42 protein-coding genes (2 of these 42 cut by a window edge) are annotated in these 57,671 nt (G+C 70.6%); 19 read left to right on the top strand and 23 right to left on the bottom strand.

From position 1 onward, the window contains the following. Positions 1-549 carry the 3' portion of a TetR/AcrR family transcriptional regulator gene (locus tag BM041_RS03005; RefSeq protein WP_092955247.1) on the top strand. Its footprint begins 60 nt before the window's first position, so the window shows 549 of its 609 coding nt (coding positions 61-609); its start codon lies off the left edge, out of view; the stop codon is at positions 547-549. On the opposite strand, the gene BM041_RS03000 is transcribed toward BM041_RS03005, so the two are convergent. Together BM041_RS03000 and BM041_RS02995 are read right to left on the bottom strand one after the other, a co-directional pair. Continuing rightward, positions 550-1,527, bottom strand: a complete 978-nt coding sequence (locus tag BM041_RS03000) for a Bug family tripartite tricarboxylate transporter substrate binding protein (protein ID WP_092955244.1) — start codon at positions 1,525-1,527, stop codon at positions 550-552. It abuts the gene before it with no gap. Between the two features lie 10 nt (positions 1,528-1,537). Further along, positions 1,538-2,497: a Bug family tripartite tricarboxylate transporter substrate binding protein gene (locus tag BM041_RS02995; protein WP_092955241.1), complete on the bottom strand. Its 960-nt coding sequence runs from the start codon at positions 2,495-2,497 to the stop codon at positions 1,538-1,540. Positions 2,498-2,674: 177 nt separating this feature from the next. On the opposite strand from BM041_RS02995, the gene BM041_RS02990 reads away from it, so the two are divergent. Genes BM041_RS02990 through BM041_RS02970 form a run of 5 tightly spaced genes read left to right on the top strand, consistent with a single transcriptional unit; the run spans position 2,675 to position 8,539 of the window. Then, a complete protein-coding gene (locus BM041_RS02990; protein ID WP_245761904.1) occupies positions 2,675-3,460 on the top strand; it encodes an enoyl-CoA hydratase/isomerase family protein in 786 nt (261 codons plus the stop codon). A 1-nt stretch (position 3,461) separates the two neighbouring features. After that, positions 3,462-5,579 carry an acetate--CoA ligase family protein gene (locus BM041_RS02985; protein ID WP_092955239.1) on the top strand — a complete coding sequence of 706 codons (2,118 nt, stop codon included), beginning with the start codon at positions 3,462-3,464 and terminating at the stop codon, positions 5,577-5,579. 8 nt (positions 5,580-5,587) lie between these two features. After that, complete coding sequence (locus BM041_RS02980; RefSeq protein WP_175533690.1) at positions 5,588-6,766, top strand: acyl-CoA dehydrogenase family protein; 1,179 nt, start codon at positions 5,588-5,590, stop codon at positions 6,764-6,766. Positions 6,767-6,768: 2 nt separating this feature from the next. Further along, complete coding sequence (locus BM041_RS02975; RefSeq protein ID WP_175533689.1) at positions 6,769-7,746, top strand: acyl-CoA dehydrogenase family protein; 978 nt, start codon at positions 6,769-6,771, stop codon at positions 7,744-7,746. A gap of 16 nt (positions 7,747-7,762) precedes the next feature. Further along, positions 7,763-8,539, top strand: coding sequence for an SDR family NAD(P)-dependent oxidoreductase (locus BM041_RS02970; RefSeq protein ID WP_217648596.1), 777 nt, complete (start codon positions 7,763-7,765; stop codon positions 8,537-8,539). Positions 8,540-8,830: 291 nt separating this feature from the next. Here BM041_RS02970 and BM041_RS02965 read toward each other — a convergent pair whose 3' ends face one another. The 18 genes from BM041_RS02965 to BM041_RS31735 all read right to left on the bottom strand — a co-directional run bounded on the left by BM041_RS02965 (position 8,831) and on the right by BM041_RS31735 (position 38,880). Next, the gene (locus BM041_RS02965) at positions 8,831-9,709 is read right to left on the bottom strand and encodes an NAD(P)-dependent oxidoreductase (protein WP_092955236.1); all 879 of its coding nucleotides are present in this window, start codon (positions 9,707-9,709) and stop codon (positions 8,831-8,833) included. Next, positions 9,706-12,075, bottom strand: coding sequence for a xanthine dehydrogenase family protein molybdopterin-binding subunit (locus tag BM041_RS02960; RefSeq protein WP_217648595.1), 2,370 nt, complete (start codon positions 12,073-12,075; stop codon positions 9,706-9,708). The genes BM041_RS02965 and BM041_RS02960 overlap by 4 nt, the downstream gene beginning before the upstream one ends. After that, positions 12,072-13,133 (bottom strand): ABC transporter ATP-binding protein, encoded by a 1,062-nt coding sequence (locus BM041_RS02955; RefSeq protein WP_092955229.1) that lies wholly within the window; start codon positions 13,131-13,133, stop codon positions 12,072-12,074. Before BM041_RS02955 ends, BM041_RS02960 begins: the two co-directional genes overlap by 4 nt. 2 nt (positions 13,134-13,135) lie before the next feature. Next, entirely contained in the window at positions 13,136-14,056 is a 921-nt protein-coding gene (locus BM041_RS02950; protein ID WP_092955226.1) for a carbohydrate ABC transporter permease, read from the bottom strand. Beyond that, positions 14,056-14,949, bottom strand: a complete 894-nt coding sequence (locus BM041_RS02945) for a carbohydrate ABC transporter permease (RefSeq protein ID WP_217648594.1) — start codon at positions 14,947-14,949, stop codon at positions 14,056-14,058. Before BM041_RS02945 ends, BM041_RS02950 begins: the two co-directional genes overlap by 1 nt. A gap of 1 nt (position 14,950) precedes the next feature. Further along, positions 14,951-16,291 (bottom strand): ABC transporter substrate-binding protein, encoded by a 1,341-nt coding sequence (locus BM041_RS02940; RefSeq protein ID WP_175533688.1) that lies wholly within the window; start codon positions 16,289-16,291, stop codon positions 14,951-14,953. 97 nt (positions 16,292-16,388) lie between these two features. Continuing rightward, positions 16,389-16,532: a hypothetical protein gene (locus tag BM041_RS30400; protein ID WP_175533687.1), complete on the bottom strand. Its 144-nt coding sequence runs from the start codon at positions 16,530-16,532 to the stop codon at positions 16,389-16,391. Positions 16,533-16,549: 17 nt separating this feature from the next. Continuing rightward, entirely contained in the window at positions 16,550-17,356 is an 807-nt protein-coding gene (locus BM041_RS02935) for a DinB family protein (RefSeq protein ID WP_092955220.1), read from the bottom strand. Positions 17,357-17,372: 16 nt separating this feature from the next. Next, positions 17,373-18,014 (bottom strand): N-carbamoylsarcosine amidohydrolase, encoded by a 642-nt coding sequence (locus tag BM041_RS02930; protein ID WP_092955217.1) that lies wholly within the window; start codon positions 18,012-18,014, stop codon positions 17,373-17,375. A gap of 12 nt (positions 18,015-18,026) precedes the next feature. After that, the gene (locus tag BM041_RS02925; RefSeq protein ID WP_092955215.1) at positions 18,027-19,058 is read right to left on the bottom strand and encodes an ABC transporter ATP-binding protein; all 1,032 of its coding nucleotides are present in this window, start codon (positions 19,056-19,058) and stop codon (positions 18,027-18,029) included. Continuing rightward, the gene (locus tag BM041_RS02920) at positions 19,055-20,038 is read right to left on the bottom strand and encodes an ABC transporter ATP-binding protein (RefSeq protein ID WP_245761903.1); all 984 of its coding nucleotides are present in this window, start codon (positions 20,036-20,038) and stop codon (positions 19,055-19,057) included. The genes BM041_RS02925 and BM041_RS02920 overlap by 4 nt, the downstream gene beginning before the upstream one ends. Then, positions 20,035-20,934 (bottom strand): ABC transporter permease, encoded by a 900-nt coding sequence (locus BM041_RS02915; protein ID WP_092955212.1) that lies wholly within the window; start codon positions 20,932-20,934, stop codon positions 20,035-20,037. The genes BM041_RS02920 and BM041_RS02915 overlap by 4 nt, the downstream gene beginning before the upstream one ends. Further along, entirely contained in the window at positions 20,931-21,872 is a 942-nt protein-coding gene (locus BM041_RS02910) for an ABC transporter permease (RefSeq protein WP_092955209.1), read from the bottom strand. Before BM041_RS02910 ends, BM041_RS02915 begins: the two co-directional genes overlap by 4 nt. Beyond that, positions 21,872-23,428, bottom strand: coding sequence for an ABC transporter substrate-binding protein (locus tag BM041_RS02905; protein WP_092955206.1), 1,557 nt, complete (start codon positions 23,426-23,428; stop codon positions 21,872-21,874). The genes BM041_RS02910 and BM041_RS02905 overlap by 1 nt, the downstream gene beginning before the upstream one ends. Further along, a complete protein-coding gene (locus BM041_RS30395; protein WP_175533686.1) occupies positions 23,421-23,576 on the bottom strand; it encodes a hypothetical protein in 156 nt (51 codons plus the stop codon). The genes BM041_RS02905 and BM041_RS30395 overlap by 8 nt, the downstream gene beginning before the upstream one ends. Continuing rightward, positions 23,573-24,904 (bottom strand): amidase, encoded by a 1,332-nt coding sequence (locus BM041_RS02900; RefSeq protein WP_175533685.1) that lies wholly within the window; start codon positions 24,902-24,904, stop codon positions 23,573-23,575. Before BM041_RS02900 ends, BM041_RS30395 begins: the two co-directional genes overlap by 4 nt. Positions 24,905-24,927: 23 nt before the next feature. Then, positions 24,928-25,620, bottom strand: a complete 693-nt coding sequence (locus BM041_RS02895; RefSeq protein ID WP_175533684.1) for a GntR family transcriptional regulator — start codon at positions 25,618-25,620, stop codon at positions 24,928-24,930. A 402-nt stretch (positions 25,621-26,022) separates the two neighbouring features. After that, the gene (locus tag BM041_RS31735) at positions 26,023-38,880 is read right to left on the bottom strand and encodes a hypothetical protein (RefSeq protein WP_092955193.1); all 12,858 of its coding nucleotides are present in this window, start codon (positions 38,878-38,880) and stop codon (positions 26,023-26,025) included. 323 nt (positions 38,881-39,203) lie between these two features. Here BM041_RS31735 and BM041_RS02880 point away from each other — a divergent pair, with 323 nt between their 5' ends. The 8 genes from BM041_RS02880 (at position 39,204) to BM041_RS30385 (ending at position 45,980) form a co-directional block, all read left to right on the top strand. Further along, positions 39,204-39,947: a maleate cis-trans isomerase family protein gene (locus tag BM041_RS02880; RefSeq protein WP_139225938.1), complete on the top strand. Its 744-nt coding sequence runs from the start codon at positions 39,204-39,206 to the stop codon at positions 39,945-39,947. Between the two features lie 84 nt (positions 39,948-40,031). Beyond that, positions 40,032-40,790: a TetR/AcrR family transcriptional regulator gene (locus BM041_RS02875; protein ID WP_245761902.1), complete on the top strand. Its 759-nt coding sequence runs from the start codon at positions 40,032-40,034 to the stop codon at positions 40,788-40,790. 203 nt (positions 40,791-40,993) lie between these two features. Then, positions 40,994-42,145, top strand: coding sequence for an alpha/beta hydrolase family protein (locus tag BM041_RS02870; RefSeq protein ID WP_092955187.1), 1,152 nt, complete (start codon positions 40,994-40,996; stop codon positions 42,143-42,145). After that, the gene (locus BM041_RS02865) at positions 42,142-42,453 is read left to right on the top strand and encodes a subunit of meta cleavage enzyme (protein ID WP_092955184.1); all 312 of its coding nucleotides are present in this window, start codon (positions 42,142-42,144) and stop codon (positions 42,451-42,453) included. Before BM041_RS02870 ends, BM041_RS02865 begins: the two co-directional genes overlap by 4 nt. Then, positions 42,441-43,280, top strand: coding sequence for a DODA-type extradiol aromatic ring-opening family dioxygenase (locus BM041_RS02860; protein WP_092955181.1), 840 nt, complete (start codon positions 42,441-42,443; stop codon positions 43,278-43,280). Before BM041_RS02865 ends, BM041_RS02860 begins: the two co-directional genes overlap by 13 nt. Continuing rightward, positions 43,273-44,400, top strand: a complete 1,128-nt coding sequence (locus BM041_RS02855) for an FAD-dependent monooxygenase (protein ID WP_092955178.1) — start codon at positions 43,273-43,275, stop codon at positions 44,398-44,400. The genes BM041_RS02860 and BM041_RS02855 overlap by 8 nt, the downstream gene beginning before the upstream one ends. Before the next feature lie 67 nt (positions 44,401-44,467). Next, positions 44,468-45,442 (top strand): Bug family tripartite tricarboxylate transporter substrate binding protein, encoded by a 975-nt coding sequence (locus BM041_RS02850; RefSeq protein ID WP_092955175.1) that lies wholly within the window; start codon positions 44,468-44,470, stop codon positions 45,440-45,442. Between the two features lie 361 nt (positions 45,443-45,803). Next, complete coding sequence (locus BM041_RS30385; protein ID WP_175533683.1) at positions 45,804-45,980, top strand: hypothetical protein; 177 nt, start codon at positions 45,804-45,806, stop codon at positions 45,978-45,980. Positions 45,981-46,061: 81 nt separating this feature from the next. Here the strand turns inward: BM041_RS30385 and BM041_RS02845 are convergent, their stop codons facing one another. Further along, on the bottom strand, positions 46,062-46,460 hold the full coding sequence (locus BM041_RS02845) for a winged helix-turn-helix transcriptional regulator (protein ID WP_092955172.1): 399 nt from the start codon (positions 46,458-46,460) through the stop codon (positions 46,062-46,064). A 148-nt stretch (positions 46,461-46,608) separates the two neighbouring features. Here BM041_RS02845 and BM041_RS02840 point away from each other — a divergent pair, with 148 nt between their 5' ends. Continuing rightward, positions 46,609-47,496, top strand: a complete 888-nt coding sequence (locus BM041_RS02840) for an SDR family oxidoreductase (RefSeq protein WP_092955169.1) — start codon at positions 46,609-46,611, stop codon at positions 47,494-47,496. A gap of 223 nt (positions 47,497-47,719) precedes the next feature. On the opposite strand, the gene BM041_RS02835 is transcribed toward BM041_RS02840, so the two are convergent. Continuing rightward, a complete protein-coding gene (locus BM041_RS02835) occupies positions 47,720-49,672 on the bottom strand; it encodes a lysylphosphatidylglycerol synthase domain-containing protein (RefSeq protein WP_092955166.1) in 1,953 nt (650 codons plus the stop codon). After that, on the bottom strand, positions 49,669-51,312 hold the full coding sequence (locus BM041_RS02830) for a lysine--tRNA ligase (protein ID WP_092955163.1): 1,644 nt from the start codon (positions 51,310-51,312) through the stop codon (positions 49,669-49,671). Before BM041_RS02830 ends, BM041_RS02835 begins: the two co-directional genes overlap by 4 nt. Positions 51,313-51,477: 165 nt before the next feature. Here BM041_RS02830 and BM041_RS02825 point away from each other — a divergent pair, with 165 nt between their 5' ends. From BM041_RS02825 to BM041_RS02810, 4 genes are all read left to right on the top strand, one after another. Further along, entirely contained in the window at positions 51,478-52,200 is a 723-nt protein-coding gene (locus tag BM041_RS02825) for a carbonic anhydrase (protein WP_092955160.1), read from the top strand. Positions 52,201-52,303: 103 nt separating this feature from the next. Beyond that, positions 52,304-53,314 (top strand): aspartate-semialdehyde dehydrogenase, encoded by a 1,011-nt coding sequence (locus tag BM041_RS02820; RefSeq protein WP_092955157.1) that lies wholly within the window; start codon positions 52,304-52,306, stop codon positions 53,312-53,314. Between the two features lie 100 nt (positions 53,315-53,414). Further along, positions 53,415-56,210, top strand: a complete 2,796-nt coding sequence (locus tag BM041_RS02815; protein WP_092955154.1) for an ATP-dependent DNA helicase — start codon at positions 53,415-53,417, stop codon at positions 56,208-56,210. A gap of 8 nt (positions 56,211-56,218) precedes the next feature. After that, positions 56,219-57,671 carry the 5' portion of a prolyl oligopeptidase family serine peptidase gene (locus BM041_RS02810; protein ID WP_092955151.1) on the top strand. The gene runs 599 nt beyond the window's last position, so the window shows 1,453 of its 2,052 coding nt (coding positions 1-1,453); the start codon lies at positions 56,219-56,221; the stop codon falls past the right edge of the window.

Genomic DNA, 57,671 nt, shown 5'->3' with positions numbered 1-57,671 from the left:
CTCTCTGAATCCGCCCGGCTCTTCGCGACCAATGGCTATGACGGCACCTCGATGCGCGACATCGCCGAGGCCTGCGGCATCTCCAAGTCGCTGCTATATCATCACTTCACCGACAAGGACGAGATCTTCGCCCGCATCGCGCTGGGATCGACGCGCGAACTCTACCAGTTCGTCTTCGATCGCCTGCCCGAAGGCGCCACGCCCACGGAACGCCTGCGCGCCTTCATGGTCGCGACGGGCGAGTATTTCCAGCGCTACCGCTGGGCCTGGCTCGCCTCCACCAGCGCCTTCTGGAGCGACCCGGAGCAGCGGCGCCAGAAGGAGCGGATGATGTGGCGCGACCGCTACGAAGGCCTGGTCCGCACGCTGATCCAGCAGGCGATCGATGCCGGAGAATTCCGCCCGCTCGATGTGCCGCTGGCGGGCCGCCTGGTGCTCTCCGCGCTGAACTGGATGCATCGCTGGTACAAGCCGGACAAGGGCATGCCGGCGCCGCAGATCGCGGACGCCTATTTCGACATGATCTTCCGCGGCCTGCGGGCGGAATAGTCAGTCCAGCTTGAGACCGATGCTGCGGATCAGCGCACCCCAGCGCGCGCTCTCCGTCGCCAGCAGCGTCTGGAAGGTATCGGGGTCCATGCTGTCCAGCGTGGAGCCCTGCGCCGCCCAGATCGACCTCAAATGCTCGTTGCGTGATGCGGCCTGGACCGCGGCCAGGATGCGCGCCACCGCGGCATCGGGCGTCCCCGCCGGCGCGAAAAGGCCATACCAGTAGCCCTGCGCCAGATCGGGGTAGCCGGTCTCCGCGAAGGTCGGCACATCAGGCAGCGCGTCGGTCCGCCTCGTGCCGGTCACGGCGAGCGCACGGATCTCGCCGCCACGCACCAGGCCGAGATAGGTCGCCAGGCCATCGAAGCCGATATCGACATCGCCCCGGATGATCGCCTGCGCCGCGGCCGTGCTGGCGCGAAACGGCACGTCCGTCATCTGCAGGCCGGTGATCTGCTTCATCCGTTCACCCGCGAGATGCGCGACGCCGCCGCGCAGCGTGGTGGTATAGGTCACGCCGTTGGGCTGGCGCCGCGCATACTCGATCAACTCCGCCACCGTGCGGATGGGCAGGCGCGGATTGGCATAGAGCGCGAGCTGCGCCTGCAGCAGCTGCGTGATCGCGCGGAACTGCGAGAGGCGATAGGGCAGGTCCGCCCGCAGATGGGGGTTGACGGCGAAGGTCGTCGACGACGTCATCAGCAGCGTGTAGCCATCGGGGCGCGCCTGCGCGACCGCCTCCGCCCCGATCTGCGTCGATGCGCCCGGGCGGTTGTCGATCACCACGGGCTGGCCAAGCGCCTCCTGCATCAGCGGCTGCATGCCGCGCATCAGGATGTCGGGCTCTCCGCCGGGGGAGAAGGCCACGATGATGCGTACCGGCCGCTCCGGCCAGGATTGCGCGCGCGCCGATCGCGCCAAGCCGAGCGAAAGCGCGCCACCGGCGAGTGCCCGGCGGCCGAAAGCGATGCTGTTCATGCTGCCCTCCCTATTCCAGCGTGATGTTCTTCTCGCGGATGATGCGGCCCCATTGAGCCATGTCCTGCGCCATCTGCTGCTGCAGCAGCGCCGGCGGGCCCGAGATGGCGCGCAGTGCCTCGCTCGCCAGGCGCTGGCGGATCGTCTCGCTTTCCATCGCCCTGTTCGCGGCCCCGTTGAGCCTCGCGACGACATCGGCGGGCGTGCCGGCCGGGCAGAGCAGCGCGGTCCAGAAGCCCGTGACGAGTTGGGGATAGCCCGCCTCCTTGAAAGTCGGGATCTCCGGCAGCAACGGTGCGCGTTCCGGGAAGGACAGGCCGAGCAGCCGCAACCGGCCGGCGCGGACATGTTCGATGGTGGTCGTCGGCGCCTCCACGCTGATCTCGATGATCCCGGCGAGAAGGTCGATGGTGGAGGGACCGTTGCCGCGATAGGCGACGTCCGTCAACTCGATGCCCATGGCATTGGCCATCAGGATGCCGAACAGATGCCCCACGCTGCCCGGCCCGTTGGTGGCATAGCGCAGCGGGTTGCGGCTGGCCTTCGCGAAGGTCACGAACTCGGCGATGGTCCGGGCCGGCAGATTGGCGTTGATGGTGAGCGATAGCGGACCATCGAACAGCAGCGCGACCGGCGCGAAATCCTCCAACGTATAGGGCAGCGTCGGGCGCATCAGCACATTGAGCGGCAGCCCCGCCGTACCGCCGACCAGCACGGTCAGCCCATCCTTCGGCGCGCGGGCCACGGCTTCCGTCGCGATGATGGCGTTGCCGCCCGGCCGGTTCTCCACGACGATGGTCTGGTCCAGCGTCTGCGCCATGTGCTGCGCGACCATGCGGGTGACGATGTCGGTCAGCCCGCCGGCGGCGAAGGGCACCACGAAGCGGATGGTACGGGCAGATTGCGCGTGGGCGATACCAGGCACGGCCAGGCCGGCAGCCAGCAGCGCACGGCGGGACAGCATGGGCATGGACCTCTCCTCCGCAGCGTTCGTTGTTCCAATCCTATGCCCATGCTGACCGATCGGTCAACGGCGTCTGTACCGGCGGATTGCAGTTGCGAACTGTGAAGCGTGGCGCTACCACCTTGGCGGCTGACCGATTGGACAGTGGAAGTCCCGGTACAGGTCGATTGGGAGGAAAACGGCATGTCCGCAGCATCCATGGCCGGCGACATCGTGACGCTCGAGGTCGCGGACCACGTCGCCCTCGTCACCCTCAACCGCCCGCCAGTGAACGCCCTGAACCGCGCGATGCGCGACGCCATCATCGAGGTCTTCGACGCGGTGTCGGAGCGCGACGATATCCGCGTCGCCGTGCTGACCGGCGCCGGCAAGGCTTTCTGCGCCGGCGCCGACCTCAAGGACCGTCCGGATCCCGGCAAGACCGGCGCCTTCCACGCCCATAACCGCGTGACGCGTGAAACGGGCAACGCGATCCGCGAATGCGCCAAGCCGGTCATCGCGGCGGTCAATGGCGCGGCGCTGGGTGCCGGGCTCGGGCTGATGGCCGCCTGCGACATCTATCTGGCCGCCGAGGATGCGGTGTTCGGCATGCCGGAGATCGATGTCGGCCTGGCCGGCGGCGGCGCCATGCTGCGCACCATCTTCGGTCGCTCCACCATGCGGATGATGATGTACACGGGCTGGCGACTGACGGGCGCCGAGCTCTACCGCCGCGGCATCATCGAGAAGGCGACCAGTCGAGAGGACCTGCTGCCGGAAGCCATGCGCTACGCCGCCTGCATCGCGGACAAGAGCCCGCTGGCCATCAACTACGCCAAGACCTCCGCCAACATGGTGGACCTCATGCCGCAGCGCGATGCCTACCGCTTCGAGCAGAACTTCACCGTCGCCCTCTCCCGCACCGAGGACGCGAAGGAAGCCCGCACCGCCTTCGTCGAGAAGCGCAAGCCGGTCTTCAAGGGGCGCTGAGATGGACGTCATCGGCGCCGGGCTGGAAGCGATCCTGCAACCGCGCTCCATCGCCATCATCGGTGCCTCCCAGGACCCGACCAAGATCGGCGGCCGCCCGGTGGAACTGCTGCGCCGCTTCGGATTCCCTGGCGCGATCTACCCGGTGAACCCGCGCGCGGCAGAGGTGCAGGGCCTGCGCGCCTATCCCTCCATCACCGACCTGCCCGAGGCACCCGACCTTGCCATCGTCGCCGTCGCCGCCGAAGCGGCGCCCGATGCGCTGGAGGCCTGCGCGGCTAAGGGCGTGAAGGGCGCGGTGATCTTCTCCTCCGGCTTCGCCGAACTCGGCGCAGCCGGCGAAGCGCTGCAGGCACGGCTGCGCGCGACGGCGAAGCGCACGGGGTTGCGCGTCCTCGGCCCGAACTGCCTCGGCGCGGTCAGCATCGCGGAGCGCAGCATCGCGACCTTCTCCATCGTGCTGGAAGGCAGCCTGCCGCCCGCCGGGCCGATTGGCATCGCGTCGCAGAGCGGCAATCTCGGCAGCTACACCGCGCTGCTGGCGCGCGAACGCGGCATCGGCATCAGCCGCTTCCTGACGACCGGCAATGAATGCGACGTGGACATCGCGGATGCCATCGCCTGGCTCGCGCGCGACGACGCCACGAAGGTGATCCTCTGCGTGCTGGAGACCTGTCGCGACGCCCCGCGCCTGGTGGCGGCGCTGGAGGAAGCGCGGCAGGCCGGCAAGCCGGTGATCGTGCTGAAGATCGGCGCCTCGGAGGCAGGCCAGGCGGCGGCGGCATCGCATACGGGGGCCCTTGCCGGATCGGATGCGGTGTTCGACGCCGTGTTCCGCCGCGCGGGCGCGGTGCGCGTGTACAGCGTGGAGCAGATGCTCGACCTCGGCCATGCGGCTTCCGTGCTGGGCACGCGGCTGCCACAGGGCAGACGCACCATGCTGCTCACTGCCTCCGGCGGCTTCGGCGTGCTGCTCGCGGATGCGGCGAGCGCGGCCGGCCTGTCGCTGCCCATGCCATCGCCGGAGACTCAGCGCCGCATCCTGGCCGCCGTGCCCTATGCCTCGCCGCGCAACCCCGTGGACGCCACGGCGCAGATGTCGAGCCGCCCCGAGATCCTGGAGGCGATCCTCGCCGCGATCCTGGAGGACGACAATTGCGACGCGCTGCTGCTGCTGCTCTCCTCCTCGCTCTATCTGCCGCGGCTGCGCAGCGTCTACATGCCGACCTTGCGCGCGGTGCGGGATAAGCACCCAGAGAAGGTCGTGATGCTCGCCGTGCATGGCCCGGCCGATGCGGTGCGGGAGTTGACCGCCATGGGCTTCGCCGTGGTGGATGGCGTTGGGCCCTCGGCGCAGGCGTTGGCCGGGCTCTGCGCGCTCGCCGCCGCGCGGGATCTGCCGCCGCCGCCCCCTGCCCTGCCGCCCGCGCCGCCGCTCGACCGCGGGATGATCGCCAGCGAGGCCGGCGCGAAATCCGTGCTGGCGGCGGCCGGCTTGCCGGTGCTGCCGGAACGCGTCGTGGGCAGCGCGGCGGAAGCGGCTTCCGCTGCCGTGGCGATGGAGTTCCCGGTGGTGCTGAAGATCGTCTCGCCCGACCTGCCGCACAAGACGGAAGTCGGCGGCGTCGTCCTCGACCTGCGCGATGCCGCCTCCGTGGCCGAGGCGCATGACGCGATGCTGGCGCGCGTGCGCGCCAGGGCGCCGACAGCGCGTATCGAAGGCGTGCTCGTCTCGCCCATGGTCAGCGGTGGGGTGGAGATGATCATCGGCACCAAGCTCGACCCGATCTTCGGGCCGGTGGTGCTGGTCGGCCTTGGCGGCATCTTCGCCGAGGTGATGCAGGATGTCGCCGTGCGCCCCGCGCCGGTGGAGGAGGCGGAGGCGCTGGCGATGCTGCGCAGCCTCAAGGCCTTCCCCGTGCTGGATGGCGCGCGCGGCCGGCCGAAGGCGGATCTGGGCGCCGCCGCGCGCGCGATCGCCGCGCTGTCGCGCTTCGCCGCGCAGCACGCCGCGGATGTCGCGGAGATCGACATCAACCCCCTGCTGCTGCGGCCAGAAGGCCAGGGCGCGGTCGCGCTGGATGCGCTGATCGTCCCCACATCGGAGCGACCGGCATGATGGACGGCATGCATCACGATCTCAGCGGAGAGGCCTTCCGCGCGCATGTGCGCGACTGGCTTTCCGCCAATGTCCCGCCCGGCTTCCTGGCCGACGCGCCGGGCTATACGACGCCGACGCTGCAGCAATGCCGCGACTTCGAGGCCGCGATGCACCGCGCGGGCCTGGCCGGCATCACCTGGCCGCGCGCCTATGGCGGGCATGGCCGGACGCTGCGCGAACACCTGGTCGCGAACCAGGAGATCGGGCGCCTCGCCTTGCCGGAAAGCGTGAGTTCCATCGGCAAGGAACTCGCCGGCCCGATCATCCTGGCCATCGGCACGGAGGAGCAGAAGCAGCGCTACCTCCCCGCCATACTCGAGATGCGAGAGATGTGGTGCCAGGGCTTCTCGGAACCCGAGGCCGGATCGGACCTGGCGGGGCTGCGCACGCGTGCGACTCGGGATGGCGCAGGCTGGCGCATCACCGGCCAGAAGATCTGGACATCGGGCGCCGCCAAGGCCGCGCGCTGCCTGCTGCTGGCGCGCACCGGCCCGCTGGAGGATCGCCACAAGGGCCTCGCCCTCTTCGCCGTGCCGATGGATGCGCCGGGCATCCGCGTGCGGCCGATCCGCCAGATCAACGACAAGGATGGCGGCTTCGCCGAGGTCTTCCTCGACGACGTGCCCGTCGGGCCCGAGGATGCGCTCGGCGCGCCGGATGAGGGGTGGAACGCCGCGATCCGCGTGCTCGGCATCGAACGGGCGACGAACCGCATGTACCGCGCCTGGCGCTTCGAGAACGAGTTGCGCCACCTCGTCGCCGCCTGCCGCCAGGATCCCGCGCTCGCGCCGCTGCTGCGCGATGGCGCCTATCGCCAGCGCATCGCCGCCACCCTGGTCGACATCGAGATGGTGAAGGGCAATGTGGAACCGGTGGTGGAGGCGCTGGTCGCCGGCGAGGCGATCGGCGCGCGCGGCAGCCTGATGAAGCTGCATTGGAGCGAGGCCCATCAGCGCTTCGCCGCGCTGGCGATGGAGATACTGGGCATGGCCAGCCCCGATGCGCCCCCACCCGTGCTGCAGGCCCAGAAGCGCTTCAAGGATATCTATCTGCAGGCGCGCGCGGAGACGATCTACGCCGGCACCACGGAGATCCAACTCGGCATCATCGCCGATCGCGTGCTGAACCTGCCGCGGGGGAAGTGAGCATGGACATGATGCAGACGGGCCTCGACCCCGCCGACTTCGCGGACAGCGCCCGCAAGGCCGTCGCGGCCTGCCTCGGCCTCGACCCCGCGGGCTGCGGGGCGCGGCTGGCGGAAGACGGGCTGCTCGGCGTGCTGGCGCCGGAGGAGGTCGGCGGCCTCGGCCTCGACCTCCGCTTCGCCCTGCCGGTGGTGCAGGCCGCGGGCGCCGGCGACCTGGCCTTTCCGCTGGCCGAGACGATGCTGATGGCGCGCCATCTCGCCGGACCGGCGCCGGCCATCGCGGCATCCCTCGCGGCCGGCGAGGGACGCGGCACCATCGCCTGGGCCGGTACAGCGCGTACCGAACTGGTCGGCACCGTCGGCCGCGCACCGCTGGCGGAGGGCGCGGATTGGGTGCTGGTGCGGCTCGCCCACGGTGCCGCACTGCTGCCCGGCAGCGCGCTCCGTATCGCGAAGGCCATCGGCCTCGATGAGACCGCGCCGGAATACAACGTGACGCTCACCGGCGCAGACGCAGCCTGCCGCCTCGATGCCGCTGCGTGGAGCGCCTTGGCGGAGGAGGCGTCGCTGCTGCGGGCCGCCGCGATCCTCGGCGCTGCCGAAACCTCGCTTGCCCTCGCAGTGGAGCATGTCACGACCCGTCGTCAATTCGGCAAGCCGCTGGTCGCCAACCAGGCGATGCGGCACCTGCTGGCCCGCCAGAAACTGGCGATGGAAGGCATGCGCGGCGCGCTGATTCGGGCCACCGGCTGCGGCGACGATGCGGTGGGCATGCTGGCACGGCGCGCCGCCTTCCTCGCCGCCGCCACGCATGGTCCGTTGATCGCGGAGGCGTCGATCCAGGCGCATGGCGGCATGGGCTTCACCTGGGATATCCCGGTGCATCGCCATCTCCGCCGCATCCGCACGCTGGAGGCGCAGGGCGAGGCCCCTGCGATGCGCGAGGCGGTCGCCGCCGCCTTGATCGACGCGAACTGAGCCGGGGAGAGACGCAATGGACACCCAGGATTCGATGGCCGGCATGCTCGCGGGCCGCGTCGCGCTGGTGACCGGCGCCGGCAACGGCATCGGCCGCGCCACCGCGCGCCACCTGGCCGCGATGGGCGCGGTGGTCGGCGTGAACGACCTCAAGCCGGAATTCGTCGCCGCCGCGGTCGCGGAGATCGAGGCAGCCGGCGGCAAGGCGATCGGCATCGCGCAGAATGTCGCGACGCGGGATGGCATGCGCGCCGCCGTGCTCGGCCTGGCGGAACGCGCCGGGCGCTTCGACATCCTGGTCAACAACGCCGCCTGGGTCCGCTACCAGGCCGTGCCGGACATCGCGCCGGAGACCGTGGACCGCATGCTGGAGATCGGCTTCAAGTCGGTCATCTGGGGCATCCAGGCCGCGGCCGAGGTGATGGATGCGGAGCGCGGCGGATCGATCGTCAATGTCGCCTCCACCGCGGGGCTGCGCGCGACGCCTTCCTCCATCGTCTATAGCGGGATCAAGGCGGGCGTGATGGGCATCACGCGCGCCGCGGCGGCCGATCTCGGGCCGCGCCACATCCGCGTGAATGCCATCGCGCCATCCGCCGTGCCGACCGAGGGCACCGCGAAGCATCGGACCGAGGAGAAGGACCAGCGGCGTATCGCGCGTACGCCGCTCGGTCGGCTCGGCACGGTGGGGGACATCGCCAAGGCGATCTGCTTCCTCGCGACCGACCAGGCAAGCTTCGTGACCGGTCAGGTGCTAGCCGTGGATGGCGGGATCACCACCACGAATATCTAGCCTGGCGCGAAGGTAGCAGGGCGTTTCAGGCCATGGCTGATGCCGCCGACATCGGGCCCGCCCACTGACGAGCCTGGTGCGCGGCGCACCGGCGCTGTACGGCCGCCGCGGCCAGTTCTGCCCTGCCGGTCGAGGAGCGCCATCGCCGGGGTCCTCGTGCCGCACCCCACCATCACGGCACCAGCCTATCCGCCCGCCGGAATGACCGCACGCAAAGCAGAGGACATCCAGTCCCAGGCACCATATCGTCCCTGTCCGTACCCGAACCGATCTTTCGATGAGCCTGCGAAGCTACCGGTATGCTGCGATGATCGCCTGCGTGCCGACATCGCCACCGAGTTCCGCGGCGATGCGATCGAACAGCGCGCGGGACTGCGCCAGGCCGGGCAGCGCCAGGCCCATGGCCTCCGCCTCGGCCACGGCAATGCCGAGGTCCTTCAGGAAGTGCTTCACCATGAAACCCGGCGCGAAATCGCCAGCCAGCATCTTCGGCCCGAGTGCGGTGAGTTGCATGGATCCCGCCGCACCAGGCGCCAGCGCCGCGAGCACGGCCTCGCCATCCAGGCCCGCGCGCCGGGCGTAGGACAGCGCCTCCGCCACGCCCATCACCGCCGACGCGATGGCGATCTGGTTCGCCATCTTCGTATGCTGCCCGGCGCCCGCGCCGCCCATGTGGCGGATCGCCTTGCCCATCCGCGCGAAGACCGGCTGCGCGCGCCCGAAGGCGTCCGCATCACCGCCCACCATGATGGAGAGCGCGGCATTGCGCGCGCCGATATCCCCGCCGGAGACCGGCGCATCCAGCGCCGCGCAGCGCTTCGCCGCGGCGGCCTCCGCCAGGCGGGAGGCGAGGCGTGGCGAGGAGGTCGTCATGTCGATCAGCAGCGTGCCGGGCTTCGCGCCGGCCAGCAGCCCATCCGTTCCAAGCCAGACCTGTTCCACGTCCTGCGGGAAGCCGAGGACCGTGATGACGATGTCGCTCTCGCCGGCCAGCGCGGCCGGCGTGTCCGCCCAGGTCGCGCCAGCCGCCAGCAAGGCGTCGACACGCGGGCCGCGGCTCCGGTTGGCGATGGTCAGCCTGTGGCCCGCGGCCTGCAGATGCCCGGCCATGGACCCGCCCATGATGCCGATGCCCATGAAGCCGATGCGGGGAAGCGGCGTGTCGTTCATGCGGTGTCCTTCGCGGCCTGCAGGGCGGCCCAGATGCGGGCCGGCGTGGCGGGCCCACTGTCGAGATGCACGCCGGCCCGTGCCAGCGCGTCGTTGACGGCGTTCATCAGCGCGCCGATGCCGCCCATCGTCCCACCCTCCGCCATGCCCTTGATGCCGGCCGGCGTGGACGGGCTGGGCGTGTCGTGGTGGGAAAGTTCGAAAGCCGGCAGATCGTCAGCCCGGGCGATGGCGTAGTCCATGAAACTGCCAGCGACCGCCTGGCCATCCTCGGCATAGGCGGCGTGCTCCATCATCGCGCCAGACAATCCCATGGCCGTGGCGCCATGCGTCTGCCCCGCGACGATCAGCGGATTGATGCGGGTGCCGCAATCCTCCGCGACGACATGGCGCAGGACGCGCAGCGCGCCGGTCGCCGGATCGATCTCCACCGCGCAGGCATGGGTGCTGTTGGCGTAGGTCATCGCCGGCGGGTCATAGGCCAGGACGGCGTGCAACCCCGGCTCCATCCCCGGCGGCAGGCGCAGCGGATCGAGATGCGCGGTGCGCGCCACCTGCGCCAGGCTCAGCCCGGTCTCGACCCAGGCGCCCTCCACCAGGCGCAGCACCACGCCGTCGCGCAGGTCGAGTCCGGCCGCGCTGTTCAAATCCAGCATCGCCGCCGCGATCGCCAGCACCTTCGCCTTCAGCCTTTGTCCCGCCATGTACAGCGCGCCGCCGCCCGCCGCCGCGCCACGGCTGCCGCGGCTGCCCATGCCATAGGGCGCGATGTCGCTGTGACCGATCTGGATCACGAGATCATCGAGGGCGGCGCCAAGACCCGCGGCAGCCGCCTGCGCCAGCGATGTCTCGTAGCCCTGGCCCGATCCCATAAGCCCGCAGGATGCGATGACCGCGCCGGAAGGCTCCACGCGCATCGTCGCGACCTCATGCCCCGAGCCCGGGATGCCGGCGGCGCGGTAGAAGGCGGACCCGTAGGTGGTGCTCTCTACCACGGTGCAGAGGCCGATGCCGAGCAGCCTGTCGCGCGGCTGCGCCTGCCCTGCCCGCAGCGCGTCGTAGCCGATGGCCGCCGCCGCCGCATCCAGCGTGGCGCGCGGGGTCAGCGCGTCGTAGCGCTCCCCGGTCGCGGTGGTGAAGGGCAGGTCGGCATCCCCGATGGAGTTGATCCGCCGCACCGCCAGTGGATCAAGGCCGAGTTCGCGCGCCACCGCATCCATCGTGCCCTCCATGACCCAGGAGGTGACGGCCATCGGCGCACGCATGGGGCCGGAGGGGCATTTGTTGGTGAGCCAGACCTGCACGTCGTAGCCATAGTCGCGCAGGCGGTACGGCCCGGGCAGGATCATCGCGACGACGCGGGCCATGTAGTTGGCGGGGAAGAAGGACCAGGCGCCGAAATCGACCTCCATCGCGCAGGTCAGGCCGAGAAGGCGGCCATCGGTGGCGACGGCGGCGCGGGTGACGATGGTCTCCTCCCGCGCCATCATCGCGGTCATCAGGTTCTCCGCCCGCGTCTCTCGCCAGCGCACGGGGCGGTTCAGCAGCCGCGATGCGGCGGCGATGCACAGATCCTCCCGCAGCGGGATGATCTTCTGGCCGAAGCCGCCGCCCATCTCCGGGCTCTCGACGGTGACCTGGAACTCCTTCAGCCGCAGCCGTGACGCGACGGCGCTGCGATAGGGGTGCGGCGCCTGAGTGCCCACGCGCAGGGTCAGGTGTTCCCGCCCCGCATCCCAGATCGCCAGCACGCCGCGCGGCTCCAGCGGCACATGCGTCTGCCGCTGCTGGGCAAAGCGCGCTTCCACCACGCGGTCGGCCCGGGCGAAGGCGGCATCCAGGCCCGGCGTCGCGAAGCCCTGGCGGGAGACGCGGTTGCCCGGCACGGCGGGGTCCACCAGGGCAGCGGCCTGCTTTGCCTGGGCGATACTCGCGATGGCCGGCAGCGGATCCCACGCCACCTGGACCAGTTCCGCCGCATCCTCCGCCGCGCTCCGCGATGCGGCCAGTACCAGCGCGACGGGATCGCCCACGAAGCGCGCGATGTCCGTGGGCAGGACCGGCATGTCCATCGGCAGCAGGCCGGCGATGGGCGGTGCCATGCGGAGCGGCGCGACGATGGCGCCGAGGTCGCGGCCGGTCAGCACCGCAGCCACGCCCGGTACCGCGCGGGCCGCCGCCGTATCGATGGGGCCGATCCGCGCATGCGGGTGCGGGCTGCGCACGAACACCGCATGCAGGCAGCCCGGCGGCGCGGGGATGTCGTCCAGGAAGCGGCCCTGGCCCATCAGCAGCCGCCGGTCCTCGCGCCGCCGCAGCGCCTTGCCGAGCGGGCCGCCCGGTTCGGGGGGCGGCGGGACGATCACAGTCGCGCCTCCGTCTGCCGGTCGAACAGATGCAGCCGCGCAGGATCGATGCCGAAGGTCATGCTGTCGCCATGGCGGACGCGCCATTCCTTGGGCACACGCAGCGTGAGCGCGACGTCGCCCGGCGCGACGACCTCCAGCAGCGTCTCCGAGCCGAGCGGGGAGACGAGGGTCACCCGGGCCTCCAGGCTCGCCAGGCCCGGCGCGGGCGCGGCGACATCCTCCGGCCGCAGGCCGAGCGTCACGGCACGGCCCGGCGCGACGGCGCCCGGGGGCAGGTCGAGCCGCAGCGCGCCGCGCGCGAATCGGCCGTCGGCAGCGATCTCGCCCTCGACCAGGTTGATCGGCGGGCTGCCGAGGAAGCTGGCGACGAAGGTATTGGCCGGGCGGCTGTAGATGCCGTCGGGCGTGTCGAGTTGCTGGATCAGCCCGCCACGCATCACCGCGATGCGGTCGGCCAGAGTCATCGCCTCTGCCTGGTCATGCGTGACATAGACGAAGGTGGCCTGCAGTCGCTGGTGCAGATGCTTGATGAGGCTGCGCATGGAAAGCCGCAGCGCCGCGTCGAGATTCGACAGCGGCTCATCCATCAGGAAGACGCTGGGCTTGCGCACGATGGCGCGGCCGAGCGCCACACGCTGCCGCTGCCCGCCCGAAAGCTGTGACGGGTGGCGGTCCAGCAGATGCGCGATCTCCAACTGTTCGGAGACATCGGCCACGGCGCGCTCGACCTCCGCGCGCGGGGTCCGGCGGAGCTGGAGAGGAAAGGCGATGTTCTCCCGCACCGTCTTGTTCGGATAGAGCGCGTAGGACTGGAAGACCATCGCGACCTCCCGCTTGTGCGGGGGCTGCCAGGTAACGTCGGTGGCGTCGAAGCGCAGCGTGCCGTCGGTGATCTCCTCCAACCCCGCGATCATGTTCAGCGTCGTCGTCTTGCCGCAGCCGGACGGGCCGAGCAGCACCATGAACTCGCCATGGCCGATGGCCAGGTCCAGCCGGTCCACGGCGGTGACGCTGCCGTAGCGCTTGGTCAGCTTCTCGCAGGTGATGGCAGCCATGGTTATCCCTTCACCGCGCCGGCGGTGAGGCCGGAGACGATGTAGCGCTGGAACAGCACCGCCATCAGCACCGGCGGGATGATCGCGATGACACCCGCCGCATTGACGAAGGAGAAGCTGGTGGTGAAATCCATCACGAAGCCGGAGATGACGATCGGCAGCGTCTGCGCCGCGACATTCTGTGTCAGCACCAGCGCGAAGACGAATTCGTTCCAGGAGGTGAGGAAGGCGAAGGTCAGCGATGCCACCAGCGCGGGCAGCGACAGCGGCAGGTAGACATGCCGCAGCGCCCCCCAATGGCCGCAGCCATCGATCCGCGCGGCGCGATACAGGTCGCGCGGAATGCCCTCGAAATAGGAAATCAGGATGAAGATCGTGAAGGGCACCGTGATGGCGAGGTAGGTGACGACCAGCGCGCCCAGCGTGTTGATCAGCCCGAGGTTCCGGATCACCAGGAAGAGCGGCACGATCAGCGCGATATCCGGCACCACGCGCGTGGCCAGCACGGTGTAGAGCGTCGCGCGCCGCCCGCGGAAATCGATCACCGCGATCGCGTAGGCCGCGGTGACCGACAACAGCAGGTTGAGCGCCGCGACCCACAGCCCGACCGTCAGGCTGTTCCAGAGCGACGGGATCAGGTTCGCCGCGCCGGAGGGGAGGAACCCGCCGGTGGCCGGGTCGCCCTGGCGCCTCGTCTCATAGGTCACCTGCCGTTCGGCAGCGTTCAGGATGGCGTCGAAATTGCCGAAATTGACCTCCGGCGGCAGCCAGTTCGGCGGGATGGCCGTGATCTGCGCCTCGGTCTGCAACGATGATGAGACCAGCCACGCCACCGGCCCCGCGACATACAGCACGAACAGCGCCGAGAAGAACGCCAGCAGCACAGCGCGGCCGATGCGGGGTGCGAGAGGACGGCCGGCCATCAGATGCGCTTCCCCAGCCAGCGGATCACGGCCCAGGACAGCAGGAAGGTCGCCATCGCCAGCACGTAGCTCATCGCGGCACCCGTTCCGAAGCGCAGCGACCGGAAGGTCTCGACGTAGATGAGCCAGGACAGGGTGAAGCTGGCATCGCCCGGCCCGCCCTGGGTCATGATCAGGAACAGGTCGAAATGGCGGATGCTGATCATCGTCTCATACACCAGGACCAGCATCAGCCCCGGTCGCAGCGCCGGCAGCGTCACATGCACGAAGCGCTGGAGGACATTGGCACCATCCACCTTGGCGGCGCGGTAGAGGTCGTCCGGAATGGCCTTCATGGTGACGATCAGCAGCAGGGCTGCCAGCGGCATCTGCTTCCACACGGCGGCATTGGCGATCAGCATCAGCGTCAGGTCGGGATCGCCGAGCCAGGCGCGATACCGCTCGATGAGGCCGACCTTCAGGAGCAGCGCGTTGAGCAGCCCATAGGTCGGATCGTAGATCCACTTCCACATCAGCCCGTTCACGACCGACGGTGTCGCCCAGGGCACCAGCAGAACCGCCGACAGGATGCGTTGGCCGGGGAAGGTCTCGTTCAGCAGCAGCGCAACCAGCACGGCGAGAACCGTGGTCACCACCACCGTCACCACCGTGTAGACCGTGGTGCGTGAGACGGCCAACCAGAAGCGCTCATCGCCGAAGATGCGCAGGTAGTTGTCGCCGCCCACGAAGGGACGGCGCAAGGGGCGCGTCAGGACGATGTCGTGCAGGCTGACCCAGAAGGAATACAGGATCGGGTAGGCCGCCACGACCAGCAGCACCGCCACCACCGGGAAGACCAGGATGGCTGCGCTGCGTTCGTCGTAGCCGAACTTCCGGTTCAGTCGGGCCAGCACGTCAGCGGAAGGCGCGACGGAGTTCCGTCCACTTCGCCGCGGCGGTGCGCATCGCCGCCTCCGGCTCCGCACGGCCAAGGCAGACGGCCTGCCAGGCCTGGTTCGACGTCTCGACCCATTCGCCGAACCAGGGCGCGATGGTGTCCTTCTTCTTCGCCAGCATCGCCTGCTGCGCGATCACCGCGCCGCCACCGGCCCAGCGGTTCCAGAACGCCGTCACATCGGCATCCTGGTTCACCGGCAGGGCGCAGCTCGGCAGGCCGACATCGGTCAGCAGCAGCTTCTGCATGGAATAGTTGCCGCCGGTATCGCGACCGCCGAAGAATTCCATGAAGCGCACGGCCCGCTCCCGCCTTGCGCGGTCCGCCTTGGCGGCCGGCGTCATGCCGTAGAAGCGGATCCAGCCCAGCGTGTTGTTCGTACCATCCGGCCCGCCCTTCGGCATCAGCGCGATGCGGATCTTGCCAGCGGCCGATGCCTGCGACGGATCATTCAGCGCACGGATGCGGTAGGTCGGCACGATGGCGAAGGCATGCTGCCCGCTGCCCATCGCGCGCAGGCCGTTGATCTCCCCCGTCTCCACCGCGCCGGGCGACAGGATTCGATGGGTCGCGATCGCCTCCCGGATGAAGCGGGCGGCGCGGACCGCGCCGCGGTTCGCATCGGCCATCACCGCATTCCCGGCATCGTCGACCATGCGTCCGCCGAAGGCATAGGTCAGCGCCGAGACGAATTCGATCAGCCAGGTATCGGCGGCCAGCGACAGCAGCAGCGGGAACTCCACGATCCCCTGCTGCTTGATGCGCAGCGATTGCTGCACGACCTCCTCCCACGTCGTCGGAAGGGTGGTGATGCCGGCGCGCTCAAGCAGCTCCGTATTGTACATGAAGCTCATGTGGTCGCCGTAATAGGCAAGGCCGTATTGCTTGCCGCGATAGACCATCGACTGCGTGCAGTAATCCGCCGCATCCGCGTTGTAGCGCATGAGCTGCGGGATGTCGTTGATGTCCGCCAGCCACCCGGCCTCGACGAATTCCGGCAGCCAGGCGTCGGAGATCCAGGACACGTCGATCGGCGCATTCCCGACGAGGCGCGTGACCAGCGCGGTGCGGAACTGCGCCCAGGGAAAGTTCTCGTAGTTCACCCGGACATTGGTCGCCCGCTCGAAGGCCGAGATCTGGGCGCGCACCTGGTCCACCGCGGCGGACCAGCCGATGAAGTTCACCGTGCCGCCGGACTGGGCGGCGGCGTCGCCGCCCGACAGCCCGGCCAGCAATGCAGGGGCGCCAGCAGCGCCGGCAAGAAGTCGGCGGCGGGTCAGCGGGGATGCGATGGGCTGCATGGGTCGGCCTTCGGTTTGCGGCTCTTCACGATTCGCGCAAGCCACAGACATGCCCAGGCTGCGCCTTCACAACCTTGCGCGTAGGAGGGGACTTCCGTCAATCAGCCTTGCGGAAACAGGCATGGGGACGGGAAGCCGCATCATCCAGGCCGAGTACTACCGCGCCACAAAATACGGCGTCTTGCGGATCGTCCGCCACCAGCACGAAGCCGCGCCCGATCCGCTCGATCGCGCGCGGCATCAGGCAGCCTGCGCCTGTCAGGACGCGCGCCGCACCTTGGCCGGGTCGGCCTCGTCCCAGACCTTCTCCGGCATCGGCAGGCCTTCGAAGGTCTCGCGCCCGAGGGGGCTGTCCGGTGCCATGCCGAGGCCCTCCAGGACCCACATCAGCTGCCGCACATGCTGGCCGGCATGCCAGACGGTGCGTTCAAGGAACTCATGCATCGTCTGCTCGCCGTAATAGACGTCTGCGCGCCGCGCCCAGTCGCAGTCGCGGCCCGGCCCGTCGAACCAGTCGGACATGCGCACACGCATCGTCCCGGCATAGGCGACGAGTGCGGCCCGGCTGCCCTGCTCCTCGGTCGGGATACGCATGTAGCTGTCGAAGGTGAGCGGGATGCCATCCTCATGCTCGAGGAATGCGTCGGCGATGTTGGCGATATGCCAGCTGAGCTGGCCGAAGGTACGTGGCCGGTTCGGCAGGTCCCGCGCCAGCGCCTCGTCCGGCATCTGCGCGATGAACCGCGCGGCCCCGGCCAGTACCGCGTCCAGGCGGCGGCGCATCTCCTCCACGGGCAGCATGCGCGGCGGGCCGTAGGCGATGCCACAGAGTTGGGCCACGTCGCGCAGCACCTGGCCGTTCGCCCAGGTATCGCCACGGGTGACGATGGGCACCTGCTTCAGCCCGAAGCGCTCGAGCTCGGCATAGGCGTCCTCATCCACCAGCACGTTGCGCGACAGGAAGGGCACGCCGTGCTTCTGCAGGAACTCCTTGGTCCGGAGGCAGGACGAACATCCGGTCATCCAGTAGACGCGGATCGCGTCGTCAGCCGTGGTCGTTTCCATCACTCGTTTCCTTCCCTTACGCGGCCTTCGTCGCGAGGCCGCCCAGATGGGTGATCACCTCGTCGAGGGCCACCACATCGCCATACTTGGCGTTGATGTCGAACAGGTTGGCGTCGTGCGGCCCGTCATGCCGGTCGCCCACGCATTCACGCGGCACGATCACGCGGTAGCCGTGCTGCACGCCATCCAGCGCACCCGCGCGCACGCAGCCGCTGGTGGAACAGCCCGCGAGGATCAGCGTATCGATGCCCATCGCGGCGAGCATGGGCGCGAGCGGCGTGCCGAAGAAGGGGCTCGGATACTGCTTCACCAGCACGACCTCCTCCGGCAGCGGCGCCACCTTCGGGTCGATCTGCGCGAGGGGCTCGCCTGCGACCATCTTGCGGAGCGCGGGCACCTTGCGCACGAACCAGCCGCCATCGGCACCGGAGGGGTGGTACTCGACGCGGGTGTGGATCACCGGCACGCCGGCAGCCCGCGCCGCCGCCAGCAGCGGGACGGTATCGGCCACCGCGCGCACCACGCCCTCGGCGAAGAAGGGCGATCCGGGCGTGGTGTAGGCCAGGGTGAAGTCGATGACGATCACCGCCGGCCTGGTGCCGAAGCCCACCTTGCCATCGAAGACGCCGACATAATTCTGTTCGCGCGTGACGCTCATGGCGGATTCTCCTCAGGCCTCGTCGGGGAAATGGCAGGCGGCGAGATGGGCGCCGCCGCCGGCAGGCGACAGCTGCGGATCCTGCTCGACACAGGCGCGCGGCAGCCGCGTGCCGGCTGCCTGCACCGCATCGACGCCGCGCGCGGCGACCAGGCGCGCGCGCGGGCAACGCGGATGGAACCGGCAGCCGGAGGGCAACGCGGCGGCGCTGCCGATCTCGCCGATCGGACGGATCCGCGCCTTCGCGCGTTCCTTCGCGGGGTCCGGGCGCGGCACGGCAGAGAGCAGCGAGACGGTGTAGGGATGCCGAGGCGCGCCATACAGCGCGTCGCGCGGCGCCATCTCCACCACGCGGCCGAGATACATGACGGCGACGCGATCACTGACATGCCGTACCACCGCGAGGTCGTGCGCGATGAACAGGAACGAGACGCCGGACCGCGCCTGGATATCCGCCAGCAGGTTCAGGATCTGTGCCTGCACCGAGACATCCAGCGCGCTGACCGGTTCGTCCAGCACCACCAGCGCCGGGTCGAGCGCGATGGCGCGCGCGATACCGATGCGCTGGCGCTGCCCGCCCGAGAACTCGTTCGGGTAGCGCGCCGCCATCGCGGGGGAAAGGCCGACGCGGCCCAGCATGTCCGCGGCGCGCCGCATAGCCTCGGCCCGCCGCACGCCATGCGCGGTCATCGGCTCGGCGATGATCTCAGCGGCCGTCATGCGCGGATCGAGCGAGCCGTACGGGTCCTGGAACACCATCTGCATGCGCGGCCGCATGGCGCGCAGGCCGGAGGAGGAGGCCGCGGTCACGTCCTCCCCCTCGAAGCGGACACGCCCCGCGCTCGGCTCGATCAGGCGCAGTACGAGACGGCCGAGCGTGCTCTTGCCGCTGCCGGTCTCCCCCACCAGGCCGAGCGTCTCGCCACGTCCCAGCGTGAAGGAGACGCCGTCCACCGCCCGGACATCGGGCTTCCGCGGGCCGAACAGCGTGCGGCCACCGCTGAAGCTGCGGCGCAGTTCCTCGACCTCCAGCAGCGGGCTCATGCCGCGACCTCGATCGCGCCCTGGCGATGACAGGCGGCGAAGTGGCCTGCACCGATGAGGTCGGGCCGCACGCTGCGGCAGCCATGGGCGTCGGAGACGGCAAAGCAGCGCGGCGCGAAGGCGCAGCCCGGCGGGCGGCGTGCCGGATCCGGCGGGCTGCCCGCGATGGGGGCCAGCATCGTGCCCGCGGGCGCGTCGATCTCCGGAATGCTGCGGAACAGGGAAATGGTGTAGGGGTGGCGCGGCGCGCGGAACACCTCCTCGACAGTCCCGGTCTCGACCACCCGGCCGGCATACATCACCGCGACCCGGTCAGCCTGGCGCGCGACCACGCCGAGGTCGTGCGTGATCAGCACCATCCCCATCCCCTCCGACGCGCGGAGATCACCGAGCAGGTCGAGCACCTGCGCCTGCACCGTCACGTCGAGCGCGGTGGTCGGCTCGTCAGCGATCAGCACACGCGGGCCAAGCGCGATGGCCATCGCGATCAGGACGCGCTGGCGCATGCCGCCGGAGAACTGGTGCGGATAGTCGTCCACGCGGCGCGCGGCATCCGGGATCTGCACGCGGCCCAGCAGCGCGGCCGCCCGGTCGCGCGCCTCGCGGCGCGAGATCGGCAGATGCGCGCGCAGCACCTCGGCGATCTGCTCGCCCACGGTGAAGACAGGATTGAGGCCGGTCAGCGGGTCCTGGAAGACCATGCCGATGCGCGCGCCGCGGCGCCGGCGGAGCTGCTCCGGCGGCAGCGCCAGCAGATCCTCGCCTTCCAGAAGCGCCTGGCCGGCAATGACGCGGCCCGGCTTCGGCAGCAGGCCGAGTGCGGAGGTGAAGGTGACGGTCTTGCCCGACCCGCTCTCCCCCACCACGGCCAGCGTCTCTCCGGCACGGACGGAGAGCGAGACATCCTCCACCAGCCGCACGGCCCCCTTCTCCCCGGGGACGGCGGCGGTCAGGCCGCGCAGTTCGAAGGCGGCTGTCACAGCAGCTTCCCCGTGTTGCGCCGCATCTGCGGATCCAGCGTATCGCGCAGCCCGTCGCCGAGCAGGTTCAGCACCACCACCGTATAGGCGATGCAGAGCCCGGCCGAGAGCGAGATGAGCGGGTTGGAGGTGATGGAGGTCTGGCCCTCCGCGATCACATTGCCCCAGGTCGGCGTCGGCGGCTGCACGCCGAGGCCGAGGAAGGACAGGCCAGCCTCCGCCAGGATCGCCGTCGCGGCGCTGACGGTCGCGACCACGATCACCGGCGGCAGCGCATTCGGGATGACATGCCGCAGCACGATCTTCCACGGCGTCAGGCCGATGGCGCGCGACGCCTCGATGAAAGGGCGCGGCCGGATGGTCAGCACGACGGAGCGCATCACCGCGGCGATGCGCGGCGTATAGGCGATGGCGACGGCGAGGATGATGGAATCGAGCGTATTGCCCCGCGCCGCGACCAGCGCGAGCGCCAGCAGGAAGGAGGGGAACGCCAGCAGGATGTCGATCACCGCGACCAGCGCGCGCTCCACCCAGCCGCCGGCATAGCCCGCGACCGCGCCGATCACCGTGCCGAGGCTCAGCGAGATCAGCACCACGAAGAAGCCGACCTGCAACGAGACCTGCGCGCCATGGATGAGGCGCGACGCCACGCAACGCCCGAACTGGTCGGTGCCGAGCCAGAAGGTGGCCGATGGCGGCGCCAGATTATTCATCAGGTCGGTGCGCGTCGGCGAATGCGGCGCGATCCAGGGGGCCAGCAGCGCCACCAGCACGAGCAGCGCGATCCCGATCGCGCCGATCATGAAGCCGGGATGCCGGGTATAGCGGCGGAAGGTCGCGCGGCGGCGCGCGGCGGCCTCCGCATCCGCATCGATCTGTTCAGCGGTCGCGCTCATGAGCGGCGGAGCCTCGGGTCGATCGCGCCATAGAGAAGGTCCAGCGCTGTGTTGAGCAGCACCACCGCCGCCGCCAGCACCAGCACGCCCGCCTGCACCAACTGGTAGTCGCGCGCCAGGATGGCCTTGAGGATGGTGGAGCCGAGGCCCGGGCGGCTGAACACCGCCTCCACCAGGATCGCGTTGCCGAGCGACCAGGCGAAGGTCACCCCGATCACGGCCAGCACCGGGATCAGCGCGTTGCGGAACGCCAGCTTCCAGACGATGCGCCGTTCCGGCACGCCCATGGCGCGCGCGACACGGATATGGTCCACGCCCAGCACCTCGAGCATCGCCGACCGCGTCAGCCGCGCGATATAGGCCGAGACCGACAGGCCGAGCACCATGGCGGGCAGCACCATGTGATGCAGCGCCGTCCAGAAGCCCGCATCGCTGGATGCGCCCAAGGCCGGAAACAGCCCGAGCGCATGCGAGAAGGTCAGGATGGCCACCAGCCCAACCCAGAAGACCGGGAAGGAGATGCCGCCCAGCGCCACCAGCATCACGGCCACATCCACCGCGCTGCCCTGCCGCACCGCGGCGACGACACCGAGCGGCACGCCGATCACGACGGCGACCAGCATCCCCGACACCGCCAGCGCGGCGGAGGGCGGCACCGCCGCCCATATCTCCGTCAGCGCCGGCTGCCCCGTGACGACGGAGGTGCCCAGGTCCCCCTGCACCGCGCGGAACAGGAAGACGAAGTATTGCTGCCAGACAGGCAGGTCGAGGCCGAGGCGCGCGCGCAGCGTCGCGAGCGCCTCGACCGTCGCGAAGTCGCCCAGCATGTATAGGGCGGGATCGCCCGGAATGGCCCGCATCAGGAAGAAGGCCACGGTGACGATCCCGACCAGCGCGACGGCCAATTGGCCGACGCAACGGGCGACATGGAACAGCATCAGGAAGTGCGCAGCGAAACCGGCGCCACGTTCACCGTGAACAGGCTGTTCTGCACGAAGCCCGCCACCGTCGGGCCATGCGCGATGAACAGCCGGTCCGCGTAGAGCGGGATCACCGGCAGGTCGTCCATGGTCTGCCGCAGCAGGCGGTTGTAGACGCCGCGGCGCGCCGCGACATCCGGCGCGCGCGCGGCTTCCGCCAGCAGGTCGTCCGCGCGGTCGTAGCGGGACGTGTTGAGCCCCGGCGGATGGCTGCGCGTGTGGTACAGCGTGACCAGCGGGCTGTCGGGGTCGGGCGGGCCGACGACCGCGGTGATGCAGGATTGCACGTTGCCGCTGCTGCGCGCCTGCACATAGGCGCCGCGTTCCAGCACGCGCACCGTCGCCTGGATGCCGACCTGCTGCAGATCATTGGCCAGGGCGACGGGGAAACGATCGAAGGGGTTGAGGCCGACCGTCGTGATCTCGAACCGGAAGTTGGAGACATTCGCCTCCCGCAGCAGGGCACGGGCGCGGTCGGGGTCGAAGGCGTAGCGCGGCACGCCCTCCTCGCTGAACTCCTGGAAGGTCGAGGTCAGCACGCTCGTCGCCTCGAACTTCGTGCCACGGAAGAAGCCATCGATCAGCGCGCGGCGGTTCATGGCATGCGCCATGGCGCGGCGCACGCGGATGTCACGCAGCGGCCCGGCGGTGGTGTTCAGCACCAGGTTCACCGTGTTGTTGGCCGGCCGGTCGAGCACGGACACGCCCTGGACACGGCGCAGGCGCTCGATCACCTCGGGCGTCTGCAGCGCATAGAAGATGTCGAGCTCGCGGTTCTCGAGCGCGATGGCCGCCGCCGTCTCGTCGCGCACGATGCGGAAGACGACCTCGTTCAGGGTGGAGGCGCCGCCGAAATAGTCGGCGTTCGCCGACAGCCGCACCTCGTTGCCGGTCGTCCAGCGCTCGAACACGAAGGGCCCGGTGCCGATCGGGTTCATGCTGTAGCGCTCGCCGATCTCCGTCACCGCGCGGCGGGAGACGAGCCAGCCCTGGTTGAAGGCGCAAAGCTTGTGCAGGAAGCCGGAATTCGCCGCCTCCAGCACGAAGCGCACGGTCAGCGGGTCGGGCGTCTGGATCTCCCGCAGCCCGGCCAGCTGGCCGCGATAGAGGCTGCCCGTCGCGGGATCGAGCACGCGTTCGAAGGAGAACTTGACGTCGTCGGAGGTGAAGGGGCCGTAGCCCTTGTGCCAGGTGACGTTGGGGCGCAGGCGGAAGGTCCAGGTCGTGCCGTCGGCCGAGACCTCGTAGCCTGTGGCGATATCCGGCACGATGGCGTTCGTCGCCTGATCGTACTGCACCAGGCCGCTGTAGATGTGGCTGGCGATGGACTGGTTCTCGTTCTGGAAGATCCGTGCCGGATCCAGCTGCGAGATGTCGGAGCCGAACCGCACGCGCAGCGTGCGCCCGCCCTGCGCCATGACCGGCATCCCGAAGGCGCCACCGAGCGCGAGGCCCGCCCCGCCCGCCAGCAATCCGCGCCGGCCGAAGCCGGGCGGCATCCGCATCTCAACCATCCCTGAATTCTCCCTTGTTCCGCGTTGGCTCGGCGGCCGGGTCGGCCGGCCGGAGTTCCTTGGGCCAGTCGCGCGGCAGGCGTGCGCCGGCCGCGGCCATCGCGCGCGCCAACTCGGCCGCGCGCGCGGCGTGGTGATCGGGGATCATGCGGGCCGCCGCTCGCGCCAGGGGGTCGCGGCCTCATAGGCCATGGCGAGGCGGAACAGCGCGGTCTCGTTCCCCGCACGCGCCATCGCATGCCAGTGCAGCGGCAGCCCGCCGGCCGAGAAGCCGTTGCACTGCACCAGGGCCGGCAGGCCGGCGAGGCTCGCCGGCGTCAGCATCGTCTCGCTGGTATAGGCGGTGCTTTCCGGCTCCACGCCGAGGCGCGGCGGCAGGTGGAGGGCGCCGAGGCTGAGGATCACGTCGTGCTCATCCCAGACAGCGTCGATGGCCTCCGTGAAGGCGCGGCGGAAGCGCTGCGCGGCGAGGTAGTCCACCGCGCGCACGCCGCTGCCGGCCAGCAGCTTGTCGCGGAGCGCGGCACCCATCACGTCCGGGTTCTCCCGCAATTCCCGCTCATGGATCGCAGCCGACTCCGCCGCACCGATCAGCCGTGCGGCATCCAGACACATGGCCGCCGGCCAGGGCAGCGCGGCATCGCGGATCCGCGCGCCGAGGCGCGACAGCACCGCCAGGCCATCCTCCAGCGCCGAGGCCAGTTCGCCATCGGGCGCGGGGAAACCGGGACCGGGGTCGCGCAGCACGCCGATGCGCAGGCCCGCCACACCGGCGCCGCCGGCCGCGCGCAGCCTGGTGCCGCAGATCGCGTCCATCACGATCGCCACATCCTCCGCGGTCCAGGCGATCGGTCCGGGGCGGTCCATCGAGAAGGTGTTGGGCAGCGCGCCATCCAGCGGCAGGCGCCCCGGCGTCATCACCACGCCGCAGCATCCCGTGGCGGCCGCCGGCAGGCGGACGGAGCCGGTGGTGTCGGAGCCGATCGCGAAAAGCGCCATGCCCGTCGCGACCGCGACACCGGCGCCGGTGGAGGAACCGCCGGTGAAGCGCGTGGTGTCCCAAGGATTACGCGCGGGCGGGGCAGGCAGGTCGAAATGCTCCGCGCCGGTGCCAGTGCCATACTCCCAGGTGGCGAGCTTGCCGATCAGCACCGCACCCGCCTCCCGCAGCCTGCTGACGAGCGCCGCATCGGCAGGCGCGATGCGCCCGGCGCGCAGGCGCGAATTGGCCGTGGCGGGCAGGCCCGCGACGTCGAAGGTGTCCTTGATCCCCCAGGGAATGCCGCCGAGCGCCCCGCGGCGCGGCGCGGCGGAGGCCTGGCGGGCGGCGGCCTCATCCAGATGAAGCACGGCGTGCAACGCGCCGTTGCGCCGGCCGATGGCGTCCAGGCACCGCTCAAGCAGGGCGTCCGGGGTGATGCGGCCAGCCTCCAGCGCCGCCAGCGCATCGGCCAGGCTGGCGATGCCAGATTGCATGCAATGAGTATGCAAAATAGCACTCATGCGGCCTGCCTGCCGGCGCCACGCCGCGCCATCGCGGCGAGGAAGACGGCGCGCCCGGCCTGCACATGCGCGCGCATCACGGCACCTGCCCAGGCGGCGTCGCCGGCGGCGATCGCCGCGACCATCTCCCGGTGCTGGTCGAGGCTGCGGCGCAGGCCCGCCTTGTCGAAATTCCGGAAGTTCTGCAGGACCATCGGCGTGACGGCCAGGCTCGCCAGGATGGCGCGGCAGCGGGCCTGGCCGCTCATCTCCCAGAGCGTCTGGTGGAACCGGACATTGGCGTCCGAGATCGCCTCCAGCGCGGGAAGGTCGCCGCCGGCCGGCACGGGGGCCTGCCCCGCTTCCAGCGCAGCCTCCGCCGCGTCGCAGGCCGCTTCCAGCGCGACCAGGGCGCGACGGTCCGGCGCCGTCGCGGCGCGTTCGGCGGCATGCGTCTCCAGCAGGGCGCGGAGGTCGAAGATCTCCTCGATGTCGCGCTGCGACCATTCGGCGGCGAAGGCGCCCTGGTTGGGCACGACGCGGAGCCATCCCTCGGCGTCGAGACGCCGCAAGGCCTCGCGCACCGGGGTGCGGCTCACGCCGAGCTGCGCCGCCAGGTCTTCCTCCCGCAGGTGCGACCCCGGCGGGTAGGTCCCGTCGGCCAGCCGCCGGCGCAGCGTCAGATAGGCCTGCTCCCAGGCGGTTGCCATCCTGCCTCCCGACCGGGGAGGGGACCGACGATGCCCCGCCCCATGCATTCTTACCTTACATGTATGCAATACGGCACGCTGGCGCAAGCAGATCAAAAGATCGGCATCCCTGTCTTGCTGCCGCCGGCCATGGCGGCGGGATCCGGCTCTGCGCCGTGGATCGGCAGGGCCCGGACGCCATCGGCGCGGTGGATGACGCGGAGGTCCCTGCAGCCGGACACCGGCACGGCGGTCCCGGTCGCGGCCGACCCGCCAGGCGGCGGGCAGGCCGGGCCCGGCCCGCGAACACCGCGTCGCACCGGGCCTTCCTCGCCGTGAAGGCGTCCCGGCTCCGCTGCGGCCGGGCTTCCTGCTTCCTCATCGCCGTGCCCGTCACGCTCGCCGCGCGACGGGCACGTCGCGCTACGCGATCACCTGGATATCCATGGCCGACAGCGCCGGCATGCCGGTGAATGTCGCGATCAGCACGGCGCGGCCACCGGCCCCATCCGCATCCCACCACAGCCGGCCCGCTGCGTCCTCATAGACGAACTGGCCAAGGCCGCCGGGGCTGTCGGACACCGTCGCGCCGCTGCGGAACTGCGCGGCGGAGAGCGCGCCTTCCACCAGCCCGCCCCCAAAGCCCGCCGCCTTGACCACGATGCGGTCCACCCCGGCGGTGAAGTCGGCCACGCTGTCCCCCCCTTCCCGCCAGAGGTTCCACAGGAAGATGTCGGCATCGGCGCCGCCCGAGAGGCTGTCCGCCCCCCGGCCACCGACCAGCGTATCGGCGCCGCCCTCGCCCGAGAGCGTATCGGCGTAGCTCGTTCCCGTGATGCGGTTGTCGAGCGTGTTGCCCGTGCCCCGCAGCCCGGCGCTGCCGGTGAGCAGCAGGTGCTCCAGATGGTCGCCGAGCGTCCAGTCAGTCTCGCTCCGCACCGTATCGGCGCCGCCGCCGGCCACTTCGCGGATCACATCATCCGTCCCGGCCGGGCGATACAGGTCGTTGCCCGCACCGCCATCGAGCGTATCGGCCCCTTCGCCACCCCGCAGCGTGTCATCGCCCGCGCCACCGAGGATCAGGTCACGCTCGGTGCCCGCACGCGCGGCGATCGAGTCATTCCCATCCGTGCCCAGGCGCACGCGATCCACCCCCGCACCGAAGACGCGGATGGTCACGTCGGTGCTCGCACTCAGCCCGTCGAGGCCGGTGGAGACGATGCGCACCACCACTTCCGTCGTGCCGAGCGCGGCGAAGGCCCCATCGGCGGCCACCGAGACCACCCGCCCGTCGATCCGGAACAGGGCCGCCGCCTCGGCGGCATCCAGGCCCCCCGCGGCATCGCCGAAGGTGAAGCGCTGCACATCGCCGAAGGCACTGTTCGCATCGATCGCCGACAGCGTGGCGATGGCGGTACCCGCGCCATCGCCCGCCATCACGCCGACCCGCCCGCCGGAGAGGGTGAGCGTGACCTTGCTGGCCGCGACCCCTACCGCATCAGTGATGACGCCGCTGCCACCGCTGAACTGCAGCCGCTCGATCGCGCCCTGAACAGTGTCCACGCCGTCATGGCCCGGCGTGCCGGCGGCACGAAGATCCGTGACGGTGTAGAAGCCACCGCCGGCATTCCAGGCAACCCGGTAGTTCGCCCAGCCGGCGCTGTAGACCGCGACATCGGCCGCGCCGTCATTGGCACCCGATTCGTCGCGGATCAGGTCGTTGCCCGCGCCGCCCTGGAAGCGGTCCGCGCCGGCGCCACCGATCAGGATATCGTCGCCACCCTCGCCCAGCAGCGTGTCATTGCCATCCCCATCCCGGCCGCGGCGCCAGTCGCTGCGCAACTCGTCATTGCCGTCGCCGCCGCGCAGCAGGTCGGCACCACGCCCGCCATTGAGCTGGTCGTTGCCCGCGCCGCCCAGCAGCACGGCGCCGGCCGTGCCGGCATCGGTGCCGAGTGCCGTCATCACCGACAGCACATCGTCGCCGCCACCGCCCCGCAGCATGTCGGCGCCGCCGCCGGTGACGATGAGGTCCGCCGAATTGCCGGCCAGGCCACGCAGGGTCTCCTGGCCCGACGTGCCGAAGATCTCCTCATTGCGCCCGAAGACCGCGATCTCCACCTTCCCGCGTGCCGTGGAGACATGGCCCACGGCATCGATCACGCTGTAGGCCACCTCGATATAGGCGACGCCGGGGCCCTGCGCCGTCTCGCCGATCAGCGGCAACTCGTCGTTCAGCAGCGCCTCCAGCAGCGGGCTGCGTTCGAACCGGATGCTGGTGCCGCCCTCGACCGAAAGGCGCGCCTGCAACGCCGCGATCAGCGCGGCGCCGGTGGTGGCGATGCCGTTCACCTCGATGGCGCCGGTCGCCGCATCGATGACCGTCGTGTCGGCGCCGAAGCGGATGCCGGTGATGCGCGGCGCCGCGGCGCCCGTCGCGATGGTCAGGACATCAACCTCATCCGCATCGGTGTCATTGGCGATGACATCGACGACGATCGCCTCGTCCTCCGTCCCGCCGCCGAAATCCTCCACCGCCACGGGGGTGGCGACATTGCCGCCATCCACCGCGATGGTGACGACGCGCGTGGTGGACAGGCCATCGAGGCCCGTCGCGACCAGGGCCACGACCAAGTCGGTCGAGAGCGGCAGGGTGGCGCCGCCCCGCACGCGGATCGCATTGCCATCGATGACGAAGAAGGCTTCCGCCTGCGCCGCCGTCAGCCCGCCGGCCGCGTCGCCGAAGCTGAAGCTCTGCAAATCCCCGAAGGCCGCATTGGCATCCGTGGCCGAGAGTTCCGCCACCAGGGCCCCGCCGGCGGCCAGGCCGTAGAGCGTGATGGCGCTGCCGGAACCGGGGGTCGGGTCCGTGACGGCGATCGCGCTCGCCGCCTGGCCCACCGCATCGGCCAGCCGGCCGGTGACGCCGCCCGCCGTCAGGAATTCGACGCCGGACAGGGTATCCGCGCCCTCGCCCTCCATCACCACGGTGCCGCCGCTGCCGAGGCGGATCGACAATTGCAGCCAGCCGAGATCGGTCACGGCGGTATCGCCGCTGCCTTCCCCGCCGGACAGGCTGTCATCGCCGAGACCGCCGAGCAGCGCATCATCGCCCGCGCCGCCAAGCAAGGTATCCGCCCCGCCATCGCCGAGCAGCGTGTCCGCCCCCCCCTCGCCAGAGAGGCGGTTGGAGTCGCCCAAGCCGGTGATGCGGTTGGCCAGCGCGTTGCCGGTGCCGGACAGGCCCGACAATGCGCCCAGGATCAGGTCCTCGACCTCATCGGCCAGGACATGGTCGATGGTGGCGATGACGGTATCCGCACCGCCACCGGCGGCCTCCCGGACCACATCGCCGGCGCCGACGCTGTAGGCATCGTTGCCCGCGCCGCCCTGCATCGTGTCGGCACCGGTGCCGCCATCGATCAGGTCGTCGCCCCCCAGGCCGGAAAGGAGGTCGTTGCCGCCGCCACCAGTCAGCGTATCGGCGCCCGACGTCCCTTCCAGGGTGCGGCCACCCTCCCCCACCACGAATTCGAGCGTGCTGCTCCCCGTCAGGCCATCGAGGCCGGTGGCCCGGATCTCGACGCGCAGCGTCTGCCCGGCCATGCCTGCCAGCGCGGCGCCGTCCGTCACCACCAGCCTGCCATCCGCGATGTGGAACAGCGTGGTGGCATCCACCGCGTCGCCTGCCACATCGGCCAGCGTCAGGGTCTGGGTGTCGCCGAAGGGCACATTCGCATCGACGGCGCCGATGCGGCCGAGGACGGCGCCCGTCGCCAGGCCCGGCGCCACGATCTGCGTGAAGCCGACGGGCTGTGTGGTATCCGTCGGTATCAGCAGCACGAGGCTGGCGGCCTGGGCGACGGCGTCGCTGATCGTGGTGACGACGCCGTTGATCTGGATGGCCTCAACGCCCACCAGCGTGTCGATGCCAAGCGGAGCACCGCCGCGCAGATCGGTCACGCGCCAGCCGCCGGTCACCGCCTCCACGCGCAGATCCGACCAGGCCGCGTCATAGACGGCGACATCCTGGCCGGAACCGCCAACGAGGCTGTCATCGCCCCCGCCGCCGACCAGCGTATCAGCCCCCGCATCGCCCAGCAGCGTATCGGCGCCGCCCTGGCCGGAGAGGCGGTTGGCGCCCGCATTGCCGGACAGCAGATTGTTCCCGCCATGGCCGGTGCCATCGGCATCGGCGGTGCCGGTCAGCAGCAGGTTCTCGATCGCCTCGTCCCGCAGCGTGATGCTGGACGTGCCCCGCAGCGCGTCGGCGCCGCCGAGGTCGAGGAGGGAATCGCCCTCCTCGACGCCTTCGTAGGTATCGTTGCCGGCGCCGCCACGCAGCGTATCGGCGCCGAGCCCGCCCATCAGCAGGTCATCGCCCTCCCCGCCATCGAGCCAGTCGCGCCCCGCCCCGCCATCCAGCGTATCCGCGCCGCCGAGGCCACCGAGGTAGTCATTGCCGCCCCCCGCCACCATGCGGTTGTCGAGCGTATTGCCCGTGCCGGAGAGGTGGGTGGCGCTGTCGGAGAGCAGCGTCATGTTCTCGACGAAATCGGGCAAAGCCGCATTCCAGTCGGCGACCCGGACGCGGAGCTCGTCGATGCCGCCGCCCGCCGTCTCCACGATGGTCGGGAAGCTGCTGGCAAGCGGGCGGGACCGCGTCAGGATGTGGACATAGACATCGTCGCCGGCGCCACCCGCCAGCGTGCCGTTGCCGCCACCGCTGTCGAGGCGGTTGTCGCCGTCATTGCCCAGCATCAGGCTGAAGCTGTCATGCGCGGTCGCGCGCAGCACGCCCGGCGCGAGTTCCAGCTCCTCCACCCGGTCGGCCAGCACATAATCCTCGACCGTCGTGATGACGCGGTCGGTGCCTTCGCCGAAGACCTCCAGGATGCGGTCCCCGGCATCGTCCACCGCAAAGGTGTCGTTGCCCGCACCACCCACCATGCTGTCGGCGCCGCTGCCGCCATCCAGCGTATCGGCGCGCGTGCCGCCCAGCAGCGTATCGTCGCCCTCGAAGCCCAGCAGCGTATCGCGGCCGGTGCCGGCGATGAGCGTATCCGCCCCCTCCGTGCCCTCCAGCTCCACGCCGCCGGGTCCGATGACGACGGCGAAATCGGCTTCCGTCGTCAGGCCATCGAGGCCCGTGGCCGCCAGGCGGATGGTGAGCGTGCGTCCGGCATAGGCTTCCAGCACCGTATCGCCGCGGACCTCGATGCGCGTGCCGCCATCCTGCGCCACCAGCACGAATAGCGCCGCCGCCTCCGCCGCCGTCAAACCGCCTGCCGCGTCGCGGAAGCCGATGGTGTTGACGTCGCCGAACGCCGCGTTGCGATCGGTGACGGTGACGAGGCCGAGTTCCGTGCCGGCCGCTGCATCGAAGGGCAGGTCGGCCGGGGTCAGCGCGATGGCGCTGGCCGCGCTGGCGATGGCGTCGGCGATATCGCCCTCGCTACCCGCGAAGGCCAGGCGTTCGACATCGGTGACGGTGTCGGCGCCTTCCGGCCCGGTGACGGCATAGACGCCGTCCTGCAACTGCGCCACGACGACATCGGCCCAGGCCGCGCCGAAGACCGCGGTGTCCAGCCCCTCGCCTCCGCCGAGGTCGTCATCGCCCTGGCCGCCGGAGAGACGGTCATCGCCCGCCATGCCGGAGATGCGGTCATCGCCGCCATTCCCGGCCAGGCTGTTGGCGCCCGCATTGCCCTCGATCGTGTTGTCGCCGGCATTGCCGCCGCCATCGGCATCAAGCTCGCCGATGAGCGTCAGGGTCTCAAGGTTGTCGGACAGGACGAAGGCGCCGCGGCTGCCATTGCTGAAGACGACGTCGAAGCCGCCGCCTGCCAGCTCCGTCACCTGCTCGTCGCCATCCAGCCAATAGGTGTCGTTGCCCCCGCCACCCGCGACGGTATCCGCGCCGCCATACAGGGTGTGGTCGTTATGCAGGTAGAACAGGTTGTCGCCGGCATTGCCGGCAATCCGGTCGGCACGCACGGAGGTGCCGCGAATGACCATGAAGTCGCTGCCCAGCAGCTGGATCTGCGGGCCGAACATCTGCATCGCGGCACTGTCCGGCGCGAATTGCCGGATGCGGGCATCAAGGTCGATGCCGCTGACACTCGTCACCACCAGGTCGAACAGGTCGTATCTCAGTTCGTCGGTGATCTCATCGAAGGCGATGGTATCGGCGCCCGCATTGCCATCGAGGTAGTCGTCGCCGGCGCCGCCCACCAGGCTGTCCGCCCCGCCGCCACCGAAGATGACGTCGTTGCCGCCACCGCCATGGATGCTGTCATTGCCGACGCCGCCGGTCAGCGTCTCTGCCCCATCGCCACCGCGGAGGCTCTGGGCCAGGCCGACGACATCGATGTCGATGCGCTGTTCGAAGCTGAGGCCATCCTGGCCGGTCACGCGCAGCGTGAAGCCGACGCCGGGGCGGATGGCGCCGGACAGGATGCCTTCCTGCAGGAAGGTATCAATGACCCGGAGTTGGCCGTTCACCACCTCGAAGACGGAAGCGGCGTTGCGCGTGCCGACCTGGCCGGTGATGGCGTAGGTGTAGGTCTCCCCGAAGGCACGATTCGGGTCCATGACCGTGATGGCACCCAGCGAGGTGCCGCCCGAGGCCGATGCGGACAGCGTGCCGATGACGCCGGGGCCGCTGGCCCCCGTGCCGAGGACGATGCCGGTCGGCGCCGCCGCCACCGCATCGGCCAGCAGCCCCGTCGTGGTGCCGAAGCTCACCTGTTCCACGCCCAGCAGCCGGTCACCATCCACGGCGAAGCCGGCGCCGGATGCCGTGACGCGCGTCGGCGTCCAGGCCCCGGTGTAGGTGGCGCGATCGGTGCCGAGGCCGCCATCCAGCGTGTCCGCGCCGGCGCCGCCGGTCAGCACATCGTCACCGGCCTCGCCACGCAGCAGGTCGGCCTCGTCGCCGCCCGACAGCGTATCCGCGCCCAGGCCGCCGAGGAGCGTATCCGCGCCCCCGGCACCACCGAGCAGATCCGCCCCGCCGAGACCCGCGATCCCGTCATTGCCGACCCCGCCATTCAGCGTATCCGCGCCCTCCGTGCCGCTGACCGCGACATCCAGGGTCGTCAGCGTGACCGCGAAGCTGCGGGTGAGGCTGAGGCCATCAAGGCCCGTGGCGGTGACCGCCAGCGTCAGGACATCACCGGCGACGCGCCCCGCCAGCGCGGCGGGATCGCGCAGCCGGATCTCCTGGCCGACGATCTCGAAGGCCGCGGCCGCGGCGGCGGCGCTCAGCCCGCCCGCGGCATCGGCGAAGGCGAAGGACTGGACATCGCCAAGGGCGGCGTTGCGGTCCGTCGTGGCCAGGCGGCCGAGCACCGTGCCCGCGCCCGCGCTGACCATCAGCGTGATGCCGCCATCGTCACCCGGGGAGGGATCGGTGAGCGTCATGCCCTCCGCCGCGGCGGCGACGGCATCGGCGATGCGTCCCTGGCGGCCGGCGAAGTTGACGAACTCGATTCCCGTCAGCCGGTCGTGCCAAAGCCCGCTGAGCCCCGCCACCGACGCCCCCGCGGCATCCGTGCCATCGCGCAGCCAGTAGCCGCCATCGGCCGCCACCAGGGCGATTTGCGACCAGGCGGCGGAGAAGACCGCGAGGTCCCCCTCATCCGCGCCGCCCGCCAGCGTGTCGCGCCCCGCGCCGCCGGTCAGCGTATCGTCGCCGGCATTGCCGATCAGCGCATCGTCGCCGCCCAGGCCCGACAGCGCGTTGTTCGCGCCATTGCCCTCGATCGTCTCGCCGCCCGCGCTGCCGGTGGCGGAGAGCGCCAGCACGCCGGTCAGGCGCAGGTATTCGATATTGGCGAAGCTCGGCACGAAGGCCGCCTCGATGGTGTCGGCGCCGCCATTCGCGGCTTCCACCACCACATCGCCCACGTTGTCGAGCCGGTAGAAATCGTCGCCCGTGCCACCCACCAGGCTGTCCGCGCCGACGCCGCCATCCAGCGTATCGGCATCCGCCCCGCCCAGCAGCGTATCGGCATCGGCATCGCCGCGCAGGCTGTCCGCCCCGGCATCGCCCTGGAGAAGGTCGGCACCGTCCCCGCCCGAGACCGTGTCGGCGCCATCCTCGCCGCGCAGGATATCGGCGCCGGCCTCGCCGGACAGGACATCCGCATCCGCGCCGCCAAGCAGCGTATCAGCGCCCTCGCCGCCCGCCACCGCATCGGCGCCGAGACCGGCCGAGACGCTGTCCGCGCCACCCCCGGCCTGGATGCTGTCGTTCCCCGCGCCGCCCGCGAGGCTATCGTCCCCGCCCAGGCCGCGCAGCGTGTCGTCGGCGCCCGCGCCGGCCAGGCTGTCCGCGCCATCCGTCCCGCTGCGATCCACCGGATCGATGGCGATGGTGAAGCGGAAGCTGAAGCCGCGCTGCAACTCGTCCAGCCCCCGCGCGGCGATGTTGGCGGAGAAACTCGCCGGCAGTTGCGAAAGATCGGCCCCCGCCCTGACCACGATCTGGTTGTTCGTGATCTGGAACAGCCGGTCGAGGCCGAGCCGCTCCGCCTCCGACCCCACCCAGAACAGGGATTGCGTGTCGCCGAAGGGCGCGTTGATGTCGGTGACGGCGATGGTCGCCACCACCTGGCCCGCGGTCGCGGTCTGGCTGATGCGCAGCGACGTCGTGGCGAAGGAATTCGCCGCCGTCGCCGTGGCCGTCACGCCATTCGCCGTGACCGCCATGGCGCTGGCGGAGGCGCGCACCGCCTGCTCCAGCGTGCCGACCAGCCCGTTGAAGCTGACACGCTCGACATCCGAGCCGAAGACGTCCCGCTCACCACCCGCCAGGGCGACGGCACCGCCGCCGAAGCCGAAGAAGCTGACAGTCGCCTGCAGCCAGGCCGTCTCATAGGCGACGAGGTCGTCATCCGCCCCGCCGAACAGGCTGTCATTGCCGGCGCCACCGACCAGCGTATCCGCGCCGGCGCCGCCCTCGATGGAATCGTGGCCGCTGCCGCCGGTCAGGCGGTTCGCGGCCTCATTGCCGATCAGGGTCGCGGCGCCCTGCGCTTCCATCCCGGCCAGGCTGACATTGGCCTGGCTGCTGCCGATCAGCGTGACCGCCACGGGCGCCGCCGTGCCGGGGAGGAGATTGTCCACCGTCACGGAGGTGTTGGCGATGATCCGCATGCCGCCGCCGATATCGATGATGCGGTCGCCGGCATTGCCGATGAAGAAGACATCCTGCCCGGGCCCGCCCGACATGGTGTCCGCGCCGGAGCCTCCATCCAGCGTATCCGCGCCGGCGCCACCTTCCAGGGAGTCCGTGCCACCGCCGCCGAGCAGGCTGTCATCGCCCCCCGCGCCCATCAGCGTGTCGGCCCTGACATTGCCCTCCAGCGTCTCGTTCCGTTCTCCGCCGCGGGCGAAATCGACCCCCTCGGCGTTCAGCAGGCGGACCGTGTCGAAGAAGACCGGGTAGTCGGCCGCGTCGTAGTCGAGGGCCGTGCGCAGCACATTGCCCTCTCCGGTATCGGCGGCGAAGCGGTCCAGGGCATCGGTCAGGATGTAAGTGTCGCGCCCCGCGCCACCGCTGAGGCTGTCCGCCCCTGTGCCACCATCCAGCGTATCGGCGCCGACGCCGCCCGAGAGCGTGTCGTCGCCGGTGTCACCCTCCAGCAGGTCATTGCTGACGCGGCCGAAATACTCATCGACCGTGCGCATCTGCTCGATGCCGCCGGAGGCGCTGTTCGCCGTCCCGTAGGAAAGCCAGAGGCGGCCATCGGCATTCCAGAGACTGAGGGCGATGTCCTCACGCGCGGTGACGACGGTGCCGTCGCGGTCGGTGAGGACCACCGTCTCGCCAGTGGCGCGGTTGTGGACGTAGATATGCGGCTGGCCGTCGGAGAGCGCGGCATCAAGCCAGCCGGGGCGTGCCTCCCCGGGGCGGAGCACGGCGGCGATGTTCGTCGCGCGCGTGATGAAGGCGACGGTCTGGCCATCATCGGACAGGGCGACGCGCGTCGTCGCGGCGTTGGCGCCCGCCGTGATCAGGTGCGTGACGCCGAGTTCCACATCCCGCACGAAGGCATCGCGCAGCCCGTTGGTGTCGTTGACGACAAGGTTGCTGGCATCGCTGAGGAAGGCGACGAAGCGGCCATCGGTGGACAGGTCGGCGCTGACGCTGGCGCCATTCGACTGGGCACCGCCCACGCCGATGGAGACGCGGGTCATGTTGCCATAGGCAACGGAGTAGCCGGCGGAACCATCGTAGTAGTCCACCGCGCCGATCGGCGCGGTGCTGCGCAGGTAGATGTCCCAGGTACCGTTGGTATCGTTCGGCACGAGGTCAAGCAGTTCGCCCTGCGGCGTGCGGGACAGGTTGCTGGCCAGCGTCTCGAAGGCCAGCCAGCCGCCATCGGCGGAGAGCACGGCATTTCGGCTGTCGCCGTCCGCGGCCTCCCCGGCCCTGTTGGCCGCGGAGGCGTACCAGTTGCTCGCCACCTCGAAGTACTGGCCGTTCTGGCGCGGCCAGGTCTGGTTGGGCAGGGCCTGGAACCAGGACAGGCCGATCTTCTGGACCCCGCCCTCCGTGAAGGTGAAGGCGACCAAATTGCCATCGACCGAGACGCTCGGATCGCTGACGCTGCCGAGATCCGATCCCGGCACCTTCAGGATGTCGCGCGTCAGCAGGTCCATCCGGAACAGCACGGGCGTGTTGCCACGCCCTTCGTCGATCAGGCCGGGGGTGGAGGTGAAGACCAGGTAGCGCTGATCGGCGCTGAGGGCATACAGCGCCCTGGTGCCGTTCTGCGCGGTGTCCACCAGCACCGTCTCGATCAGGCGGTCGGAGACCCGGATGCTGTCGGAATCGCGTTCCCAGACCGAAGCGGAAAGGCCGCGATCGAAGCTGCTGGTAAGCGTGGGCATCGCCTCCGCACTATCGGCCAGCAGGTCGTTGCCCGAGCTGCCCTCCAGCGTATCGCTGCCCTGGCCGCCATCCAGCGTATCGTCGCCGCTCTGGCCCAGCAGGCGATTGGCCCCGGCATTGCCGATCATCAGATTGGCGTCAGCGCTGCCGACGCCCCCCGCGCTGGTCGTGCCGGTCAGTCGCAGAACCTCGATGCCGCGGCCCATCGACACATCATCGACGGATTCGATCGTATCCGCGCCGGCGGTTTCGCCGGTGATCGTGTCGCCACCGCTGAAGCGGTAGAGGTCGTTACCGGCGCCACCCGACAGCCAGTCCCGCCCCCGGCCCCCGGCCAGCGTGTCGTCCCCGACACCGCCGATCAGCGTCGTGTCCTGGTCATTGGCGATGATGCTGTCATTGCCCTCGCCGCCATCCAGCGTGGCATTGCGATCGTCGAAGCGGGTTTGGGCACCGAGCTGGCCGGACATGTTGCCGCGGCCATCGCCGCGCACCGCGCTATGGACCGAATTCTCGACGGCGATCGTGTCATTGCCGCCGAAGCCCTGGATCAGTCCGTCATACTGCACGGAGGTGACGCGCAGCAGGTTGTCCTGGTTGTTGCCATCGGCGTTGCCGCTGGCCAGTTCCATCGCCTCGATATTGTCGCGCAGCCGGCCGCCCTCGCGGACGATCACCATGTCGAAGCCGCCGCCGGCTTCCTCGACGATGTTCTCCGTGCCGATATAGGTGTCGTTGCCGGCACCGCCGATGAAGACGTCCCCGGACCAGCCTGCCTTGAACCAGTTGTCCTGGAAGTTGCCGGTGACAGTGATGGACGTCGTGCGCAGGGCGTAGCCGGCGAAGAGGTCGGGATCGAGTTCGGTGGAGGTCGTCACCCGCTCGATGTTCAGGGACAGGGTGAAGCTGCCGAAGACGTAGATCCAGTCCGACCCGCCATCGGCAAGTTCGATGATCTGGTCGCCGGAATCGATCCCGTAGTAGGAATCATTGCCCGCGCCGCCGACCATCGTATCCGCGCCATTGCCGCTGCGCAGCTCGTCGTCGCCGGCCTCGCCTTCCAGCCGCGAGGGGTCGAAGCGCTTGCCGCTGCCGACCGTGTCGTTGCCGTTCCCGCCGTACAGGAAGTCTGTCTCGGCCACCTTCTTGCCGCCGCCGAACAGGTTGGCGAGGGAGGTGCCGAAGGTGTGGCCGTTGCTGCCGGGGTCGGTGATGACGTCGTCGCCATCGCCGCCTTCCAGCACGTCCTGGCCATAGCCGCCATCGATGGTATCGGCGCCCCAGCCGTCACCATAGGTGTCCACCATGGCCTGGCCGTTGTAGCTGCCGCTCCAGCGTACCAGCTTGTCGCCATTGATGGTGTCGCGGCCGCTGCCGCCTTGGATGCTGTCGTCGCCGTAGCCGCCATAAAGCTGGTTGGTGCCCTGGCCGGCCAGGATCGTGTCCCGCCCATCGCCGCCATACAGCACGTCATTCTCCGGCGAGGAGACGGCGAACTCCATGATCAGGAAGACGCCGAAATCACGCAGCTTGCCCTGGATGAAGCCCACGGGGTCGGCGACATTGGACGGGGAGGCGAGGTCGTCCAGGCTGATCCACTCGAAGTCGCGGTCCCGGACGTCGCCGCCATCGACGAGGAGATCGTTGCCCTCGTCACCGAACAGCGTGTCATTCCCCATCCCGCCCATCAGGGCGTCCCACCCCGTGCCGCCGGAGAGGTAGTCACTGCCGTAATCGCCGCGCACCACGTCGGCGCCGGCCTCGCCGTAGAGCGTATCGCCATCCCAGGTAATGTCGGCCCTGCCCTGGATCTTCTCCGCCCATTGGGAGGAGCCGTCGGTATGGGTCTCGTCCGCTTCCTCGCTGTCGCCGCCGCCGGTGATCAGGTCATCGCCGGCACCGCCATAGATGATGTCCTCGCGCTCGCCGCCCTCCAGCTTGTCGTCGCCGCCCAGGCCGTAGAGCGTATCGTTGGACGAACCGCCGAGGAGCCAGTCCCTGCCCGTGGTTCCCCTGACGGAATCGGCGCTCCCGGCCTCGAGCAGCACCGGGAAGGTCAGCGGCAGCGAGCCGAGCAGGCCACCGATGATCGGAATCTCGCCCAGGATCTCACCGGGATCGAAGAAGAAGCGGAGGACATCTTCATTCGCGATCGCGATCGCGGTCGCCGCCGCAACCACGCCGGCGCCAGCGATACCACCGGTGCCGATGATGAGGGTGATCAGGGATTGCGGCACCTCGATCAGTTCGGCGCTGTCTTCCCAATACGCGTCCCAGCCTTCCTCCTCGTCATTGAAGGTGACCTGGACTGTCCGATGGTCGGGGCCGAGGAACCCATCCCGGGATACCGGGAACTTGAGCGTATCCGTGCCTTCCATCGAAACCCCGCGCCCATGGGCACGGCAAAGCGTCGGCGCGGCCAGGAAGAGGCCGCGCGAGCCCCACCATGCATCAATAAATTGCTGTAAACGGAACCCTAACGGGACGAAAACGCACCATAAAGCTACGTTATACTAAATTTCTGGTAATGCTGACAATTGTTCCAATTTTCGCAGCATCAGATGGTTATCGATACCCGTGGCTGAAGCCATCGCCACACAGGACCACCCGCGGACATTGCAAGGCAGCGCGCCACGGGGCTGCCGGCGGGCTGTCCACCCGGATCATTCCCTAGGACCGGAGACTGACCTAGCCTCACGCCATGCAGGAAGAACGGCCACGGCTGCTAATGGGCGTGGTGGCGCCCGCCACCAACATCTCCGTCCAGCCCGAGATGGAGGCGCTGCGCCCGCCCGGCGTCATCAACGCCCATGCGCGCATCCCGAACCCCGATCGTGCGGTGACCAGCGACGCCGATACGCTCGCGGTGCGCGCCTCCATGGTGGAGGGGCTGAACGCCGCGCTGGACACGCTGCTGCCGGCCACCCCAGGCCATGTCGTGCTGGGCGTGATGGCGGAGAATTTCGTGGGGGGCGGGGCGGCGGGGCAGAGGCTCGTGGCCGATTGCGCCGCCCGCATCGGCTGTCGGGTCACCGACTATACCAGCGCCATCCTCGCCGCGCTGGATGTGATGTTCGGCCGGAAGATCAGGCTGTCGCTGCTCACGCCCTTCATGCCGGTCGGCGATGCCGCCGCACGGGCCCTGTTCGAGGATGCGGGGCATGAGGTGGTGCGCCTGGTCAGCCTGAAGGCGCCAGGCCCCGCCGCCATCGCGCGCGTGCCACGCGAACGCACCATGCAGGCGGTGCGGGACCTGGCGGGGCCGGAGGTCGAGGCCATCATCCAGGTCGGCACCAACGCGTCCTTCCGGGCCCTGGCGCGAGAGATGGAGGCGGAGTTGGGCACGCCTGTGCTGGCCGCAAACCCCGTCCTCTACTGGCGGGCGCTGCGCCGGGAAGGCATCACCGACCCCATGCCGCAGCATGGTCGGCTGTTCACCCTGTAGCGCGCGTCTCCGCGTGGCGTGACCGGATCCATGCCATGGCATGGCGGATCATCGGCGCCTTGCTTGCCCCGGCGGCGCCGCTGCATGACCCTGATGCCGCCACCCGCCACGCGGCCCTTCAAGCCGGGGCGCTGGCGTCGCAACCCGCCCTGGATCAGGGCCGATGGAGAATGGGCCCTGCTGATGAACGATGGCGCTTCGGGGGCAGTGTCGAATGGACGGCGTGAGCGCAACAAGCGCGACAAGCTCTCGCGCATCCGCGCCGCGGCGCTCGAACTCTTCGTCTCCAAGGGCTTCGACGACACCACGACGCGGGAGATCGCGGCGCATGCCGGCGTCGGGCTCGGCACGGTCTTCGTCTACGCGGAAACGAAGCGCGACCTGCTGTTCCTCCTGGTCAACGATGACCTCGAGGACTGCATCCGCCGCTCCATCGCCGCGGTGCAGGTGGAGGAGACGCTCCATGCCCGCCTGATGGCGGTGATGCGCATCCACTTCGAGTATTTCGGCCGCCTGCCGGTGCTGTCCCGCCAGGCGCTGCGCGAGATGTATTTCTACCAGGAAGGCAAGCAATCCGCGCGCTTCCTGGCGACGCGCGCCGGCCTAGGCCGGCTGATCCAGGACCTCGTGGAGCGTGCGGTGGCGGCACGGCTGATCCATGCCGAGGCGGCGCCGGACGACATCACCCGCGTGATCTTCGCGATCTACCAGGTCGAGCTGCGCCGCTGGCTGGTCAGCGAACAGCCTGACCTGGAGACCGGGCTCTCGGGCCTCGGGCGCCAATTGCTGATCGTGCTGAACGGCCTGGCGCCGCGGCCGGAGGCGCTGTCCCGCACACCCTGACCGGCCTGGCCGGCCGCTTTCCGCGTTGACAGCGATTTCGCAGCTTCATAATTTGAGCATGTTCAATTTTGGCGCCGGGGCGGCATGGGGCCGGGCCGGACGACCGATGAATACAGGAGGGGGGACGGCATGATCGCAGGCGCTGACAGGGATCCGATGGCGGCGCGCGGCCTGGCCGGCGCCCCGCCCCGGGGCGCGGGGCGATGAACGCCGCCCCCGGCGAACTGGCCGGCCCGCGGTCGCTCGACGACGCGAAGGCCTGGATGCGCGACCGCCTGGCCAAGCGCGTCCATCCGCTCGGCCTCACCGATCCAGCCGCCACGCGCGACACGATCGAGGCCCTGCAGGGGCTGGACGGCGAACGCTGGGCCGTCGCCTGGGTCGCCACCGGCGACCGCTTCTTCGCGGAGGCCGAGGCAGCCGCGCGGGAAGGCCGGGCCGATGCGGCGCGGGACCTCTACTACCACGCCTACGGCTTCTACTTCCTCGGCCGCTTTCCCTGCCCGAACCACCCGGCGAAGGAGGCGAGCTACGAGAAGGAGCTGACGGCCTATCGACGCTTCGGCGCGCTCTGCGACCCGCCGCTGGTGCCCATCTCCATCCCCTTCGCCGCGCCGGACGCGATCGGGGAGAAGATCGCCTTCTACCTGCGCCGCCCGACGGGCATCGCGCGACCGCCGGTGGTGGTGATGTGGGGCGGCGTCGATGCGTGGAAGGAGGAGATGACGGAGCTGTCGGACACGCTGCTCCGCGCCGGCATCGCGACCATCGCGCTCGACAATGTCGGCACCGGCCAGTCGCCGCTGAAGGCAGGCGCGGACGGAGAGAAGCAGTTCCTGCCCGTGCTCGACTGGGTCGCCGCGCAGGCGGGGCTGGATGGCAGCCGCATCGTGCTGATCGGGCGATCCTTCGGCGGCCACTGGGCGACCAAGCTCGCGCACCAGATCCCGGATCGGCTGCGCGGCGCGGTGAACTGGGGCGGCGGCATCCACTACATGTTCCAGCGCGACTGGATCGAGAAGTCCCGCCATCCCGACAGCTACCTGATGGAGCTGGTCGAGACGCGCTGCCGCATGCTCGGCGCCACCAACGACGAGGAATATGCCGAGGGCTTCCGCCGCCTCTCGCTGCTCGACCAGGGGCTGCTCGATCGCCCCTGCGCGCCGCTGCTGCTGGTGAACGGCAAGGACGACAAGCAGTGCCCGCCCGCCGACATCCACCTGCTGCTGGACCATGGCAGCCCGAAGACGGTGCGGCTCTTCCCCGGCGGCCATATGGGCTTCGGCCCCCACACCGTGCCGACCATCGTCGCCTGGGTGGCGCAGCGCCTGCAGCCGGGGGCCGCGGGCGCATGAGCAACTGGCGCCACATGATGCCGACGACGGAAGCCTATCTCCTCGACAAGGTGCTGTACCGCCTGCACCACAACGCCGAGGACCTGGCCGCCTACAACGCCGACAAGGACGCCTACCTCGCGCGCTATGCGCTGCCGCCACGGCTCGCCGCCATGATCGGCGGCAACGACGTCGCCGGCCTCTACGAGGCGGGCGTCAACCCCTACCTCCTCCGCGCGCATTGCATCGGCGTCCGCATCCCCGAGGACGTCTCCCTTGCCGCGCTGCGCAGCCTGATGAAGGAAGGAGACGACAAGTGGCTGAAGTGACCGGGATCTACACCGCCAGCCACACGCCGGTGATGCTGAACTTCCCCGACCGCATCCCGCCCGCCCTGCGCGCCGAGATCTTCGGCGCCTATGAGGCGATGGGCCGCGACTTCGAGGCCGGGCGGCCGGACGTGCTCATCGTGCTGTCCAACGACCACCTGCACAACTTCTTCCTGAACAACTTCCCCGCGCTGTGCATCGGCGTCGCCGACAGCTACGAAAGCCCGATCGAGCATTGGCTGAAGGCGAAGCGCCGCACCTTCGCCGGCGACCAGGCACTCGGCGCCTTCCTGCTGCAGGAAGCGCTGGAGGCGGAATTCGATCCCGCCTTCTCCATGGAGATGGTGCTCGACCACGGCTCGCTCACGCCGCTCGAACTCGCCGGGCTCGATCCCGACCTGCCGATCGTGCCCATCCTGTTCAACTGTGTGCAGCCGCCGATGCCGACGATGCGCCGCTGCCATCGCTTCGGCCGTTTCCTCGGCCAGGCGCTGCGCCGCTACCAGGGCGTGGAGCGCATCGCGATCCTCGCCACCGGCGGCATCAGCCACGACATCGCGACCCCGCGCATGGGCATGGTCAATCGCGACTTCGATGAGACGCTGCTGGCGCTCATGGAGGCGGGCGACCATGAGCGGACGATCGACTACGCCACCGCCAACGTCCACACCGCCGGCAATGGCGCGGAGGAGATCCGCATGTGGATGGCCGCGATGGGCGCGGCCGGGGACCTGCCCTTCCGCCGCACCTACTATCGCGCCGTCAACGACTGGTACACGGGCATCGGCATCGGTCGCTTCACGCGGCACGGCGACGCCCATGGCTGATCGCGGCCGCGCACTCGTCATCGGCGGCGGCATCGCCGGGATGAGTGCGGCGATCGCGCTGCGCGGCATCGGCTGGACGACCGATCTGTGCGAGCGCGATCCCGGCTGGCGTGTCTATGGCGCCGGCATCACCATCACCGGCCCGACGCTGCGGGCCATGCGCGCCCTCGGCATCCTCGATGCGGTGCTGCGTGAGGGCTATGCGGCGGACGGGATCGATGTGCGCCGGGCCGACGGCGCCGGCCTGATGGCGATCGAGACGCGCGACGACGCGCTGGACGGCATCCCGAGCGCGGGCGGCATCCTGCGCCCCGTGCTGCATGGCATCCTCTCGCGCCGGCTGCTGGCGCTGTCGCCGCGGGTCATGCTCGGCCGCAGCGGCGCCGTCGTCGCGCAGGATGAGGACGGCGCGACGGTGCGCTTCGACGACGACACGACCGGCCGCTATGATCTGGTCGTCGGTGCCGACGGCATCTACTCCGCCACGCGCCAGGCGCTGTTCCCCGATGCGCCGGCACCACGCTACGCCGGACAGCTCTGCTGGCGCCTGATGCTCGCGCGCCACCCCACCGTGGATCGCCGCACCTATTTCCTCGGCGGGCCGGTCAAGGTCGGCCTCAATCCGGTCGCACCGGATCGCATGTACATGTTCCTGCTGGAGCCGCAGCCGACACCGCTGCGGCGACCGGAGGAAGGGCAGCACGCCGTGCTGCGCGACCTGCTGCGCGGCTATGGCGGGGTGCTGGGGGAGATCCGCGACGGGCTCGACGCTGGCGCCGACATCATCTGCCGCCCGCTGGAGACCGTCTTCCTCGGCAGCGACTGGACACGCGGGCGCGTCGTGCTGATCGGCGATGCCGCGCATGCGACGACACCGCAACTCGCCTCCGGCGCCGGGATGGGGATCGAGGACGGCCTGGTGCTGGCCGAGGAGCTGGCGGCGGCCGGCCATGACGTGCCCGCCGCGCTGCCGCGCTTCGTCGAACGCCGCCATCCCCGCTGCCGCCTGGTGGTGGACGGTTCGCTCGAGATCAGTCGGCTGGAGCGCGAGGGCGCGCCGCCCGCCGCGCAGACCGCCGTGGTGCAGGAGACGCTGCGGCAGCTGAACCAGGCCTATTAGCGCCCGGTCCGCCCCGGCGGAATCGCGGACGCGACGACGTGAGGCAACGACAAGGAAGGAACGTCCCATGTCCATCCCCCGACGCGCGCTGGCCGGCGCAGCCCTGCTCGCGCCGCTGGCCGGTATCGCGCGCGCGCGCGCCCAGGCGGCCTGGCCGACCAGGCCCATCCGCATCATCGTGCCCTTCGCGCCCGGCAGTTCACCCGACGTGATCGCGCGGCTGCTGGGGGAGCGCCTGTCGCGCGCAGCCGGGCAGCCGGTGGTGATCGACAACCGTCCCGGCGCCACCACGATGATCGGCGCGCAGGCCGTCGCGCAGGCGCGGCCGGATGGCTACACGCTGCTCTACACCATCAACTCCACCGTCTCGATCAACCCGTTCCTGTTCAGCCGGATGCCCTACCGGGTGGAGGATCTGGCGCCGATCACCCGCGTGCTGTCCGTCCCCTTCGTGCTGATCGTCCCCGCCACGGCGCCGGTCCGCTGCGCGCGCGACCTGATCGAACTGGCCCGTGCGCGGGCGGGCGGGCTGAACGTCGGCAGTTCCGGCATCGGCACCAGCGCACACATCGTCATGGCGCGCTTCCTGAACGAGGCGGGCGTCACCGCCACCCATGTCACCTTCCGCCAGGGACCGCTCAACGACATCATGGCGGGCCGCATCGACGCGGCCTTCGAGCCCTCGACCACCGCGATCCCGCAGGTGGAAGCCGGGGCGGTGCGCGCGCTGGCCGTCTCCGGCCCGCGGCGGCTGCAGGTGATGCCGAATGTGCCGACCGTGGCGGACACAATCGCCGGCTTCGCGGGCGAATCCTGGCAGGGCCTTTTCGCGCCGCGCGGCACGGCGCCCGAGGTCATCGCCACGCTGTCGCGCCTGACGCGCGGCATCGTGGAGACGGAGGAATTCCGCGGCCGGTTGCAGGAACTCGGCCTGGTGCCGGAAGGCGGCACGCCGGAGGAGTTCCAGACCTTCATCGCCGAGGAATCGCCGATCTGGGCGCGCGTCATCCGCGACAACGGCATCACCCTCGACGGCGGCTGATGCGGGCCGGCTTCGTCGCGCGCTCCGCGCGCAGGCTTCGTCGCGCGCTCCGCGCGCCGGGTTCGCCGCGCGCTCCGCGCGGCGGAAGCGTCGCCCTGCCCGGCCTTCCCCCACAAAAACCTATCGCCGCGGCCCCGGATGCGCCAAGTTGCGCCGCCGGCGCTGATCCGGCATCGCGCCGTGCCGGCTCCGGCGGCACGGGCAGGGGCGCCTCCTGCATCCGGACCGCCTGGTCCGATCCCCAAGCCCCGGCCGCGCGGTCCATCGACGTGCCGCCCTGTCGCCACCCAGACCGCCTCCCGATTGTCCGTCCCTCCGCGAGGCAGGCCGGCGATCCCGTCCTGAAAGGACATCGCCCATCATGGCCAAGCTTCCCCCCCTCCCCGCCGCCGGTCGTGCCCCCCAGGGCGGCAACAACCCGGCCTCCGGCCAGGCCAATCCGAAGGATGCCCGCGCCGGGTCGAAGAACAGCGGCGCCCTGAAGCAGGGCGGCGTGAACAAGGCCACGCAGGCCAGCCGCAAGCACGGCGACCGCTGACGCCAGGGGCGCATCGCGCCCCCAGGCCAACCCCATGCCGGCGGCCGCTCCGCGGGCCGCAGGTGGTCATCGGGGCCCCCGTTATAAGCCGGCAGCGTCGAAGCTGCGTCGCGCGCCCCGGATCGCGCCATGGTGGCGATCCGCCCAGCCGATCAGCGGCAGCACGGCCTGGACCAGCGACTGCCCGAGCTCGGTCAGCGCATATTCGACGCTGGGCGGCACGGTCGGGTGCACCGTCCGCGTCAGCAGCCCGTCGCGCTGCAGGTCCCTCAGCGTGATCGTCAGCATCCGCTGGGAGACGTCGGGAACCGCCCGGCGCAGGGCGCCGAAGCGATGCGGCGCCTCCTCCAGCGCCAGCAGGATCAGCACCGACCACTTGCCCGACAGCCCGGCGATCACGTCACGGATCGGGCAATCCTCGATCGTCATGCCGCTGGCCCTGATCTCGGCCAGGGTCCGGCGCGCCGGCGCATCCTTCATCGGGCGGTATCCTTTCGGTGCCTATGGGCGGGATCGGTACCTTCTTGTGCCGGCCGCGTCCCTCGGCCATTTCCAGAAGGCTACTTTCCATACCTACTCACAAAAGGGAACCAGGTATCGGAAGAGCATCCATCAAGGACCCTGGACCATGCCCGAAACCCTCCTCGTCACCGGCGCCGCCGGCCAGCTTGGCCGCCTCGCCGTCGACCATCTCGCCACCCTGCATGAAGGCCCGATCGTGGCCGCAAGCCGTGATCCCGCGAAGCTGGCCGACCTGGCCGCGCGCGGCATCGCGACGCGGCGGATCGACTTCGAGGATGCCGCCTCCCTCGCCGAGGGATTCCGCGGCATCGACCGCGCGCTGATCGTCTCCACCGACGCGATCGACCAGCCCGGCCGCCGCGCCGCGCAGCACCTGGCGGCGGTGGAGGCCGCGGTGAAGGCGGGCGTGAAGCGCCTCGTCTACACCTCCATGCCGAAGCCGGAGCCGGGTTCCGCGGTGGTCTTCGCGCCCGACCACCATGCGACGGAACAGGCGATCCGGGGCAGTGGCCTGGCCCACACGATCCTGCGCGTCAGCTGGTACCAGGAGAACCTGTTGGGCTCGCTCGGCGGCATCCTGGCCTCCGGCGCCTGGCTGACCTCGGCCGGGGAGGGCCGGATCCCCTATGTCGCGCGGGTCGATGCCGCCCGCGCCGCCGCCGCGGCACTGGCGGCCGACACGGCGGCGAACGAGACGCTGGACGTCACCGGCCCGCGCGCCTGGACCACCGCGGAGGTGGCGGCCCTGATCGCCCAGGTCTTCGGGAAGCCCATCCAGCTGGTGGCGCTGGATGATGCGGCGCTGGCCGCGCAGCTTGGCAGCCTGGGCCTGCCGCCCTTCCTGGTGGCAATGCTGGTCTCGATGGACCGCAACACGCGGGAAGGCGGGCTGCCGGCGGTGACGGATGTGGTGGCGCGCCTGACCGGCACGCCGCCGCGCCCGCTGGAAGCCTTTCTCCAGGACCAGAAGGCGGCCTTCCCCGTCGCGGCGTAGCGCCGGCAGGGCGGCGCGCCAGCCGCGCCGCCCGCAGAGGCCGCTTGAGAATGCCGGCGGCTGAGGGGTCCGCAGGTGATTTTTCGGCGCTGCCAGGAAGCGGACGCCGCCGATGCTGGTTGCATCGGCAAGTTCGCTGACGCGCGGGCAGCGCGCCTGGAGCGCGACGCAGGGGCGGAAAAGACCCGCGGAGCCGACCCGTCCGGCGTTCTCAAGCGGTCCCTTACCCGCGGAAGCCCTTGGTCGGCTCCACCGCCGGCAGCAGCGCCAGCAGGGATTGCAGGTCGCGTTCCGCCCGGCAAGCCAGATAGCGGTCGCTCTCCCCGCCCTCGATCGGAAACACGGTCAGGCCGACATCGCCATAGACGCGCAGCAGCCCGGGACCGACGCGCCAGAAGGCGGCATCGACGCCCGCGCGGTCGCACATGTCCCGGAAGCGCCAGATGGCGGAAACGCGGTCCCGCTCCTCCCCCGCCGGATCGCCGAGCGCCAGCCAGACGCCGTCGCGCTTGACGAAGCCGAAGCCGGCGCGCCCGGCTTCACCGAAGACGGCACCATCCGCCGTCTCCGGCGCCGTGGCGCCAAGGGCCTTGAGGCGGCCGCGCACCTCCTCGTCCCAGGGCTCCGGCGCCAACCGCGCGGGGCGCAGCAGCCGCGCGACCGCGACCAGCAGCAGCACGGCGGCCAGGCCCACGGAAAAGCGAAGGCTGTCGGGCGCGAGGGGGCTGACCACCACTTCCCACCAGCTCTCGCCGCCGACCTTGCCGCCATAGCTGACCATCGCGAGCATGATGGCGCAGGCGCCGACGACCGCCAGCGGCAGCACCGTCTCCACCCCCATCGGTTCCCGCATCAGGCGGGCATCGCGATAGAAGGCGCTCCGCATGGCGGCCAGCAGCGCCGCCACCAGGATGAAGGCGCCCCAGAGCCACCAGCCATCGGCGCGCAGCCAGCAGATCAGCGCGCCGTTCAGCAGCAGGATGACCCCCGCCCCCCAGGCGAGCGTCAGGCGCCGCAGCAGCCCATAGCCCATCACTAGCAACAGCGACCCCACGACGGAGGCCGCGAAATGGGACGCGACCGCGGCCTCATACCCCGCCCAGAGCGCCACCGCGCTGTCGCGCGTCGGCAGCGCACCCAGGAACAGCAGCAGCGTGCCGCCAAGGCCGACGAGCCCCGCGATGGCCGGCACTTCCAGCGCATCCGTCACCCGCTGGTCGGCCACGAAGCGCGCCAGCACCGCGCGGCGCTGCGCGATCTCGAACCCCGCGAACAGGATGCCCGCCAGGAAGAGCGGGATGATGTAGTAGTACAGGCGGAACAGCAGCAGCGCCCCCACCACCTGCGCCGGCGTCAGCCAGGGGGCCAGGCCGGCCAGGATGGCGCCGTCGAACACGCCGATGCCGCCGGGCAGGCTGGCCGCGATCCCCGCCGTGTAGGCGGTGATGTAGATGCCGAGGAAGCGGATGAAGGTCAGCCCCTCCGCCGGCGGCAGCAGCGAATAGAAGATCATCGCCGTGATCGCGACATCGACGCTGGCCAGCACCGTCTGCGCCACCGCCATGCGGAAGCCCGGCAGGTCGATCCGATGGCCGAAGATGGTGATGTGCGACCGGATGCGGGACATGGTGACGTAGGCGATGACCAGCGCCCACATCACCAGGCCGATGCCCTGCATGATCCAGTGCGGCACATGCTCACCGAGGCCCGGCACCACCTCCGGCTCGATCACCAGCACCATGCCGCCCAGCGCGAAGCCGCCGAGGCCGAAGGTCAGGCTGGTGAAGGCGACGACCTTGGCGATGGCCACCGGCGGCAGGCCCCAGGCCGCGTAGAAGCGGTAGCGCACCGCCGCCCCCGACACCGCCGCGAAGCCGAGATTATGCGCGAGCGTATAGGCGCAGAAGGATGCCAGCGAGGTGCGCCCGTAGCTGACGGGATAGCCCGCATAGACGCTGCCCAGCCGGTCGTAGATGGTCAGCACGGCATAGGCCAGCAGCGTCCACCCCGCGGCGATCCACAGCGTCATGGGCTGGATCGCCGCCAGCGCCGCCTTGATGTCGGCGACCGAGAGGCTGCGGAACTTGTCCTGCACCACCCAGATCGCCGCCCCCAGCAGCAGCAGCCCGAAGACCGCGACGCCATGGCGCCGGGCCAGCGAGAGGAAACCCTTCATGCCGTCTCGCTGCCGGCGTTCTCGACCGTGGCTTCCCGGGCCAACGCGCCCTCGATCAGCGCGATGGTGGCGGCGATGCCATAGAGCGCGACGAAGCCGCCGAAGCGCGGCCCTTCCGGCTGCCCCAGCAGCACCTGGTAGAGCGCGTTGAACCAGGCGCGGGAGACACCAGGCCGGCCCCCATCCTTGGCCGGCTCCAGGAAGGGCTCCCGCCGCCCGGCGTCATAGACCAGATCCTGGATCGCGCGCGCCTGCTCCTCCGGCGCCAGCGCCTCCAGGTCGCCGATCCGGTCGCGCAGCGATGCGGCGAGCGCGGCCAGCGCCACGCGCTCCCCTTCCGTCGGCGCGCGGTGCTGCTTCGTCGGCAGTACGCGGTCGCGGTAATAGGCGACGGCATATTCGATAAGGCGCGCCAGCAGCGGATGCGTCTCCCCATTCGCATCGGGGGCGTAGCGGCGCAGGAAGCCCCACAGCATGTCCGGGTGGTCGGCGTTGATCACGCTGGCCAGGTTCAGCAGCATGGTGAAGGACACCGGCGTGCCGGGGTCGTTGCTGGGCCCGCCATGGATGTGCCAGGCGGCGTTGTCCGGCGTCGGCGCCGTGCGCAGCCGGTCCAGGTTCTGGACGTATTCATCCACCGCGCGCGGGATCACGTCGAAGAACAGCCGCTTGGCGCGCTGCGGCTGGTTGTACATGAACTGCGCCAGGCTTTCGGGCGGCGCATAGTGCAGCCATTCGTCGATGGTCAGCCCGTTGCCCTTGGACTTGCTGATCTTGCCGCCTTCCTCGTCGAGGAAGAGTTCGTAGGTGAAGCCGATCGGCGGCTCCCCCCCCATCACGCGGCAGATGGCGCCGGACAGCTTCACGCTGTCGATCAGGTCCTTGCCCGACATCTCGTAATCGACGCCGAGCGCGTACCAGCGCAGCGCCCAATCCGCCTTCCACTGCGCCTTGCAGTGGCCGCCGGTGATCCGCGTGCCGAAGCGCTCCCCGGTCTCGGGGTCCTTCCACACGAGCAGATCCTCGGCCGGGCGGACCTCCTCCATCGGCACCTGCATCACCACCCCCGTCTTCGGGTGGATCGGCAGGAAGGGGGAATAGGTCGCGCGGCGGTCCGGCCCCAGCGTCGGCAGGATCACGCCCTTCACCTGGTCATGCCGCTCCGCCATCCGCAGCAGCGCCGCGTCGAAGCGGCCGGAACGGTAGTAGTCGGAGGAGGAGGCGAATTCGTAGTCGAAGCCGAACTGGTCGAGGAAGGCGCGCAGCCGGGCGTTGTTGTGGTGGCCGAAGCTCTCATGCGTGCCGAAGGGGTCGGGAATCGCCGTCACCGGCCGGCCGAGATAGCCCGCCAGCATCTCCCGCTGCGGCACGTTGTCCGGCACCTTGCGCAGCCCGTCCATGTCGTCGGAGAAGGCGATCAGGCGCGATTCCAGCCCGGTCAGCCGTTCGAAGGCCCGGCGCACCCAGGTGGTGCGCGCCACCTCCCCGAAGGTGCCGATATGCGGCAGGCCGGAGGGGCCGTACCCCGTCTCGAACAGCGCGGCGGGCTTGCCCTTGGCCTTCACGCGCTCCGCCACCTTGCGCGCTTCCTCGAAGGGCCAGGCCCTGACGGCGGCGAAATCGGCGGGGGAGGCGGACATGCGCGGGGCACCTCAAGCGGGAAACGGTCCGGGGTTATAGGGGGGGCGGGCCGGGCAGGCGACCCCGGGGCTTTGCATGGCCGGTCAACGGGCTGGGGCTGGCGTAACCCTTTGGGATGAATTGGGCGTGTAACGTCCCGGCACCATCATCCTGGACATGTCGTGATGAACGCCTGCCCCTGCTGCCGCCCGACCGGCCTCGGTCGCCGTTCCTTCCTGGGCGCCGCCGCCCTGGCCAGCCTCGCCGCCGGCCCCCTGGCCACACCCGCCCGGGCCGCCACGCCGGCCGCCGGCCCGCGCATGGCGCCGGACCAGGCGCTGGCCAAGCTGATGGCTGGCCATGCCCGCTACCTCGCCGGCGCGCCCGTGCCGGTGGCCCACGGCGCCGAAGCGCGCGCCGCCCGCGCCGCCGGCCAGGCGCCCTTCGCCGCCATCCTCGGCTGCGCCGACAGCCGCGCGGCGCCGGAACTCCTGTTCAACACCGGGCTTGGCGAGTTGTTCGTCGTCCGCAATGCCGGCAACGTGGCCGATACGGGCGCGGTGGGCAGCCTGGAATACGCGGTCGCCAATCTCGGCGTGTCGCTCATCATGGTGCTCGGCCATGAACGCTGCGGCGCCGCCGATGCCGCGGTGGCCGCCGCCCGCGCGCGCCTCAGCCTGCCGCCCCAGCTCAGCGACATGCTCCAGCCCATCATCCCCTCCGCCCTCGCCGCGCTGCGCGCCGGGGGCGACGTGCTGGATGGCACGATCCGCGCCAATATCGCCCGCAGCGCCGCCCGCCTGGTGGAGGTCAGCCCCGTCCTCTCCGCCGCCAGCACCGCCGGCCGGCTCCGCATCGTCGGCGCCCGCTACGACCTGGATGATGAGGGCGTGACGCTGATGAGCTGAGGGGAAGGCAGCCCTGCGCCACGGTTGTTTGGCGCCGGCGCCGCTTTCCGCTATGCGATCCCGGTTTGCAGCCGGGCTTGCAGCCCAGAAGGAGCAGCGTGCGATGCGTGTCGGAGTGATCGGCGCCACCGGAGCGGTGGGGCGGGAGTTGGTGGAGGTCCTGGGGCGTCGGCGCTTCCCGGTGACGAAACTCCGCCTCTTCGCCTCCGGCCGCAGTGCCGGCACGCGGCTCCCGACACCCTTCGGCGAGGTGACGATCGAGGAATTCACGCCGGAAGCGGCGCGGGACCTGGACCTCGCGCTGCTCGCCGTCTCCGGCGATTTCGCCAAGAAGTACGCCCCCGGCCTGGTCGCGGCGGGGGTGACGGTTGTGGACAACTCCTCCGCCTTCCGCCTGGACGATGACGTGCCGCTGGTGGTGCCGGAGGTGAACGCCGCCGCCATCGGCGATGCGCGCCTGATCGCCAACCCCAACTGCACCACCGCCATCGCCGTCGTGGCCCTGGCGCCGCTGCACAAGGCCTTCGGCATCAAGCGCGTCATCGTCTCCACCTACCAGGCGACCAGCGGCGCCGGCGCCGAGGGCATGGCGGAGCTGGAGCGCGAGACGCGGCGCGTGCTGGTGGAGGGTGAGAAGGCCCGGAACGAGGTCTTCGCCCACCCCATCGCCTTCAACGTCATCCCCCACATCGATGCCTTCCAGCCCAATGGCTACACGAAGGAGGAGATGAAGGTGGTCTGGGAAACCCGGAAGATCATGGGCCTGCCCCATCTTCCGGTCTCCTGCACCGCCGTCCGCATCCCCACCATGCGCGTGCATGCGGAAGCCATCACGATCGAGACCGAGCGCCCCGTGACGCCGGAAGCCGCCCGCGAAGTCCTGCGCGCGGCCCCCGGCGTGAAGGTGGTGGATGACGTCGCGAACAAGCTCTACCCGATGCCGCTGACGGCGACGGGCCAGGATGATTGCGAGGTCGGCCGCATCCGGCAGAACCTCGTCTTCGGCGACCACGGCCTCGACCTGTTTGTCTGCGGCGACCAGTTGCTGAAGGGCGCGGCGCTGAACGCGGTGCAGATCGCGGAACGCATCCCCGCCCTGCAGGTGCCTGCCTGACCATCATGAAAGGGGGGAAGGTCGGTCGGATGGCCGCCATTGGGTCATCCGAACGATTTTCCCCCTTTGTTCATAGGGGCCGCGCCGCCACATTGGCGGCATGAGCCCCCCGCGCCCCGCGGACGCCGCCCGGCCGCCCCGCCTTCTGCTGCCGGACAGCCCCGCCCTCATCGCCGGCTTCGGGCGCGGCACGCTGCTGACCCCGGATGGGGAGCTGTTCGCCGGCCCCGCCATCGAGATCGGGCGCCGCCTGCGGGACATGCCCCCGCCCATGGTCGTGCACGCGCCTGCCACGGCCAAGCGCCTCGGCATCGGCGCCTTCCCGGCCTGCGATCTGCTGGAACTCTTCGCCTTCTGCCTGCCCGCCCGCCCCGTCGCGCCGACGCCCCGCGGCATGGCCATCGCGCTGGAACGCGATGCGCCGGCGGATGAGGAAGCGATGGCGGCCATGCTGCCGGACCTCGCCACCATCCTGCTCCGCCACCTCGCCGCCGGGCGCAACGCGCCGCTGAACCGCGATGCCGCCATGCTCGCCGCCAAGCTGCGGGCGGAGGTGGAGTGGCCCTGGGCGGACAGCGTCCTCGCCGCCCTCGGCCAGCCCGAGGCCCGCCCCTCGCTCGATCCGCTCAAGGTCTGGCGGCGGCTTCCCGACTGGGAGGAAGTGGCCCCCGCCCCGCCGCCCGCCCACCACCCCGTCTCCCCCGCCGATGCCCGCCGCCGCCTCGCGGAAATCCTGGGCGAGGGCGCGGAGCAGCGCCCCCAGCAGGCGGACTATGCCTCCGCCGCCGCCGGCGCCTTCCAGGCGCGGGACGCCAAGGGCGCGCCCAACCTGGTGCTGGCGGAAGCCGGCACGGGCACAGGCAAGACGCTGGGCTATGTCGCGCCAGCCAGCCTCTGGGCGGAACGCAACGGCGCGCCGGTCTGGATCTCCACCTTCACCCGCAACCTGCAGCGCCAGATCGACCAGGAAACCGCGCGCCTCTACCCCGAGCCCAATGAACGCCGCCGCCGCGTCGTCGTCCGCAAGGGGCGGGAGAACTACCTCTGCCTCCTCAACATGGAGGAAGCGGTCGGAGCCGCGGGCATGGCCGGCATCCTGCTCCCCCTCGCCCTCGTCTCCCGCTGGGCGCTGGCGACACGGGACGGGGATTTGATGGGGGGTGACTTCCCGGGCTGGCTGGCGGAGCTGTTCGGCACGCAGTCCGTGCTGCCGCTGGCGGACCGCCGTGGCGAATGCATCCATTCCGCCTGCGGCCACTACAAGCAGTGCTTCGTCGAACACTCCATCCGCCGCGCCAAATCCGCCACGCTGGTCGTCGCCAACCATGCCCTGGTCATGGTCCAGGCCGCGCTGGGCGGGGGCGAGGATGGCCGCCCGCTGCGCCTGGTGTTCGATGAGGGCCATCACCTGTTTGACGCGGCCGACGCCGCCTTCTCCGCTGATCTGACGGGCGGCGAGACGGCGGAGCTGCGCCGCTGGCTGCTGGGCGCGGAGGGCGGCCGGTCCCGCGCCCGCGGCCTCGCCCGGCGGCTGGAGGAACTGATCGGCGACCGCCCCGATCTGCTGCTGCCGCTGGAGGAAGCCCTCCAGGCCGCGCGCGCCTTGCCCGGCCCCGGCTGGCCCAACCGCCTCTCCGACGAACGCGACGAGCCCCGCGGCGCCACCGAGGCCTTCCTGCGCGCCGTGCGCGGCCAGGTCCTGGCGCGCGCGCGGGACGAGGATGCGGGCTACGGCATCGAATGCGACCTGCACCCGCTGGCGGCCCCGGTCGCGGAAGCCGGAGAGGCGCTGCGCGACGCCCTCGCCCGCCTCCAGGCGCCGTTGCAGCTGCTGCGGGACCGGCTGAACGCCAGGCTGGATGATGAGGCGGAGGAGCTGGAGGTCGGCGACCGCATCCGCATCGAAAGCACCTGCCGCAGCCTGGAACGCCGCGCGCTCATGCCGCTCGGCGCCTGGGGCGCCATGCTGGGCATGCTGCGCGAACCGCCCCGCCCGCCCGGCGTGCGGCCGGATTATGTGGACTGGTTCGCGCTGGAACGGCGGGAGGGCCGCGAATTCGATTGCGGCATGTTCCGCCACCACCTAGACCCGACCCAGCCCTTCGCCATGGCCGTCGCCGCCCCCGCCCATGGCGTGCTCATCACCTCCGCCACGTTGCGCGACCAGGCCGAATTGTCGGAGGACGACCCCGAAGCCGCCTGGCGCGCGGCGGAGGCCCGCACCGGCGCCAGCCACCTGGCGTCGCCTGCCATCCGCGCCGCCGTCGCCTCCCCCTTCGATTACGCGACCCGGACCCGCGTCCTGGTGGTGGAGGATGTGAACAAATCCGACCCCGCCCAGGTCGCGAGCGCCTATCGCGCGCTGTTCACCGCCTCCGGCGGCGGCGCGCTCGGCCTGTTCACGGCCGTGCGGCGGCTGCGGGATGTCCATGCGCGCATCGCCCAGCCGCTGGCGGAACGCGGCATCCCCCTCTACGCCCAGCACATCGACGCCATGGACAATGCGACGCTGGTCGATGTCTTCCGGGCGGAGGAAACCTCCTGCCTGCTCGGCACCGATGCGATGCGGGATGGGGTGGATGTGCCCGGCCGGTCGCTCCGCCTGCTGGTCTTCGACCGCGTGCCCTGGCCGCGCCCTTCCATCCTGCACCGCGAACGCCGCACGCATCTGTCGGAAGGCCAGCCCAAGGCGCATGACGACGCCATCGCCCGCCACCGGCTGCGCCAGGCCTTCGGGCGCCTGATCCGGCGGGGCGATGACAAGGGCGTCTTCGTGCTGCTCGACCGCTCCTGCCCCTCCCGCCTGCTGGCCGGCCTGCCTGCCGGCACCGCGGTCCGCCGCCTCGGCCTGGCCGATGCGGTGGCCGAGACGCGCGCCTTTCTCGACGAAGCCTGAGGATCGCCATGGACCTCCGCCCCACCATCGCCACCCCGGATGACGACCCGTATCGGTGGCTGGAGGAAGTGGAGGGCGAGGCCGCCATCGCCTGGGTCGCGCAGCAGAACGCCCGGACGCTGGCCGCCTTCGCCGATGCGCGGTTCGAGGCGGATCGGGAGGGGCTGAAAGCCGCGCTGGACCGGCCGGACAAGCTGCCGATGGTGACGCGGCGCGGGCGGCACCTGTTCAACTACTGGCAGGACGCCGCCCATCCCCGCGGCCTCTGGCGCCGCACCACCCTCGACAGTTTCCGCACCGCGACGCCGGCATGGGAGGTGCTGCTGGATCTCGACGCGCTCGCCACTGCGGAGGGCGAGGATTGGGTCTGGGCCGGCGCCGCCACCTTCCCCGTCACGCATGACCGCGCCTTGCTGCGCCTGTCCCGCGGCGGCGGCGATGCCGTGGTGATGCGGGAATTCGACCTGGCGGCGCGCGCCTTCGTCGAAGGCGGCTTCGTGCTGCCGGAAGCCAAGGGCAGCGCCGATTGGCTGGACCGCGACACGCTGCTGGTCTCCTCCGCGCTCGGTGGCACCACCAGTTCCGGCTACGCCCGCACCATCCGCCGCTGGTCCCGCGGCACGGACCCGATGCAGGCCCCCGTGCTGTTCGAGGTGCCGGAGGACCATCTTTCCGCCTGGGCCGGCGTGGACCGGGAAGGCGGCGTGGAGACGGTGATCTTCCGCGACGGCATCGGCTTCTTCGACGCCACCATCCATATCGGCGACCGCAACGGCCCGCGCAGCCTGGTGCCGCTGCCGACCGACGCCCACTACACCTGGCAGCACGGCTACATCGCCGTGAAGCCCCGCACGCCCTGGATGGTAGGGGGCACGACCTACGCGCCGGACACGCTGCTCGGCCTGGCGCTGGCCGATCTGCTGGCGGGGAAGGTGCAGCCGCAGGTGCTCTTCACGCCGGCGCCGCGCCGCGCGCTGCAGGGCTTCACCTGGTGCGATGGCCGGCTGGCGCTGTCGATCCTCGACGATCTGGCGCCGGTCTTCACCATCCTGACCCCAGGCCCGGGCGAATGGGCCGCCGCGGAGATCCCCGGCCTGCCGCGCATCGGCGTGGTCAACCTCTGGCCCTTCGATGCCGAGGCCGAGGAATCGGACGGCACGCTGCTCGCCCTCGCCCAGGACCCCGTCACGCCCCCGCAATTGCTGCTGACCAGCGTGGCCCCCGCCGCGCCCGCGCTGCTCAAGGCCTCCACCCCGGCCTTCGATGCGACGGGCCTGGTGGTGACGCGGCATGAGGCGGTGTCCACCGACGGGGAGCGCATCCCCTATGTCCAGGTCGGCCCGCGCGACGAGAGCGGAAAGGCACCCGTCCACCTCTCCGCCTATGGCGGGTTCCAGGTCTCCCGCCTGCCGGTCTATTCCACCGTCTCCGGCCGCCTCTGGCTCGAGAAGGGCGGCACCG

It is taken from the genome of Falsiroseomonas stagni DSM 19981, assembly GCF_900114315.1.
In the GTDB taxonomy this organism is placed as follows: domain Bacteria; phylum Pseudomonadota; class Alphaproteobacteria; order Acetobacterales; family Acetobacteraceae; genus Falsiroseomonas; species Falsiroseomonas stagni.
This window is presented reverse-complemented; position numbering and strand designations above follow the sequence as displayed.

What these genes read in the sequence shown, in the direction of transcription:
- BM041_RS03000 (WP_092955244.1), bottom strand. Translation starts at nt 1,527, where the DNA reads ATGAACAGCATCGCTTTCGGCCGCCGGGCACTCGCCGGTGGCGCGCTT.
- BM041_RS02995 (WP_092955241.1), bottom strand. Translation starts at nt 2,497, where the DNA reads ATGCCCATGCTGTCCCGCCGTGCGCTGCTGGCTGCCGGCCTGGCCGTG.
- BM041_RS02990 (WP_245761904.1), top strand. Translation starts at nt 2,675, where the DNA reads ATGTCCGCAGCATCCATGGCCGGCGACATCGTGACGCTCGAGGTCGCG.
- BM041_RS02985 (WP_092955239.1), top strand. Translation starts at nt 3,462, where the DNA reads ATGGACGTCATCGGCGCCGGGCTGGAAGCGATCCTGCAACCGCGCTCC.
- BM041_RS02980 (WP_175533690.1), top strand. Translation starts at nt 5,588, where the DNA reads ATGCATCACGATCTCAGCGGAGAGGCCTTCCGCGCGCATGTGCGCGAC.
- BM041_RS02975 (WP_175533689.1), top strand. Translation starts at nt 6,769, where the DNA reads ATGGACATGATGCAGACGGGCCTCGACCCCGCCGACTTCGCGGACAGC.
- BM041_RS02970 (WP_217648596.1), top strand. Translation starts at nt 7,763, where the DNA reads ATGGACACCCAGGATTCGATGGCCGGCATGCTCGCGGGCCGCGTCGCG.
- BM041_RS02965 (WP_092955236.1), bottom strand. Translation starts at nt 9,709, where the DNA reads ATGAACGACACGCCGCTTCCCCGCATCGGCTTCATGGGCATCGGCATC.
- BM041_RS02955 (WP_092955229.1), bottom strand. Translation starts at nt 13,133, where the DNA reads ATGGCTGCCATCACCTGCGAGAAGCTGACCAAGCGCTACGGCAGCGTC.
- BM041_RS02950 (WP_092955226.1), bottom strand. Translation starts at nt 14,056, where the DNA reads ATGGCCGGCCGTCCTCTCGCACCCCGCATCGGCCGCGCTGTGCTGCTG.
- BM041_RS02940 (WP_175533688.1), bottom strand. Translation starts at nt 16,291, where the DNA reads ATGCAGCCCATCGCATCCCCGCTGACCCGCCGCCGACTTCTTGCCGGC.
- BM041_RS30400 (WP_175533687.1), bottom strand. Translation starts at nt 16,532, where the DNA reads ATGCCGCGCGCGATCGAGCGGATCGGGCGCGGCTTCGTGCTGGTGGCG.
- BM041_RS02935 (WP_092955220.1), bottom strand. Translation starts at nt 17,356, where the DNA reads ATGGAAACGACCACGGCTGACGACGCGATCCGCGTCTACTGGATGACC.
- BM041_RS02930 (WP_092955217.1), bottom strand. Translation starts at nt 18,014, where the DNA reads ATGAGCGTCACGCGCGAACAGAATTATGTCGGCGTCTTCGATGGCAAG.
- BM041_RS02925 (WP_092955215.1), bottom strand. Translation starts at nt 19,058, where the DNA reads ATGAGCCCGCTGCTGGAGGTCGAGGAACTGCGCCGCAGCTTCAGCGGT.
- BM041_RS02915 (WP_092955212.1), bottom strand. Translation starts at nt 20,934, where the DNA reads ATGAGCGCGACCGCTGAACAGATCGATGCGGATGCGGAGGCCGCCGCG.
- BM041_RS02910 (WP_092955209.1), bottom strand. Translation starts at nt 21,872, where the DNA reads ATGCTGTTCCATGTCGCCCGTTGCGTCGGCCAATTGGCCGTCGCGCTG.
- BM041_RS02905 (WP_092955206.1), bottom strand. Translation starts at nt 23,428, where the DNA reads ATGGTTGAGATGCGGATGCCGCCCGGCTTCGGCCGGCGCGGATTGCTG.
- BM041_RS30395 (WP_175533686.1), bottom strand. Translation starts at nt 23,576, where the DNA reads ATGATCCCCGATCACCACGCCGCGCGCGCGGCCGAGTTGGCGCGCGCG.
- BM041_RS02900 (WP_175533685.1), bottom strand. Translation starts at nt 24,904, where the DNA reads ATGCAATCTGGCATCGCCAGCCTGGCCGATGCGCTGGCGGCGCTGGAG.
- BM041_RS02895 (WP_175533684.1), bottom strand. Translation starts at nt 25,620, where the DNA reads ATGGCAACCGCCTGGGAGCAGGCCTATCTGACGCTGCGCCGGCGGCTG.
- BM041_RS31735 (WP_092955193.1), bottom strand. Translation starts at nt 38,880, where the DNA reads ATGGAAGGCACGGATACGCTCAAGTTCCCGGTATCCCGGGATGGGTTC.
- BM041_RS02880 (WP_139225938.1), top strand. Translation starts at nt 39,204, where the DNA reads ATGCAGGAAGAACGGCCACGGCTGCTAATGGGCGTGGTGGCGCCCGCC.
- BM041_RS02875 (WP_245761902.1), top strand. Translation starts at nt 40,032, where the DNA reads ATGACCCTGATGCCGCCACCCGCCACGCGGCCCTTCAAGCCGGGGCGC.
- BM041_RS02870 (WP_092955187.1), top strand. Translation starts at nt 40,994, where the DNA reads ATGAACGCCGCCCCCGGCGAACTGGCCGGCCCGCGGTCGCTCGACGAC.
- BM041_RS02865 (WP_092955184.1), top strand. Translation starts at nt 42,142, where the DNA reads ATGAGCAACTGGCGCCACATGATGCCGACGACGGAAGCCTATCTCCTC.
- BM041_RS02855 (WP_092955178.1), top strand. Translation starts at nt 43,273, where the DNA reads ATGGCTGATCGCGGCCGCGCACTCGTCATCGGCGGCGGCATCGCCGGG.
- BM041_RS02850 (WP_092955175.1), top strand. Translation starts at nt 44,468, where the DNA reads ATGTCCATCCCCCGACGCGCGCTGGCCGGCGCAGCCCTGCTCGCGCCG.
- BM041_RS30385 (WP_175533683.1), top strand. Translation starts at nt 45,804, where the DNA reads ATGGCCAAGCTTCCCCCCCTCCCCGCCGCCGGTCGTGCCCCCCAGGGC.
- BM041_RS02845 (WP_092955172.1), bottom strand. Translation starts at nt 46,460, where the DNA reads ATGAAGGATGCGCCGGCGCGCCGGACCCTGGCCGAGATCAGGGCCAGC.
- BM041_RS02840 (WP_092955169.1), top strand. Translation starts at nt 46,609, where the DNA reads ATGCCCGAAACCCTCCTCGTCACCGGCGCCGCCGGCCAGCTTGGCCGC.
- BM041_RS02835 (WP_092955166.1), bottom strand. Translation starts at nt 49,672, where the DNA reads ATGAAGGGTTTCCTCTCGCTGGCCCGGCGCCATGGCGTCGCGGTCTTC.
- BM041_RS02830 (WP_092955163.1), bottom strand. Translation starts at nt 51,312, where the DNA reads ATGTCCGCCTCCCCCGCCGATTTCGCCGCCGTCAGGGCCTGGCCCTTC.
- BM041_RS02825 (WP_092955160.1), top strand. Translation starts at nt 51,478, where the DNA reads ATGAACGCCTGCCCCTGCTGCCGCCCGACCGGCCTCGGTCGCCGTTCC.
- BM041_RS02820 (WP_092955157.1), top strand. Translation starts at nt 52,304, where the DNA reads ATGCGTGTCGGAGTGATCGGCGCCACCGGAGCGGTGGGGCGGGAGTTG.
- BM041_RS02815 (WP_092955154.1), top strand. Translation starts at nt 53,415, where the DNA reads ATGAGCCCCCCGCGCCCCGCGGACGCCGCCCGGCCGCCCCGCCTTCTG.